The 57,671-nt window shown below is 45.0% G+C and carries 34 protein-coding genes and 2 pseudogenes (1 of these 36 running past the window's edge); 14 read left to right on the plus strand and 22 right to left on the minus strand.

From position 1 onward, the window contains the following. Positions 1-163 precede the first annotated feature (163 nt). The 7 genes from ACED46_RS06515 to ACED46_RS06545 form a co-directional block, all read right to left on the minus strand. Positions 164-1,267: a phosphoribosylaminoimidazolesuccinocarboxamide synthase gene (locus ACED46_RS06515; protein ID WP_017055177.1), complete on the minus strand. Its 1,104-nt coding sequence runs from the start codon at positions 1,265-1,267 to the stop codon at positions 164-166. A gap of 327 nt (positions 1,268-1,594) precedes the next feature. Further along, positions 1,595-2,002: a SulA-like leucine-rich domain-containing protein gene (locus tag ACED46_RS06520; RefSeq protein WP_371721115.1), complete on the minus strand. Its 408-nt coding sequence runs from the start codon at positions 2,000-2,002 to the stop codon at positions 1,595-1,597. 343 nt (positions 2,003-2,345) lie between these two features. Then, on the minus strand, positions 2,346-2,534 hold the full coding sequence (locus ACED46_RS06525) for a hypothetical protein (RefSeq protein ID WP_017059767.1): 189 nt from the start codon (positions 2,532-2,534) through the stop codon (positions 2,346-2,348). A gap of 165 nt (positions 2,535-2,699) precedes the next feature. Further along, entirely contained in the window at positions 2,700-3,791 is a 1,092-nt protein-coding gene (locus ACED46_RS06530; RefSeq protein ID WP_371721116.1) for a hypothetical protein, read from the minus strand. A gap of 157 nt (positions 3,792-3,948) precedes the next feature. Then, positions 3,949-4,629: an OmpA family protein gene (locus ACED46_RS06535; RefSeq protein ID WP_371721133.1), complete on the minus strand. Its 681-nt coding sequence runs from the start codon at positions 4,627-4,629 to the stop codon at positions 3,949-3,951. Positions 4,630-4,728: 99 nt separating this feature from the next. Next, positions 4,729-5,418, minus strand: a complete 690-nt coding sequence (locus ACED46_RS06540) for a DUF2786 domain-containing protein (RefSeq protein WP_017059769.1) — start codon at positions 5,416-5,418, stop codon at positions 4,729-4,731. A 209-nt stretch (positions 5,419-5,627) separates the two neighbouring features. Continuing rightward, on the minus strand, positions 5,628-6,311 hold the full coding sequence (locus ACED46_RS06545) for a DUF3334 family protein (protein WP_371721117.1): 684 nt from the start codon (positions 6,309-6,311) through the stop codon (positions 5,628-5,630). Between the two features lie 222 nt (positions 6,312-6,533). On the opposite strand from ACED46_RS06545, the gene ACED46_RS06550 reads away from it, so the two are divergent. Beyond that, positions 6,534-9,569, plus strand: coding sequence for an FAD-binding and (Fe-S)-binding domain-containing protein (locus ACED46_RS06550; protein ID WP_371721118.1), 3,036 nt, complete (start codon positions 6,534-6,536; stop codon positions 9,567-9,569). Between the two features lie 66 nt (positions 9,570-9,635). Continuing rightward, on the plus strand, positions 9,636-10,097 hold the full coding sequence (locus tag ACED46_RS06555) for an isoprenylcysteine carboxylmethyltransferase family protein (protein ID WP_371721119.1): 462 nt from the start codon (positions 9,636-9,638) through the stop codon (positions 10,095-10,097). A 91-nt stretch (positions 10,098-10,188) separates the two neighbouring features. Here the strand turns inward: ACED46_RS06555 and ACED46_RS06560 are convergent, their stop codons facing one another. From ACED46_RS06560 to hutC, 6 genes are all read right to left on the minus strand, one after another. Continuing rightward, complete coding sequence (locus ACED46_RS06560; protein WP_017067089.1) at positions 10,189-10,914, minus strand: DUF3581 domain-containing protein; 726 nt, start codon at positions 10,912-10,914, stop codon at positions 10,189-10,191. Between the two features lie 211 nt (positions 10,915-11,125). Beyond that, the gene (hutH, locus tag ACED46_RS06565) at positions 11,126-12,658 is read right to left on the minus strand and encodes a histidine ammonia-lyase (RefSeq protein ID WP_371721120.1); all 1,533 of its coding nucleotides are present in this window, start codon (positions 12,656-12,658) and stop codon (positions 11,126-11,128) included. 14 nt (positions 12,659-12,672) lie between these two features. Continuing rightward, positions 12,673-14,367 (minus strand): urocanate hydratase, encoded by a 1,695-nt coding sequence (gene hutU, locus ACED46_RS06570; RefSeq protein WP_371721121.1) that lies wholly within the window; start codon positions 14,365-14,367, stop codon positions 12,673-12,675. Between the two features lie 72 nt (positions 14,368-14,439). Then, entirely contained in the window at positions 14,440-15,468 is a 1,029-nt protein-coding gene (hutG, locus tag ACED46_RS06575; protein WP_102393420.1) for a formimidoylglutamase, read from the minus strand. After that, positions 15,455-16,705, minus strand: coding sequence for an imidazolonepropionase (gene hutI / locus ACED46_RS06580; RefSeq protein WP_371721122.1), 1,251 nt, complete (start codon positions 16,703-16,705; stop codon positions 15,455-15,457). Before hutI ends, hutG begins: the two co-directional genes overlap by 14 nt. Positions 16,706-16,818: 113 nt before the next feature. Continuing rightward, positions 16,819-17,532, minus strand: a complete 714-nt coding sequence (hutC, locus tag ACED46_RS06585; protein WP_102501283.1) for a histidine utilization repressor — start codon at positions 17,530-17,532, stop codon at positions 16,819-16,821. A 181-nt stretch (positions 17,533-17,713) separates the two neighbouring features. Between hutC and ACED46_RS06590 the strand changes: the two genes are divergently transcribed. Then, positions 17,714-18,457 (plus strand): sporulation protein, encoded by a 744-nt coding sequence (locus tag ACED46_RS06590; protein ID WP_017059779.1) that lies wholly within the window; start codon positions 17,714-17,716, stop codon positions 18,455-18,457. 118 nt (positions 18,458-18,575) lie between these two features. Here the strand turns inward: ACED46_RS06590 and ACED46_RS06595 are convergent. Then, positions 18,576-19,498 (minus strand): annotated as a pseudogene (locus ACED46_RS06595) (DUF3187 family protein). A gap of 462 nt (positions 19,499-19,960) precedes the next feature. Here ACED46_RS06595 and thrS point away from each other — a divergent pair. The 8 genes and pseudogenes from thrS (at position 19,961) to ACED46_RS06635 (ending at position 25,657) form a co-directional block, all read left to right on the plus strand. After that, positions 19,961-21,889 (plus strand): threonine--tRNA ligase, encoded by a 1,929-nt coding sequence (gene thrS / locus ACED46_RS06600; RefSeq protein WP_017059786.1) that lies wholly within the window; start codon positions 19,961-19,963, stop codon positions 21,887-21,889. Positions 21,890-21,891: 2 nt separating this feature from the next. Continuing rightward, complete coding sequence (infC, locus tag ACED46_RS06605; protein ID WP_076654893.1) at positions 21,892-22,443, plus strand: translation initiation factor IF-3; 552 nt, start codon at positions 21,892-21,894, stop codon at positions 22,441-22,443. Positions 22,444-22,547: 104 nt separating this feature from the next. Next, positions 22,548-22,742 (plus strand): 50S ribosomal protein L35, encoded by a 195-nt coding sequence (gene rpmI, locus ACED46_RS06610; RefSeq protein ID WP_004738430.1) that lies wholly within the window; start codon positions 22,548-22,550, stop codon positions 22,740-22,742. A gap of 42 nt (positions 22,743-22,784) precedes the next feature. Next, complete coding sequence (gene rplT / locus ACED46_RS06615; RefSeq protein ID WP_004733517.1) at positions 22,785-23,138, plus strand: 50S ribosomal protein L20; 354 nt, start codon at positions 22,785-22,787, stop codon at positions 23,136-23,138. Between the two features lie 224 nt (positions 23,139-23,362). Next, a complete protein-coding gene (gene yqfB / locus ACED46_RS06620) occupies positions 23,363-23,677 on the plus strand; it encodes a N(4)-acetylcytidine aminohydrolase (RefSeq protein ID WP_017063603.1) in 315 nt (104 codons plus the stop codon). A gap of 68 nt (positions 23,678-23,745) precedes the next feature. Then, a pseudogene (locus ACED46_RS06625) lies at positions 23,746-24,194 on the plus strand (hypothetical protein). 114 nt (positions 24,195-24,308) lie between these two features. Further along, positions 24,309-24,818 (plus strand): helix-turn-helix domain-containing protein, encoded by a 510-nt coding sequence (locus ACED46_RS06630; protein WP_029235845.1) that lies wholly within the window; start codon positions 24,309-24,311, stop codon positions 24,816-24,818. Beyond that, positions 24,815-25,657 carry an IS3 family transposase gene (locus ACED46_RS06635; protein WP_371721134.1) on the plus strand — a complete coding sequence of 281 codons (843 nt, stop codon included), beginning with the start codon at positions 24,815-24,817 and terminating at the stop codon, positions 25,655-25,657. The genes ACED46_RS06630 and ACED46_RS06635 overlap by 4 nt, the downstream gene beginning before the upstream one ends. A gap of 118 nt (positions 25,658-25,775) precedes the next feature. Here ACED46_RS06635 and ACED46_RS06640 read toward each other — a convergent pair whose 3' ends face one another. From ACED46_RS06640 to ACED46_RS06655, 4 genes are all read right to left on the minus strand, one after another. Then, a complete protein-coding gene (locus ACED46_RS06640) occupies positions 25,776-27,014 on the minus strand; it encodes a leucine-rich repeat-containing protein kinase family protein (RefSeq protein WP_371721123.1) in 1,239 nt (412 codons plus the stop codon). A gap of 115 nt (positions 27,015-27,129) precedes the next feature. Next, positions 27,130-28,704: an ABC-F family ATP-binding cassette domain-containing protein gene (locus ACED46_RS06645; RefSeq protein WP_371721124.1), complete on the minus strand. Its 1,575-nt coding sequence runs from the start codon at positions 28,702-28,704 to the stop codon at positions 27,130-27,132. Between the two features lie 537 nt (positions 28,705-29,241). Next, the gene (locus ACED46_RS06650; protein WP_017066051.1) at positions 29,242-29,820 is read right to left on the minus strand and encodes a TetR/AcrR family transcriptional regulator; all 579 of its coding nucleotides are present in this window, start codon (positions 29,818-29,820) and stop codon (positions 29,242-29,244) included. Next, complete coding sequence (locus ACED46_RS06655; RefSeq protein ID WP_017070227.1) at positions 29,817-31,253, minus strand: coniferyl aldehyde dehydrogenase; 1,437 nt, start codon at positions 31,251-31,253, stop codon at positions 29,817-29,819. Before ACED46_RS06655 ends, ACED46_RS06650 begins: the two co-directional genes overlap by 4 nt. Before the next feature lie 561 nt (positions 31,254-31,814). Between ACED46_RS06655 and speA the strand changes: the two genes are divergently transcribed. The 3 genes from speA (at position 31,815) to ACED46_RS06670 (ending at position 52,882) form a co-directional block, all read left to right on the plus strand. After that, positions 31,815-33,722 carry an arginine decarboxylase gene (gene speA / locus ACED46_RS06660; RefSeq protein ID WP_032500248.1) on the plus strand — a complete coding sequence of 636 codons (1,908 nt, stop codon included), beginning with the start codon at positions 31,815-31,817 and terminating at the stop codon, positions 33,720-33,722. After that, positions 33,722-34,651 (plus strand): agmatinase, encoded by a 930-nt coding sequence (speB, locus tag ACED46_RS06665; protein ID WP_371721125.1) that lies wholly within the window; start codon positions 33,722-33,724, stop codon positions 34,649-34,651. Before speA ends, speB begins: the two co-directional genes overlap by 1 nt. Positions 34,652-35,305: 654 nt before the next feature. After that, on the plus strand, positions 35,306-52,882 hold the full coding sequence (locus tag ACED46_RS06670; RefSeq protein ID WP_371721126.1) for a retention module-containing protein: 17,577 nt from the start codon (positions 35,306-35,308) through the stop codon (positions 52,880-52,882). Between the two features lie 75 nt (positions 52,883-52,957). Here the strand turns inward: ACED46_RS06670 and ACED46_RS06675 are convergent, their stop codons facing one another. From ACED46_RS06675 to ACED46_RS06690, 4 genes are all read right to left on the minus strand, one after another. Further along, positions 52,958-53,722 (minus strand): transporter substrate-binding domain-containing protein, encoded by a 765-nt coding sequence (locus ACED46_RS06675; RefSeq protein WP_017061488.1) that lies wholly within the window; start codon positions 53,720-53,722, stop codon positions 52,958-52,960. A 287-nt stretch (positions 53,723-54,009) separates the two neighbouring features. Continuing rightward, the gene (locus tag ACED46_RS06680; RefSeq protein WP_017061487.1) at positions 54,010-55,776 is read right to left on the minus strand and encodes a sodium:solute symporter family protein; all 1,767 of its coding nucleotides are present in this window, start codon (positions 55,774-55,776) and stop codon (positions 54,010-54,012) included. An 852-nt stretch (positions 55,777-56,628) separates the two neighbouring features. Continuing rightward, positions 56,629-57,255, minus strand: coding sequence for a bifunctional 4-hydroxy-2-oxoglutarate aldolase/2-dehydro-3-deoxy-phosphogluconate aldolase (locus ACED46_RS06685; protein ID WP_371721127.1), 627 nt, complete (start codon positions 57,253-57,255; stop codon positions 56,629-56,631). Between the two features lie 73 nt (positions 57,256-57,328). After that, positions 57,329-57,671 carry the 3' end of a sugar kinase gene (locus ACED46_RS06690; RefSeq protein WP_017061485.1) on the minus strand. It continues 590 nt past the right edge of the window, so the window shows 343 of its 933 coding nt (coding positions 591-933); its start codon lies off the right edge, out of view; the stop codon is at positions 57,329-57,331.

Consider the following 57,671-nt stretch of genomic DNA (forward strand, 5'->3'; position numbering starts at 1 on the left):
GGGGATTATCTGCTAACTGCAGGATCGTTCAAGTCTTCTTAAACGATCGGCATTACTCAAATATTGAGGCCCTTTTAGTATCTAAAACTTGAGTCTACGAGCTTATTAGCTTTCGAGCTTTTTATTTTGAGATTAAGCGATTAAGCAATTAGCAATTAAGCGACTAGTCGATTAGACCATAGTCAGCGCGCAGTACATCGATGATCTCTTGCTTAGGATTTTCGCTCAGTACGATCTCCGCACCTGTGATTTTCGCTGCGATATCAAGGTAAGTGCGAGACAGAGACATTAGAGAATCCAGTGGAAGTTCATTGTCACGAGCCAATGCTTCACGTTCTGGCATACGCTCTTTATTCAAAAGAATGTCGGCATCAGGGAAGTAGTTAAGCAAGAACTGACGGAAGCCTTCTTTTGAATTCTCAACGATGTTGCCGTTGTTATATTCCTGAGTATCCCAAATGCGAGATGAATCTGGAGTACCGACTTCGTCCATGTAGATAAGCTTTTCTTTGCCTTGAGCATCGTTGACGTAGCCAAACTCAAATTTGGTATCAACAAAGGTTTGGTCTACTTTTGCTAGCGCTTGGCTGATTACGTTGAAGCCTTCTTTAAGAAGTTTTTCGTAATGCGCGATGTCGCTTGCTTGAGTAAAGTTGAATGCTGCGAAGTTATCTTCGATGTTGTTGCGTGTGATGTTCACATCGTCAGCTTCTGGAACGCCAGGAATACCTTTCAGAATCCCTTTTGTTGAAGGCGTGATCAGTAGCTCAGGCAACTTCTTGTCTTTCTCAAGGCCTTCAGGCATCTCGATACCACAGAATTCACGTTCGCCGTTTGCGTATGCACGCCACATTGAACCAGTGATGTATTGACGACAAATCGCTTCGATCATGACTGGGCGAGCTTTTTGTACAATCCATACGAACGGGTGAGGGATATCAAGAATATGACTGTCAGCAAGTCCGTTGTCTTTAAACAATTTGAACCAGTGGTTAGAGATAGCATTCAGAGCCGCTCCCTTACCTGGAACACCTTTAAGATTCCCTTCACCACGCCAGATACAATCAAATGCAGATATACGGTCACTGATCACCATGATAGCTAGAGGCGCATCGGGTGCTACATCGTAGCCTTTCTCTTTAATTAGTCGTTGGCTATCTTCTTCAGTTAACCAGTAGACCGAACGAACCTTGCCACTGTGGACAGGTTTATCAGTACGGATTGGTAGGTCATCATTTACGGCAAGAACTTGATCAGCAAGGCTCATTTAGACATTCCTATCTTTTATCAAACGTCATACAGAGAAGTGCGGTGTGCACATGATTAGACGGGCATTATACCCAATCTACTATTTGCTTCCAGAGAAAAAGCAAACGTTTGCTAAATCTGTTGTTTAAATAAAAACCCCCGCCTAACAATCCGCTAAAAAATGGGCGAATTGTAGGGCAGGGGAAGGCAGTATGTTTGGACTGTGTTTTGGCGAATTGTTTCTTAAGTTAAATTAAGTTTGTTAGCTAAAAGATTAAGCTATGTTTGTGGACCATGTTTTTGAGCCAAAATGTTATTAAGCCAACATGTTATTAAGCAAGGTGGCTTAGTGAATACGCTCTGAATTTGCATCCATAAAGAAGACTTCACATTGAAAGCGTAACCCTAATGTTCTTAGGTACTGTTGGCTGAACTGATCAATCGATGCACTTGCAACAATCGCGCTCGCATTCTTAGAGCGGATTGCTTTCTCGACAGTCTCTACCTCAGTCATTTGATGAGAGGCTTTCATATGAATAACGCGGTCGCAGCAAACATTATGTTGCTTAAGCTGCTTAGCCGATGGTCTTGGTGTTTGAGCCGTAAACAGTAACCACTGATGTTGATTGGACAGCAACGCCATTCTTGAAAACAACGCTTCCTCGTTTGAATTTTTGCTTTTACGAGAAACTGATGTAAATGCGCAGTGAACTAGCGGGCTAGAGTGTTGTGCTTTAACGTGTGCTTGAATCATTTTGCTGTCCTTATATACATGCTGTATTTGTATACAGTAGTTTTAGTTGCTTATAAGATCAAGCGTTTTTTGCGGGATTATTGGACGATTTCGTCTGAGGTTATGGATGGTAAATGATTAAATCATTGAAAGTATTCGATAAATTAAATTTGAATGAATCTGCTGTTTTGTATCATAAGTTGAATAAATGTGAGCTTTATACAGGTGTATACACTGGTTTTTGCAGAAAAGTACTGTATATACCTGTATAGAAGAGAGAACAAAGAAGAAAGAAGAAAGAAGATCTAAAACCACAGGCACAAAAAAAGCGCCTTAGGCGCTTTCTTATATTTCACGGTGTTGCTTATCTCAATGTCGCTTGGGAGAGTTTTGCTCTCATTTCCATTTCACCAATATTGAACTGGCGAACATCAATGGTTGCAATATCATTGCACTCGTTACATGCATGATGACACTTACCATCTAGGTAGTCGTGCTTTTTAACTAGGCTTGGCTTTTTGCACCAATCACAAACGCCTTCTATTGTGAACATATTCTCTCCTCACCTGTTTAAGTCAGGTGTATTTTCGGCGCAAATTATGACACAAGTAAGACCCATTAGTTAATAGTTTGTTACCCATTTTTGAGAGGGGGATCGATTGCAACACCAATAAAATCGATATCTTTGAGATCTAGGAAAATGAAGATGTGTGTTTGTTTACGGTTTTGTAACATTTTGTAAAATGGTTTTTAGCGCATTGTTCAAACGTTTCATTTCTTCGTCACATCCGTGACCATCTGGATGGTAGATCTTTGATAGCTGTTTGTATCGGATCTTGATGCTTTTCTGGTCGGGGATTGAGCTAGGTGTGTAGCCAAATAGCGCGCAGGCCACCTGCAAATTACTCAGACCTTTGCTGTTTTTCTGCTTCTTCAATTCGTGGAACATAGTGTTCAGCTGGCGTTTTTGCTGCTTAATGGTGAAGTCTTTCGCGCTAAGCTGCGCTTCAAGTGTCTGTTGTTGCTGATTTAACTCACCAGACTTCAGAATCTGTCGCTTTCGCGATACAACCAGAGTTGCGCTGATACTCACTATTGCAATTAAAACGGCCAGTACTGCGCCGATCATATAGTCAGAGTTTGTTAGGTTAGAACGTGTTGCTTGGTCTCTAGAAGTTAGTGCTGAAGGGAAGGTACTTGGTTGATTCGTATTGGCTTCTGCACTGACGTTGTCATTGAGCTGCTCAATCGAAGAGATCTGCTTGGCGCGTTGTTGGTTGAATTGGGCTTCGAGAACGCGATTGTAACCATCTTCTGCATCAGGCTTGTCTTTTAAGGCTGCTTCATACCATAACTGCGCTGCATCTAATGGTTGGAGTAGATCTTTCTCAAGTGAGGACTCATAGATCTTTGCGACCTCAACTGAGGCGCGTTTGTTACCTTGCAATGCTGATTTGATAAACCATTCTAAAGCTAGCTTGTTGCTTTGATCGACACCTGTCCCTGCCAAGTACCATTCACCCAGTCTAAATTGCGCGTTTGGGTTGCCATTTTCTGCTGACTGCGTGTACCAATACAATGCATCACTAGTGCTAACAGGAACGTCGATACCCGATTCATAAGCTTGAGCTAATTGGTATTGAGAAACTGGATCTTGAGGTTGTGACTCTTGAGATTGTGGAGCTAACGAAAGTTCATCACTGCTTTCTGCGTGAACGAAATGTGGAGACAACTGTATCGTGGAAAAGATGAGGGCTAGAAATAGAGCTCTAAGAAGTGATGATGACAGAAAGTTGGATAGGATAAGCAAAAGATAAGTCTCGTAAAAAAGCCCAGTTCCGATGTATCAAGATGAATACGCTATGTGCCTGAGTGTTAAGTCGTAACGCTTAAAATAAGCGATACGAATGACAAGCAACTATATAGTGGTTAATTCAATAGATAAAGGTAACTGGGCTTTAACCGTGCTACTTAAGCGGCAAGATTTGAATTTCTACGCGACGGTTACAAGCACGACCTTGAGACGTGTTGTTGTCACATAGAGGGTAACGTTCACCGTTACCACGAGCAATGGCACGACCTGCTGCAACGTCTTGAGAGATCAAGAATGCACGAACAGATTCAGCACGACGCTCAGAAAGGATTTGGTTAGACGACTCGCTACCAGTGCTGTCAGTGTGACCGTCGATCACTAGGCTAGTGTCTGGGTATTCAACTAAGATACGAGCAACACCACGTAGTGTGTTGTGAATACTAGACTCCAAAGCGTAAGAGCCAGAACCAAAACCAATGCCGTTTTCTAGGCGAAGTAGAAGCTGGTTCTCACCAACGCGTTCAACTTGAACACCAGAGTTCATGAGTTCTTCACGAAGTGCAGCTTCTTGTTGGTCGAAGTAGTAACCGATACCACCACCAACGGCAGCGCCACCAGCAGCACCGATGAGTGCACGTTTACGGCGATCTTTAGAATCGTCACCAGTAGCAGCACCAGCAACGGCACCAGCGATTGCACCAATTAGAGCGCCTTGAGTTGCAGAGTTAGTCTCAGATTCGCCTGTTGTCGCGTTTTGGCGTTGAGTTGCCTGACAACCCGTTAGAGCGACAGTAAGCGCTAGGGCTAGTGTGATTTTTTTAACGTATTTCTCCATCATGTACTTCTGTCAAACGAATGAATCCGAGTGACAAACATAGTCCTGTAAATCTTATTGATGGTTTTTATCAATACGTCGAAGCAATGTAAAGTGGCTCTATGATTTAGTTATCTTTTTAGCTGCCTGGGTACCGCCAACTGGTCGATTAACAGACAATTTACGACCTTTCTTCAAACCAACTTCATAATCGGCGGTGAGGTTTTTCATCGCTTCTCTCAGTTGCTGCTTGAACGTTTCACGGTCGATATTTTTGAATTCTTTATCAATGTAGTTATTGATCTTGTTGTTTGATTCGTCGTCGGGAGTAATGGTTGGTAGCTTTTCAAGCGCACCTTCAACCCAGCCTGAAACAAACGAGTTCACGCGGCGTGTCACTTCTAAGGACCCTGTGCCAGAGCCAGCAAAGCTATTTCTGAATTGGCCGGTGTGTTCATTCAGTTCACGATAAATGATATCGAAAGCGAACGCTGCGAAGATCGCGCGGTCGGCTTCACCAATGAACTCAACACGCTTGAGGCCTTTATGATTCAGCAATACGGCTTCTACGCCAAATTTGGTGTTGATACCGCGAATAACACGCAGCAGTGTAGAACTGATATTTGCAGGTAACAGGTGACTGGACTGAGTTTTCCCCATCTTGATAAATTCAATATCGTCTTTTTCGAGACCATATTTCAGCATCAAGTTATGCGCCATTTTTATCGCATTGGCAGCTTCATTGACGTTCGCAGAATTTCCAAGCTCAAGACACTTGGCAATTTTCTTTAGGGCTTTTTTCTTATCCATCGACAATTTAATCAGTACCGCAAATTTTTAAAAGTCCAACATTTTACATGTTTTCGCGGGTAACAGAAAGGCAAAACTGGTTTGATGAACAAGGAAGGCGGTGAACATTGAACTGCATGAGCCCAGTTGGCGGTAAAAACAAAAACGCCATCAAGCGTATTGATGGCGTTAGTGACACGTTTTTTCAATATGTCTAGAGCATTCGTAAACTAGATACCCAGTTCATCGAGTAGATCTGCCGCAGAATCATTGCCAGAGCTTTGAGCTGGCTTGTTCGCTTCTTGCATTTTTTTCTGAGTCGCCTCAAGAATGCTATCTGGACATTCGTCTTCTGCGATTTCAAATTCTTCTAATTGAATGAACTCAGTCTTATCCATCGCAAGCTCAAGGTAGAAGATGTTGTTATTAGCGGTAGAGAAGGTCACACGACGAGCTTGTGGACGGTCGAGATTGGTATCAACAGAAAGGTTAACTTGCTTGTTCAGAGCCAGCATTTTCGGTTGGTTTTGTGTGATGTTGGTTTGCAGCTCTTTGCGGATTTTATTGGTGAAATCGCCAACTAATTGGTTCATCAACTCACCCAATACATCACCCACTTCGTCTGAAGTATGAAGCACAGCAAGCTCGTTTTCAGGCATGCCCATATTGCGCATGTAATTGGTGTAGATCTCTAGCGCTGCTTTGGACGTAAAATTAATAACAACGAGACCAGAAAAGCCGCCGTCAAACAGAACGAAGCAACCAAAATCTGGCTTTAGGCTTGTCTTGTTGATCTTTTGAACCATGGCTGAATAGGACACCTGAGAAGCCGTCGCTGAAGTCAGTACGCTTGAGACTGATTGGCATAGTTTAAGAAGGATATCTTCAGTTGTGACTCTTTTGTTTTTTTTCATTGTGATGTGCTCGTGGAGATGTCTTAAACAAAATGTTATTCAGTATATTGTTACTGAATTAAGACGAAAGTGACTATTTCTCCATTCTTGCACTGAGATTCTGATTTGATCACCTTTTTATATGATCTTAATAGTAGTAAAGTGACGAAATTCAAAGAAAATTATTAAAAATCTCAGATAACCCAATGCTGATAGGATCAGCGAAGTAGGGGCAGGAAGCAAATGTTACCAAGACTTCAACTCAATGCTGATGTCGATCCAGTTGTCGTACGCTTTTTAGATGAACTAAAAACAGCGGGCTTTACTGGCGACATTGAATCTCAATATTCTAGCCGTTTGGCTGTGGCGACTGATAATAGTGTCTATCAGCAATTGCCGCAGGCGGTCATCCTTCCTAAAACAACGCAAGACGTTGTGCTTATCGGTAAAGTGGTTTCTAAATCCGCTTACGAACGCGTGACTTTTTCCCCTCGTGGCGGCGGTACCGGAACCAACGGACAATCTTTAACAAAAGGTGTCGTGGTTGACCTGTCGCGATACATGAATAAGGTTCTTGAGATTAACGAGAAAGAGGGCTGGGTAAGAGTTCAGTCTGGTGTCGTTAAAGATCAATTGAACGACGCTGTTCGCCCTTATGGTTACTTTTTCTCTCCTGATCTATCAACCAGTAACCGAGCAACCTTGGGTGGCATGATCAATACCGATGCTTCGGGCCAAGGGTCATTGAAGTACGGCAAAACGTCTGACCATGTATTGTCGCTGCAAGCGGTGTTCGCAGATGGTTCATGTCTAGAATCTGATTTATCACACGGCTTACCTGTAGAGGGTGAATTCGCTCACCATGCACTTGCGGTGACAGAGGCGGTTTGTCGAGACAAACGCGCTCAAATCTTAGATAAATTCCCTCCGCTGAATCGCTTCTTAACAGGCTATGACCTAAAGAATGCAATCAACGAACAAGATGACAGCTTTGACCTAACTCGCGTTCTATGTGGCGCTGAAGGTTCTTTAGCATTCATCACGGAAGCAAAGTTAAACCTAACCAAGATTCCAAAAGCGCGCACACTGGTTAACGTGAAATACAACACGTTTGATTCTGCGCTGCGTAATGCGCCGTTCATGGTGGAAGCGAAAGCACTGTCTGTTGAAACGGTAGATTCAAGAGTATTGAACCTAGCGAAGCAAGACATCGTTTGGCACACCGTGAGCGATTTGCTGACTGATGTTCCGAACAAAGAGATGCTTGGCATCAACATGGTTGAGTTTGCAGGCCAAGATGAAGCGGAAGTTGAACAGCAAGTTCAAGCGCTGACTGCACGCCTTGAAACCATGGTTGAAAGCGAAGAAGCCGGCGTGATTGGTTTTCAAGTTTGTAGCGATTTGGCGAGCATTGGCCGAATCTACAACATGCGTAAGAAAGCAGTGGGTCTGTTAGGTGCGGCGAAAGGCCGAGCTAAGCCAGTCGCTTTTGCTGAAGATACTTGTGTACCACCAGAAAACCTCGCGGATTTCATCTCTGAATTTAGAGTGTTACTCGATTCAAAAGAGTTGAATTACGGCATGTTTGGTCACGTTGACGCGGGCGTATTACACGTTCGTCCAGCATTGGATCTGTGTGACCCGATGCAAGAAGCATTGATGCATGAAGTCTCTGATGAAGTGGTTAAGCTGGTGGCGAAATACGGCGGTTTAATGTGGGGCGAGCACGGTAAAGGTTTCCGTTCTGAGTATGGCCCAGACTTCTTTGGTGAAGAGCTGTTTACCGAATTAAGACGTATTAAAGCAGCATTCGACCCGCACAACAAGATGAACCCAGGCAAGATCTGTACGCCTTTAGAAAGTGACGCTGAATTGGTGAAAGTCACTGATACCAAGCGTGGTTTCTACGACCGTCAGATCGACGTACAAGTTCGTGACAGCTTCAAGCAAGCAATGGAATGTAACGGTAACGGCTTGTGTTTCAACTACGATACTAGCTCGCCAATGTGTCCTTCAATGAAAGTTACGGCTGACCGACGTCACTCACCCAAAGGCCGCGCAGGCTTGGTAAGAGAGTGGTTGCGTCAACTGACTGAACAAGGCGTTGATATTCTCGACCTTGAGCAAGAAGCGTTGAAAGACAACACACCCGTTAAGACTATGATTGAGCGTGTTCGCAATACGATGAACAAACGCCATGAGTACGATTTCTCGCATGAAGTTCATGAGGCGATGAACGGTTGTTTGGCGTGTAAAGCGTGTGCGAGTCAATGTCCGATCAAAGTCGATGTACCAAGTTTCCGTTCTCGATTCTTGAACATCTACTACTCGCGTTACCAGCGCCCTGCAAAAGATTATCTAGTTGCCAACATTGAAACCATGCTGCCGCTGATGGCGAAAGCGCCAAAAGTAGTCAACGCTGCATTGGGTCAAAAGTGGATCCAAACGGCAACAGCTAAAACGGTCGGTTATGTTGATGCACCATTGATGTCGGTGCCTACGCTCAAAAATCGTCTAGCGAGTAAAGAGCTGCAACTCTTCGATTTACAGTATTTAGAAGGCTTGTCTTCTGAACAGAAGAAACAGCATGTGCTGATCGTTCAAGACCCGTTTACCAGCTTCTATGATGCCGAGGTGATTGAAGACTTCGTCACTCTGGCTCAAAAACTTGGCAAAACTCCGGTACTGCTGCCGTTCAAACCGAATGGTAAAGTGTTGCACATCAAGGGCTTCTTAAATCGTTTTGCACGTGAGGCGAAATCGACTTCGGATTTCTTGTCGATGGTGGCGGATATCGGAATTCCTTTGGTCGGTGTTGATCCTGCTCTTGTGCTTTGTTACCGCGATGAATACGTCGAGATCTTAGGTGACAAGCGCGGCGACTTTGATGTACTTACTGTGCATGAATGGTTAATGCCATCGCTAGGTGAGTTCGAAGCACGCTCAGCAAGTGAAGAGATGTGGTACTTGTTCGCTCACTGTACAGAGAAGACCAAGATGCCAAATGCGGAAAAAGAGTGGGGCGCTATCTTTAAACACTTTGGTGCTGCGTTAACCAGCGTTCCTGTCGGCTGTTGTGGTATGGCGGGAACTTTCGGCCACGAAGTCGATAAGCTACAAATGTCGAAAGACATATATGGTTTAAGCTGGAAGCCTCAAATGCAGGACTTACCAAAAGATCGTTGCTTGGTGACGGGCTATTCTTGCCGCAGCCAAGTGAAGCGTTTTGAAGGTGAGAAGCTTGCTCACCCGTTACAGGCGCTAGCAAAAATTCTCTAATACATTTAGCCCAGCAATTGCTGGGCTTTTTTCTAAACTAACAAAGGAATGTTAATAAGGAAAAGTATGAAATTTCTAGAATTAAAAGTACCACCAGTTGCACTGTTCATTATTGTATTCGTAGCATCATACTTCTGCGCTCAACAGTTGAGCCAAGGGACACTGGCATTGCCTTATGGAATGATTGTGTTAGGAATCGGAGTCACATTGAGTGGTGTGATCGGAATATCCGGCATATTGGAATTTCGAAAACAGAAAACCACCGTTAACCCGATCAAAGTAGAAACCGCTTCAGCCGTCGTGGACAGTGGAATTTTTGGCTACACGCGAAACCCAATGTACTTAGGGTTGTTCATCCTGCTATTTTGCTTTGGCTACTTCTTCCAGAATATCTTCAGTGTACTACTTAGCTTTGGCTTCGTAATCTACATGAATTACTTCCAAATCAAACCCGAAGAGCGAGCACTAGAACAATTATTCGACGCAGAATATGTTGATTACAAACAAAAGGTTAGACGCTGGATTTAGTGATGATTTGAGTGCTGGCTTAGTAATCGAAATAAAAAAGCCCAGCTTGAGATTATCAAGCTGGGCTTTATTGATCTTGTTCTAGAGCTGATTAAGCAGCGGCTGTGAACTGAGCTAGAAACATCTCTTTGCGTTCGTTGAAGCGGTTTACTAGGTCGTCTACAGAAGCTTGGTCGTATGGCTTAAGGCCACTTGCTACCATACGCTTCACGCCTTTACCTACTACTTCGCCGTCTTCTTTGAAATCGAAGTTCAGCGTCACGATGCCACGTTTTCCTTCAACATCAAAAGTCGCGCCAGAGAATTCAACTTCTGGGTGAGACAGGTCTAGGCGAGTAAATTCAACTTCCATGCTCTCGTAAATCACTAGAGGACGTTGGCAGTTGATCATCATTTGTTGTTCTTCCATAAGAGGAACCATGATGTGTGGGAAGTTCATGCCAGAGAACTTAACGTAGTTTGTTACTACGTGCTCGATGAATGCTTGATCATGGCTCTTCTCACCTTCACAAGACATGTGTAGGTACTCTTTACCATTTGCATCGATAAGTGAGCTCTCTTTTTCACACTTGTTGTCAACGCTTAACGCAATACCGTTACCAACCATACCTGAAAAATCAAAACGCATTTTTTGGCTGATGCCTTCTTTTTGCAGAAGTACTGCAAATAAAAGATCGCCAGGTACACAGAAGCGCTTGTTGTCTTCATCGTGAATCGGGTTGAAATCGCCAGCTACTTTTTTAGCAAAGTGGCTTGCTTGTTCACGAGTGAATTGAAATTGATTGTCTTCAGTAGAAAAGTAAGGTGTCAGAAACATAGTATCGCTATTAGTCATCAAATCTGGGGTGGATTATAGCTAACTAACTTCGTTCTAATGGTCTATCCAGTTAACTTTGCTTATATATCAGTCGATTAGATAAATACGTTGGATGGTATGTGACGATTTTGAGGGGAATAGGGGCTTGGATTCAATGCAACAAGGGCTAATCAATAGCCCCTGTTTATATGACGTGCTATTTCGCCAAACCTTAGAAGCTACACAGTAGGCCTTCTGGCATTAGATGGTTATGCACTGATAATTTGAGCAGTAGATTTGCTTGCTCGATATCAGGTGAGAAGTAACGGTCTTTGTCGTAGAAGCTGACTTTCTCGCGCAGTATCTGTTTTGCTTCTTCTACTCGAGGAGAAGAGAGATTTGGTGCTCTAAAATCCAAGCCTTGTGCTGCTGCTAAGTATTCAACAGCCAAGATGCCACGGGTGTTTTCTGCCATGTCACGCAGTCGACGACCCGCAAAGGTTGCCATAGATACATGATCTTCTTGGTTTGCCGATGTTGGAAGGCTGTCTACTGAAGCTGGGTGTGCCAGTGTTTTATTCTCGCTTGCCAGAGCAGCAGACGTTACTTGAGCAATCATAAAGCCTGAGTTAACGCCGCCGTTATCGACTAAGAAAGGTGGAAGTTTGCTTAGTGCGCTATCAATCAGCAGTGCCATTCTTCGTTCAGAAAGGCTACCAATTTCTGCAATCGCAAGTGCTAGGTTATCCGCTGCCATTGCCACAGGTTCTGCGTGGAAGTTACCACCTGAAATAATGTCGCCGTCTTCAGCAAATACCAGTGGGTTATCCGATACCGAGTTCGCTTCAACGTTTAACGTTTCTGCTGAATTACGAATTTGCTGTAAACAGGCACCCATCACTTGAGGCTGACAGCGCAACGAGTAAGGGTCTTGAACCTTTTCACAGCAAGTGTGTGATTCACCAATCTCACTCTTTTGATCAAGCATATGGCGATAAGCAAGCGCGGCATCCATTTGACCACGATGACCACGAACGCGATGAATTCGAGGGTCAAACGGACGACGACTACCCAGCGCTGCTTCTACAGACATTGCACCACATACGGTTGCAGACGCAAACAAGTCTTCCGCTGCGAACAGACCTTCTAATGCAAAGGCAGTCGATGCTTGTGTGCCGTTTAACAGCGCTAAGCCTTCTTTCGGCGCAAGTGTGATTGGTTCAAGACCTGCGATCTGCATTGCTTCTAAGCCAGTGATGATCTTGCCGTTGTGGCGTGCTTGGCCTTCACCTAGAAGTACCGTACTCATGTGGGCGAGGGGAGCAAGATCTCCTGAAGCACCCACAGATCCTTTTTGTGGAACACACGGATAAACCTGTGCGTTCACAAGATCGATAAGAGCATTGATGACCTTGAGTCGGATACCCGAGTAACCACGAGACAAGCTGTTAATCTTTAACACCATCATCAAGCGCACGGTTTCATCAGACATGAATTTACCAATGCCGGCCGCGTGAGAAAGCACGATACTTTTCTGTAGTACTTCTAAATCTTCAGGCGCAATTTTGGTATTTGCCAATAAGCCAAAACCCGTATTGATGCCATACACAGTGCGATCTTCAGCAATCACTTGTTCTACAACGTGCATGCTCGCTTCAATATCAGGAATCGCTGCTGGATCGAGTGATAAGTTCACAGGGCTACGGCTGATTTTTCGAAGTTCAGATAGGCCAAGAAGTCCTGGCTTAAGTAATAAGTTCAACATGTTCTCTCCAGACATTAAAGGCGACGAAGTTCTTCGTTTAGCATAGGTAAATCAAGCTTCTGCTCTTTGGCACATTGCTTGGCAATATCGTAACCTGCATCAGCATGACGCATAACGCCGGTTGCTGGGTCATTGTGAAGTACGCGAGCAATACGCTGTGATGCATCTTCACTGCCGTCACAACAAATCACCATGCCTGAGTGTTGCGAGAAGCCCATACCAACGCCACCACCGTGGTGCAAAGAAACCCAAGTTGCGCCGCCCGCTGTGTTCAGAAGGGCATTCAATAGAGGCCAATCTGATACGGCATCTGATCCATCCATCATGCCTTCTGTTTCGCGGTTCGGGCTTGCTACTGAACCTGAATCTAGGTGGTCACGACCGATAACAACTGGTGCTTTCAGTTCGCCATTTTTCACCATTTCATTGAATGCTTGGCCTAAGCGTTCACGATCTTTCAAGCCAACCCAACAAATACGCGCTGGCAGGCCTTGGAACTGAATGCGTTCACGCGCCATATCTAGCCAGTTATGTAGATGTGGGTTGTCTGGAATCAGTTCTTTTACTTTTTGGTCTGTTTTGTAGATGTCTTCTGGGTCACCAGATAGTGCCGCCCAACGGAAAGGACCAATACCTTCGCAGAATAAAGGTCGAATATAAGCCGGAACGAAACCTGGGAAATCAAACGCGTTTTCTACGCCTTCTTCCAGTGCCATTTGGCGAATGTTATTACCGTAATCCACGGTCACTGCGCCGCGGTATTGCAGGTCTAACATCGCTTGTACTTGAATCGCCATAGATTGCTTAGCGGCTTTCACCACTTTTGCTTCATCAATGGAGCGCTCTTGTGCGGCTTTCTCCATCGTCCAACCTTGCGGCAAGTAGCCGTTAAGAGGATCGTGGGCAGAGGTTTGGTCAGTCACCACATCAGGTGTGATATTGCGTTCAACTAACTCTGGGAAGACGTCTGCGGCGTTACCTAATAAGCCAACAGAGATTGGCGTGTCTGACTCTTTAATCATTGCCATCGCTTCATCTAAGCTGGTGGCTTTTTTGTCTACATAGCCAGTACGCAAGCGGTAGTCGATTCGTGATTCATCACACTCCACTGCGATCATTGAGAAGCCAGCCATCGTTGCAGCAAGAGGTTGAGCGCCGCCCATTCCACCAAGACCGCCCGTTAGAACCCACTTGCCGTTTGCTTCACCTTGGAAGTGCTTCTTCGCGATAGCGACAAAGGTTTCGTAAGTACCTTGAACGATGCCTTGTGAACCAATGTAGATCCAGCTGCCCGCGGTCATTTGGCCGTACATCATCAAGCCTTCTTTATCGAGCTCGTTGAAGTGTTCCCAGTTCGCCCAGTGTGGAACAAGGTTCGAGTTAGCGATCAGTACGCGAGGTGCGTTTTTATGAGTCGGGAACACGCCCACAGGTTTACCGGATTGAACAAGTAACGTTTGGTCGTCCTCTAAACGCTCTAATACTTCAACAATTTTGTCATAACATTTCCAATCACGTGCCGCGCGACCAATACCGCCATACACAACCAGTGCATGTGGGTGTTCTGCCACATCAGGGTCTAGGTTGTTCATCAGCATACGCAGTGGTGCTTCTGTTAACCAAGATTTAGCGCGCAAAGTGGTGCCGTGAGGTGCGCGAATTTCGCGAGTCGTGTCGAGACGAGGGTCACTGTTGTGGTGTTCCGTCATTTTGGAATTCCTTCTGTTTCACGTTATATCGTTGTAGTTGTAGTTGTAGTTGTAGTTATCGGTATAGCTGGATTAGTCGCTGGCCATTGCACTGGCAATATCCCAACATAAACGAGCCGCTAATCGAGCCGTTTGGCCATCGACGTCGTAGTCTGGGTTGTATTCCGCTATGTCCGCGATAATGAGTTTTTCACTGTGTTGGAAAATCTGTTCTAGAAAAGGAGCAAGCGCTTCATAGCTCACGCCTCTTGCCGCTGGTGCACTTACGCCCGGCGCAGTAGCTGCGGGGAAAACATCGAGATCAATGGTGAGATAGAGATAATCACACTCAACGATGAATTTTTGTAACTTGATCAGTTGAGCGACTTGATTCACTTGGGTCATGTTGCGGTCGTGTTCATACCACACGCCCAGTTGGTCAGCTTTGTTAAACAGCGCTTTGGTATTGCTGGCGGCACTCACACCAAGACAAGCGTAATGAAACGGCCATTGATGTGCGTGGCAGTAATCACTGATCTGGTTAAAAGGCGTGCCGGAGCTCGGTTTAACATCGGTGATGTCGCTTTCAAATTCACGAAGATCAAAGTGAGCATCAAAATTAACGATGCCGATCTTAGGATTGTGTTCTGATTGAATTTTATTTAGGTGCTCAGCGAGACCTTGGAACGTTGCCCAAGCCACCTCGTGACCACCGCCAAGGGTAATCACTTTGTTGGTTGCTAAGGCATTGGCAATCACAGAAGCACACTGTTTTTGGCTGACTTCTAATTGACCATCATTGCACTCGATATCACCAAGATCGGCGATGTGTGCGTCACTGTGCCAAGCCATATTCGCCAACGCTTGGCGTATCAAGTTAGGTGCTTGTTTCGCGCCCACGCGTCCTTTATTTCTTGCAACACCGGCATCGCTGGCAAAGCCTACCAAGGCGATATCACCGTCAGTCAGCTTGTCACTTAACTCACTACTTTGCACTTGCTTGGTAATGTGATGAACGCGAGTACCGAGTGCGCCATCTTCAAGATCATTACGTCCGGTCCACACAAAGTTATGCACGGTTGTTGCGTTCTCTTGGATACCGTTGGATTTAGATTGAGTCATGACACACCTCGCCATTAACAATGCGTTTATGCAGGTGAGGAACACCGACTTGATAGCTTAGATCTGCAGGGTGGTCGATGTTCCAGATAGCCAAATCTGCGGCATAACCGATTTCGACTTTGCCTTTGGTTTGTGACTTACCAATGGCAGCCGCTGCGTTACAAGTTACACCGCGTAGCGCTTCTTCAGGCGTCGTACCAAACAGGGTGCAGCTCATGTTCATCATCAGCGTTAAGTCTGCAAAGGGAGATGTGCCGGGGTTTAGGTCGGTCGCGATCGCCATTGGGATTTTGTGTTCACGAAGTAAAGCAATAGGTGGCTGTTGAGTCTCTTTCAGGAAGTAGAAAGCACCGGGTAGCAAGGTGGCAACTGTGCCTGATTCTGCCAGTGCTTTTACTCCGGTTTCATCAAGGTATTCAACATGGTCAACAGAGAGTGCGCCGTATTTAGCTGCAAGCGCGCTGCCACCCATATTCGAAAGTTGTTCAGTGTGGCCTTTAATCGCGAGGCCATGTGCTTTGGCTGCTGCAAATACACGTTCGGTTTGTTCTAGGTTGAAGCCGATAGATTCGCAGAACACGTCAACTGCATCGGCGAGCCCTTGCTCTGCAGCTTTAGGAATGATCTCTTGGCAAACCAGATCGATATAGCTGTCCGGTTGCTCTTTGTATTCGGGTGGCACAGCATGCGCTGCAAGGAGAGTAGTGGTGATCTTAATTCGGCGATGATTCTCTAAAGCTTTGGCTGCGCGTAACATTTTGAGTTCATCATCAAGTGTTAAACCATAGCCAGATTTTACTTCGATGCTGGTTACGCCACTTCTTAGTAGGCCATCAAGTCTCGGTAATGCCATTTCAACCAGCTCAGACTCTTGCGCTGCGCGTGTTGCAGTGACTGTCGCTAGAATGCCGCCGCCTTGCTTGGCGATGTCGGTGTAAGACACACCATTCAAACGCTGCTCAAATTCATTGGCACGATTACCCGCAAATACGAGGTGAGTGTGGCAATCAATTAATCCGGGTGTCACTAGCTTGTTCTTGCAGTCATAGGTGACGTAATCCAAAGAACCATCAACACGTACTTGTTCTAACTCAGAAGCAAGTGCGCCTTGGTTTGAACAAGAGATGGACACGATTTTACCGCTTTCGATAACGATATCTTGAGGGGAAGAGGGCTGATAACCGTCGACTCCCGAGCTCATGGAGACCATTCGTGCATTTTTGAGGATCAAATTCATAATCACCTAGATCTTTGCTAAACATTAAATGTATATACAAATAAATAGGCTAAACGCTGACCCGAATCAAGTCGATGTTGCAAAAATGTGATCGGCGATCAGGATGATGTTCTTTAATTTAGAAGTATCTTGGAGCTTAATTTGTACTTAGAACCAGGATGGTAGAGCAATGCAAAGCTGATGAGGCGCTCTTTACTCCATGTTCTTCTATTCAAAAGTAGGCAAGGTTCTGATTCAGATAGCTTTAGTGACGTTCTGATTTGAGAGTCAGGAATAATGGCTTCAACCGTGTGCTCGATTGCACTCAACGGGCAGCTTTTTGAAAGGTATTCATTGGGTGTAGAGGTTGAAAAGTCTTGCTCTAGGTATTTTGGTGCGGCTTGCGAGTTCACCCAGCGCGCTTCCAATTGAATCGGTGCGTTGTCCGCAAAGTGTATGATTTCACTATAGAACACTTCTGCGTTAATCATCACACCTAACCGTGTAGCCGTGCTTTCATCAGCCTTGATACTATCGTGCTTGATAACTTGGCTAGTATACGTTTGGCCTCGGTCTTTGATCTCTTGCGCTATGTTGTTGATATCAAGCAACGGAGATTGCGCTTTTTCGTCGGGTTCACAAACAAAAGTCCCCAGTCTTGGTTTCCTGATGAGCTTGCCTTCAGACACAAGATCTCGAATGGCTTTATTGACCGTCATTCGACTCACATTGAACTGCTCGGTAAGTTCGAGTTCTGTGGTGATTTGGTAACCCACCGGCCAATGACCACTGCTGATCTTGTCATCTATGAACTGTTTTATCTGAAGGTAGAGCGGTGCTTTCGACATAATGAAACCTTATTTGACTATACAAATAGAGTAACGGAATTTTTCACGATTTCAACATTTCCTCGGGCAATGTGACCTTATTCAACATAGATGGGGCAAATTGCTTGATTCTGTGAGGCAAGTGTCGCAAATTGTCACGCAATAACTATTCGTAAATCAGATAATTAGAAAGGGAAATAATATGTTTAAGAAATTGAAGGCCTCGTTGGGCATCGGTGCAGCAAAGGTTGATACTGTCTTAGATAATATTGAAGTTTTCCAAGGTGGAGAGTTGTCTGGCAATGTTCACATTGTTGGTGGTGACGTTGAGCAACAAATCGACCTGATCAACTTGGTTCTCAACACAGAAGTAAAAGTAGAAACGGAAGATAGCACCAGCTACGAAACCTTTTCACTGGGTCGTATTCAAGCCGTAGAGCCTTTCGTTATCCAACCGGACGAAACCAAACTGGTTCCATTCCGTCTTAAGTTAAATGATGAAACGCCAGTCACCGCGTTGAACGCACAAATGAACCAATGCCATGTGTGGGTTGAAACCAACCTAGATATAGGCTTCGCGATTGACCCTAAAGACCGTGACTTTATCTCCGTACACCCATTGCCAACAGTGGCTAAAATCATCCGAGGCGTGGAAGCATCAGGTATGGCAATGGTGAAAGCAGACGTAGAGAAGGGCTTCTTAAAAGGCAACAGCTTTGCTTCTCGTTCGGGCTGTTACCAAGAGATTGAGTTTCGCAGCGGCGGCTTCATGAATAATAAAGAGATCGAGCTGTCATTCATCGTTGAAGGTTCAATGGTTCACTGCCTAGCAGAAATCGACCGCTCAATGAGCTTCCGCGGCGACCAATACATCTCATTCAGCTTACCTGCTAATGCGGCCGACTCAGACATTCGCAACGCTGTATCAAGAATCATGAGTGCGTAGTTCCCTCTCTGTTAGCAGTCGCTCTGTCTATTAATTAATAGAGACAATACAACTTTTCAAGCCGAACTTAACCATTCGGCTTTTTTGATTCTACTATCTGCCCCGTCCTGAAATGGGTTTACCACTGGTGCCGATAGGCCAATTGAAAAGCAACATCGGTGGAGTTGTCCATATTGAAAATGTTCTCGATTATGGATATCTCAATTGCCGAGCGTTGCATGAGATAGCGATAGCCAAACATCATTTCATTCGCGGCTTCTGAAAACTCAGTTTCACCGTCTTCTGCGCCTTCATACCAACGATACTCTAGGTGTAACTCATGATTTTCAAATAGCGTGAGTTGATATCCTCCCATCCATGACCATGTCGTTTTTTATGTGAAAAGCTATTCTCCACTTCTCTACTGGACTGATTCGCTAATCCTAAGCTTGTATAGAAGGTATTGATGTCGAGTTGGTATGCATAATTGAGTTGAGCGCTTTGTTCGGTGCTGTTTCCCTTAAATGCACCGTGGCTGACTTTGTTATGATAAAGGGAGACGCCAAAAGATAAGCCATGGTTTTCTATATCTATGATCTGATATTGGGTGTAGAGCGTGAAAGCGCTAGTCAATGTGTCGCCGGAGAAGTCTCGATTATTGACGCCATGGTCTGGTGCATAGATGTCGAATTGGTGTCTCTCTTTCTGATCTCGACCTGCTTGGTCGATGCTAAATAGGTCGTGAAAGTTAATGGTGATTTTGTCGAGATGATTATTGGCGGCGTATAACCAGCGGTAATTGAGCTCTACTTGCCACGCTGTAGTCAATTGCCATCGCAGGCCTGTTTGAAGTTGGTTTTGATAATAGTCTAAGTGATAGTCGTGGGAGTTAGCCCAGATACTCGCAGCAGTTAAGGCTGTAAATACTTCAACCTTATTCTCTTCAAGAGGGAAGCCTGAACGGAGCGACGGGGTGAGGCGAACCGACTGCAGTGGTGCTTGGGTATAACTGATTAAGGGGCCGTAATCTTTGTTGGCCCATGCGTTTGGCGCAGAAAACATGGCGGCTATTACTAGCGGTAAAGGTCGTATGAGCGATATACAAGTAGCCCGTTTCTCCATATGTACCTCATCTGCATTCCGTTGCTTCTATATAGCTTAGTTCTAAATAACTAGTTTGTAAGAGATAAGTTGAATGAGCGAACTCGGAACAGGTAGGGTGCAGTTGTTAAGTTGATACAGCTGGGTAATTAAGAGGATTAGAAGAGCAGGTAAATCATCACAAGTATGGTTTACCTTACCAAACGAAGCCGTTGGATAGCTTGCAAATCCGCTCTGTCATTGTCATTTCATATAATTTCGTTACAATGTTCGGCTACTCACAGATGTGGCATCTGTATTTGCTTCTATGTGGGTATATTTATTATGCATATATCCCCAATCAGCGTACTCGTTGATTGAAAGACATATATTAAACATTTTCATGTGTTGCTTGGTGTGCAACACCACTGTAAAGGACAAATAATGCCAATTATTACTCTTCCTGACGGTAGTCAGCGTCAATTTGACAACCCTGTATCAACTCTAGATGTTGCCCTATCAATCGGTCCTGGTCTTGCGAAAGCTACCATTGCTGGTCGTGTAGACGGCGAGCGTGTTGATGCTTGTGATCTTATCGAAAACGATGCAAGCCTAGAAATCATCACAGCTAAAGATGAAGTTGATGGCCTTGAGATCGTTCGTCACTCTTGTGCTCACCTTTTAGGCCACGCGGTTAAGCAGCTTTTTCCAGAAGCGAAAATGGCGATCGGTCCTACTATCGATAACGGTTTCTACTACGATATCGATCTTGAGCACTCTCTAACGCAAGACGATCTAGAAAAGATCGAAAAGCGCATGAAAGAGCTAGCGAAGACCAAATACCAGGTTGTTAAGAAGAAAGTTAGCTGGCAGGAAGCGCGCGACGCATTCGAAGCTCGCGGCGAGACTTACAAGATTGAAATCTTGGACGAGAACGTTTCTAAAGACGATCGTCCAGGCCTGTACCATCACGAAGAATACATCGATATGTGTCGTGGTCCACACGTGCCTAACATGAGCTTCTGCCAGCACTTCACTCTACTTAACGTAGCGGGTGCATACTGGCGTGGTAACAGTGACAACAAGATGCTTCAACGTATCTACGGCACTGCATTCCACGACAAGAAGGCACTTAAAGCTCACCTTGTGCGCCTAGAAGAAGCGGCTAAACGTGACCACCGTAAAATCGGTAAAGCGCTTGACCTATTCCACATGCAGCAAGAAGCACCAGGCATGGTGTTCTGGCACCACAACGGTTGGACTATCTTCCGTGAGCTAGAAGTATTTATTCGTCAAAAACTGACTGAGTACGATTACCAAGAAGTTAAAGGCCCATTAATGATGGACCGTGTTCTTTGGGAACGCTCTGGTCACTGGGATAAGTACGCTGAAGCGATGTTCACTACTTCTTCAGAGAACCGTGAATACGCTATCAAGCCAATGAACTGTCCTGGTCACGTTCAAATCTTCAACCAAGGTTTGAAATCTTACCGTGATCTACCGCTACGTATGGCTGAGTTCGGCTCATGTCACCGTAACGAGCCGTCTGGCGCACTTCACGGCATTATGCGTGTTCGTGGCTTCACTCAAGATGATGCTCACGTATTCTGTACTGAAGACCAAGTTCAACAAGAAGTTAAAGCTTGTATTGAAATGGTTTACGATACTTACACAACTTTCGGCTTCGAAAGCATCGTTGTTAAGCTATCTACTCGTCCAGAACAGCGTGTAGGTTCAGACGAAATGTGGGACCGTGCAGAGGCTGACCTTAAGCAAGCGCTAGAGGCAATGGACATTGCATACGAGATTCAAGAAGGCGAGGGTGCGTTCTACGGACCTAAGATTGAATTTACTTTGCATGATTGTTTGGACCGCGCTTGGCAATGTGGTACAGTGCAGCTCGATTTTGCATTACCAGAACGTTTAGGTGCTACTTACGTAGGTGAAGATAACGAGCGTCACACGCCAGTTATGATCCACCGCGCGATTTTAGGTTCACTAGAACGCTTCATTGGTATTCTTATTGAAGAATACGCTGGCTTCTTCCCAACGTGGTTGGCGCCAGAACAAGCAGTTGTAATGGGCATTACAGACAAACAGTCTGAATATGTACAAGAAATTACGAAAAAACTGCAAAAAAGTGGATTTAGAGTCAAAGCAGACTTGAGAAATGAGAAGATTGGCTTTAAAATCCGCGAACATACTTTGAAACGTGTACCGTTCATGCTTGTGTGTGGTGACCAAGAAATGGAAGCCGGCGAAATTGCAGTACGTACACGTAAAGGTAAGGACCTTGGCAAATTTAAAGTGGATGACTTTATTTCATACATCCAAGCCGAGGTTTCAAGCCGTAAGCTCAATCTGGAGGAATAGCTATTAAAGGCGGAAGACGTGGCCAACAACCGGCCAAACAAAACCAGCACCGTTTAAACGGTGACATTCGTGGCGTTCGTGAAGTGCGTCTAACTGGCGCAGACGGCGAAGCTGTTGGTGTAGTATCAATCGCTGAAGCGATGGAAGCTGCAAATGAAGCTGGTATGGATCTTGTAGAGATCAGCCCTAACGCCGAGCCGCCAGTTTGTCGTGTGATGGACTACGGTAAGTTCCTCTTCGAGAAGAGCAAAGCTGCGAAAGAGCAGAAGAAGAAGCAAAAGCAGGTTCAGATCAAGGAAATTAAATTCCGACCTGGAACTGATATTGGAGACTATCAGGTAAAACTACGCAACCTGACTGGTTTCCTAGAAGACGGCAACAAAGTGAAGGTAACAATTCGCTTCCGTGGCCGCGAAATGGCTCACCAAGAAATCGGTGTTGACGTTCTTAATCGTTTGAAAGCGGATACTGAAGAATTTGCAGTAGTCGAATCTTTCCCAACGAGAATTGAAGGTCGCCAGATGATCATGGTGTTGGCCCCTAAAAAGAAGTAATTAACGGCTTTGCAAGTAATTGAACCCTGCAGCCTCAGGTTGCGGGGTTTTATTCGCCCTAATTACTATGTTATTAACAACTCAACAATGCGGAGTTATTCATCATGCCTAAGATGAAAACCAACAAAGGTGCTGCTAAGCGTTTCCAGAAAACTGCTGGTGGTATTAAGTTTAAGCACGCTGGTAAACGTCACATCCTGACTAAGCGTACTACTAAGAACAAGCGTCAGCTACGTCCGAACTCGATCCTTCCTAAATGTGAAGTTGCTCAAGTTCTACGTATGATGCCATACGCTTAATTCTTTTTAGTTTATAAATTCGTTTAGTTTAGGAGAAGCATAATGCCTCGCGTAAAACGTGGTGTACAAGCTCGTGCACGTCATAAGAAAGTTCTAAAACAAGCTAAAGGTTACTACGGAGCACGTTCACGTGTTTACCGCGTAGCTTTCCAAGCAGTTACCAAAGCTGGTCAATACGCTTACCGTGACCGTCGCAACAAGAAACGTCAATTCCGTCAACTTTGGATTGCACGTATCAACGCGGCATCTCGTCAAAATGGTCTATCTTACAGCCGTTTCATCAATGGCCTAAAGAAAGCATCTATCGAGATCGACCGTAAGATTCTTGCTGACATCGCAGTATTCGACAAAGCAGCATTTGCTGTTCTAGTTGAAAAAGCGAAAGCATCTCTATAATTTAGAGTTAGCTTAAAGGTTTAAGAAAAGGAGAACTTCGGTTCTCCTTTTTTATTGCCTGTAATTTGGCTTTGCCATACTCTCTCGCATCTCGCATCTCGCATCTCGCATCTCGCATCTCGCATCTCGCATCTCGCATCCCGCACCTAATTTTTATTCGCTTGAACACGCATTCTGGTATATAAACATTTACCTAACCTTTAAATGTAAAGCGACCGAAATAAATGACCGCACCGACCACTATGACGTTCTTCGAACGTTTTGAAACTGACATCCTATCTGGCAAGAAGACGATTACTATTCGTGATGAATCTGAGCGAGACTACCAGCCAGGCAGTGTTGTGGAAGTATCGACGCTAGAGCAAGACCGTGTGTTCTGTAATCTTAAGATCATCAGCGTTGAGCCAATTTTGTTTGATGACTTAGGTGAGTTCCATGCTCAGCAAGAGAACATGACGCTGCAAGTACTGAAAGACGTGATTCAAGATATCTATCCAGGTATCTCTCAGCTGTATGTGGTTTCTTACGAGCTTGTGTAGCCCGCTTTAAATAGAATTGGTTGATCAATACCGCGTCTAACGCAGAGCAATGAGAAAGAGAAGTCACAATGAATGAATTACAGAATGAAACAGTTCAGAAAATTTTGCTCCAACTTTATGTCGTGAGCAAACTGAGCAGCCGTTAATTTCTAGAACTGATCTCAACATTGCTCTTTATGATAGCGAAGGCTTTCTAGCGTGGCGTGATACCAAGCGTGACTTCATTGTCAGTGATATCGAGAATCGAGTTTGGGTGAAGAGCTGTCCCGGCGGTTACATCACTGAAGTGCACTTCAATGCTGACGGTTCTTTGATTGAATATCGTTTGTTCGACCGATTTGAAACAACAGGGCAGTGGCAACTAAAAGATGGTTTGTTACACGTCGAGATTCTGAAGGGTGAGAACCGCTACCAGTTTGCTGTTGTGGCTCGTGCTGATCTTAATATTCACTCTGCAGTGGAATATAAAAATGGTGAGCTGCACTCGTATCTGAAATTGGTGCAGGCTGAGCGTTAATCCCTTTTAGCCAACCTTGCTTGTCCATTAAAATTAGTGATATTCCAAGAACAACAAAGCCAACAGTGTGAACTGACCCCCAATAGTTGGACACCAATTATTAGGGGTCTTTTTATGTCCAAATATAGCCGAGAGCTAAAATGTATCATTGCTAAGCAATACTTAGATGGCACGTCATCTCTCTACTTAGCAAAACAATATTCAATTTCTTCAAGGCAGATACGGTATTGGACTCAAGTCTTTGCCATCCATGGTACTGATTCATTTTTACCAACTAAGCATGCCGCGACTGCTCAAACAAAACGAAAAGCATTGAATTTAATGTGGACGAATGAATGGTCTCTCACGCACACTAGCGCTGTATTAAACCTCTCATCCCCTGGAATACTCTCTGTCTGGCTCAAACGATTTAATGAGCTCGGTATCAAGGGGCTCGAAATGCGCCAGAAAGGAAGACCCTCAATGAAACAGCAACCTCAACGTACCACTAAGCCTGATAATGAAATGACGCTTGAGGAGCTAAAAGAGGAGTTGGTCTACTTACGAACCGAGAATGCCGTTCTAAAAAAGTTGGAAGAGTTGGAGCAGGAAAAAAACCGTCGAACAAAGAAAAAGCGGTCATAGCTCTAACTCTTAAAGGCAAGTACCCGTTAAAGCACTTACTGCACACTCTACAGCTGGCAAAAAGTGTCTTTTATTATCAGGCTCAAACGAGCAAGCGCCCAAATAGCTACGAACGTGAGCAGCGGTTGATAAAGTCAATTTATCATGAACATAAGGGGCGATACGGCTACCGCCGTATTCACTTGGAACTAAAAAATCAGGGGTTCGTGCTTAATCATAAAACGGTTCAAAGACTTATGGCTCAGCTCAACCTTAAATCGACGGTCAGGATTAAAAAGTATCGTTCATACCGAGGAGAGTCAGGAAAAGCAGCTCCCAACGTTCTTGAAAGAGATTTTAGTACGACTCAACCCGATGAAAAGTGGGTAACTGATGTCACGGAGTTCAAAGTCAAAGAACAGAAAGTATACTTATCTCCCGTTGTCGACTTGTTTACTCAGGAGGTGGTTGCTTATAGAGTGGCCAAGAATGCCTGCTTGCCGCTTGTCACGGATATGCTGACGGAGGCTATATCAAAGCTGAAACCCAACTCAAAGCCAATTATACACAGCGATCAAGGTTGGCAATATCGCCATCGACAGTATCAGAAAAAGGTAGCGGAGAGTGGGTTAACGCAAAGCATGTCGAGAAAAGGTAACTGCTTGGATAATGCGGTTGCTGAAAACTTTTTTGCTTTACTCAAAACAGAGATGTATCACAACCAAAGCTTTGAAGATGCAGATGCTCTGATAGAGCAAATTAAAGAATACATCGAGTACTACAATACCAAACGTATAAAAGTGAAACTAAAAGGCCTGACTCCGATAGAATATCGAACTCAGGCCTTGAAAGCCGCTTAACAGAAATGTCCAACTTTACGGGGTCACTTCAGTGATGTTGGCTTTGTTGTTTTCAATTCGACCGAGTACTTCTAATCAACGCGCTATTAAGCTATTAAGCCATTAAGCCATTAAGCCATTAAGCTTTGAAGTTCGCTAGTTGACTATAAAGCTCGCTGTCTTGATCTTGCTTTGCACAAATCGTCAGTAGGTCTTCAATAAAGTACTTTAATGCGCGAGCTTCGATACGACGAATGCCTTGTTGCTGTGCTTCAGTTAGGTAGCCGTAGATAGTTGCCGCTCCAAAGTCGCCAAAGATCATCTGACCTTGTTCATTAACCAAAGTGTTGTGAGCGTATAGATCACCATGACAGACCTTGTTGGCATGAAGGTGTTCAAACACATCAATCATCTGCTCTGTAATGCTATTGATTTGAGCAATTGAAAGCTCGAAGCTTTCGTTGAAGGTATCACGAGTGCAGCTTTCAAGAGTAGGGGGCAAACCTAGGTTGTAATAGTTGCTTGGGATAAGCTCCATCACCAATGCAAGGTAATCTTGCTCGTCCACTTGGGCGATAGACTTTACTAGGTTGCTATGATGACCAGCCTGCAGACACGCTTCGAGTTCATCGTGTGGGTAACCGTCGCTTGTCACTTCTCCTTTAAATACTTTTACAGCGACTTCCTGTGGGAAATCAAAATCGCCGTTCAACCAGTTAGCATGTGAAATTACGCCAGATGCCCCCTGACCAAGTACTTGATTCAGTGAGTAGCATTGCGAGCTTACAGCAGGCACGCTATCTAAGCTGCTAGGGTGTTTGCAAAACGGGTTACCCGCAAACGCTAGCCAAGCCAGTTTTGGTAGCTTGATAAGGAACTCAGGGAATTCAGTCAACTGGTTTGCAGACAGGCGAACTAGCTCAAGGCTTGATAGGTTTTCCATGCTTTCTGGTAACACGCGAATCTTGTTACCCGCCAATGCCAGTTTCTGTAGTCGTGGTCTTTCACCTAGTGAGCTTGGCAGAATCTCAATTTCATTGTCGGTCAGGATCAACCAACGCAGTTGAGTAGGCAGAGATTGCTCGCTAACGGTTTTGATTTGATTGGTTTTGAAGCCAACCATTTCAAGCTTAGGAAGTGACCCCAGAACATCAGGCAGGTGCGTAAACAGGTTATTCGACGCGAAGATAATACGCAGGTTAGTTAGCTTTGATAACTCGGCTGGTAGGTCTGACAGCTGATTACCTGAAAGGTCTAGGATCTCAAGAGAATCTGCAAGCTCTATGATTTCTAGAGGAAACTCGGTGAGACTTTCCGACAGTTTTAAGCGCTTAATACCTTTAAGTTGCCCTGATTTTAATTGTTCTAGAGTATGCAAACCTTAGCCTTATGAATAGATGTTCGAGGCGCGTAGTTTACTTGTCTCAATCAAGAAAGGCGAGTATCCGGAAGAATACTCGCTTAACTAAACTAAGTGAACGAATTTACGAAGGTTAAAGCTGGATATGGTTTTGGCTAACGCCGACCTCCTCAACCAAATCGCTATCATGACTGACCAAGATGAATGCGCCTTGGTATTCACGCAGAGCCGAAGCCAATATTTGCTTCGAGTCGATGTCTAGGTGATTGTCTGGTTCATCTAGCAGCAGTAATGGCGAATCCTGTTTATGGCTGACGATCAACATCGCCAGTTTCATTTTCTCTCCACCGCTTAGGTGAGCTATTTTGCGGTAGACGGAGTCTCGTCTGAATCCAATACCAGCTAACAAGGTTCGTGCGTCACTTTCTGTCATGCTGCCGCTATGTGTCACCAGGCTATCGAACATTGTGTCGTTGGTGTCTAATAGTCCAAAGTGTTGATCCAAGTATACTGTGGACCCTAAGCGTTTAATGGAACCTGTATAGTTCGAGTGTTGCCCATGAATGGCCTTTAACAGCGTCGACTTTCCGCAGCTGTTTGCACCAGTGAGATAACACCGTTCACCTTGCGACATAGAAAAGTTGATACGAGCGTCAGAACCAAAACTCAGATGGCAATCTTCAACGGTTAATAGCGAGTTCTTTTTCTTGCTATTACTCTGCTGTAGATACAAGGCCTGTGGTTTTAGTTGTTCCTTTTGTTCTTTAAGAGATTGAAGCTTATGTTGGTTTTGGTCCTTTAAGTTCTTTTGACTAGTGGCTGATGCTCCTTGCGTTCGCCCTGCTTTATCTTTCATCGCATCCAATAATATCTTGGGTTGGCTACCGGACTTTCTGAGTCGATTACCTTGAGACTCACGTTGCTGTGCTTTTTCCTTATTAGCTTGAGCTTGGCGCTCCAGTCGTTTCTTTTCGGATTGGTGATGTGCAATCTGTTTATCTAGTGCATCGGCCTGATTCGACATTTGTTTGAAGTAGTCATCGTAGTTTCCTTTATAGAAACGTAACCCCAAACTGTTGAGATGGTAGATACCTTCCATTTGTCTCAATAAGCTTCGATCATGGCTGACGACAAGTACCTTACCTTCAAACAACTGGCATTGTTCTAGTAGCCAATTGCGTCCGTCGTTATCCAAATGGTTCGAAGGCTCATCGAGGATCAGTATGTCGTTATTTGATACGAATAGCTGATGAAGCTGTAACAGGGCGAGTTGCCCACCACTCAAAGAGCAACAAAGTGTGTTCAAATCACGAGTGATCTTTAATGTACCTAGCAACTGCTGGGTACGCGCCTCTAAATCCCAATCATCGCCAACGATATTGAAGTGCTGCAGTTCACAGCTACCTTGTTCTATGGCGCTTAACGCTTCTAACTTTTCGGTGAGTCCTAAGAAGTCAGCGATGGTGATGTTGGTATCCAGTAGCGTTGATGGTAACTGAGAGTAAAAGCCGATTGAACCTTGGCGCGAAACACTGCCCGTTGTGGGCTGTTTTTGTCCAACGAGCAACGAAAGTAACAATGACTTTCCAGCCCCATTTCTTCCGACTAGGCCTGTGAGGCGAGTGCTCAAATTAAAGGTGATGTTTTTGAATAACCACTCACCAGTATCGAGTTGGAATGAGAGATTATTGGCTAATATAGTCGGCATAGAAATACCTCCCTTTACGTGTAAACGAGTAAAAGGGGTGAGGCGCTTTTCTGTGCAAGCTCCTGCTGGATGCTAACAACAGATCGCCAAAGGCGTTACTTAGATAGATGACCAATGAAAGAGAGAAAGCGGTATTGAGATGGTTCCTGTCTTTGAGGTACTGATCTTAAAGATGTTTGTTTGGCAAAAAACGGATCTTTAAGAGCTTGATTTGTCGCGAAAATAGATGATGAAGTAACGCCCACTAACCCCGAGTGTCCAAATGATTTTTATAAAAATAAATCGGATGTCAGGATGTTAGTACTTCATTATGGCGTTATTCTCTTTTGAAATGATGGTGGGATGGTACTGAAAGAAAGTACTCTGAGTCAATATGTTGAGGTGATTAAATTGTGTTCAAATAATTAAAGCGCCTTTGTGGCGCTTTAGTGATCATTATTGGAAATCAGTTGAGTCTAGAACTTATATCTTTGGGTTTAGAGCTTAGAGCTTAGAGCTTAGAGCTTAGAGCTTAGAGCCTTGGGCTTAAAGCTAAAGCTACTTGGTTTGCCCACCAACGGCGCGCCAACACATATCAAAGCTATCGTTGATGTACTTCGATGTTTGCTCTGGTGGAGACTCGCTTTGTTCAATCAGCCAGTTTGCACAAATCAGAAAGTGGCTATGAATGAAGTGTCTAACAAGGTTAATGTCCAACACCATCAATTCACCATCTTGTTGCCCTTTCAAAATGATCTCGTCTAGCGATGCGAACATCTGTGAAACAATCACTTCTCGAGTTTGAGTCGTTGGGTCGAAATGAACATTGGTGAAGAACTTCATCGCAACCGGATTCTCTAATGCCCACTCAATTCCTGTGATCCACATGAACTTAAAGGTTTGGTAGCGATCTTCTACAGCCACATCAGTGTGCGGTTGAAGGGTCGAGAATAGCTCTAGCTTCAGCTCGCGAAACAGTTCATCAATCAATAGAGATTTATTCTCGAAGTGGTGGAACAACGTCGCTTTTGCCACGCCGGCTGTTTTCGCTATTTGTCCGGTAGATGTGCCCTCTAGCCCTTGTTGAGAGAAGAGCAGGAGTGCAGCATCTAGGATTTTTTGTCTTTTGGTGATCATCTATTGAGTACTTTGAACATCAGTTTCTTGATTGGGTTGTTGTAAGGAGGATGCATTAACTTGGTGAAGTTGATTTTTCCTCTACTTAGAACGGTTTTGGCATGGCTAAGGGTCTTGAAGCCCTCAATGCCGTGATAGTGTCCCATGCCTGAAGGGCCGATGCCACCGAATGGTGCGTCTTCTGCAGCCACATGCACCAAAGAATCATTAATACACACGCCGCCAGAGTGCGTGTCTGATAAAAGCTTGTCTTGGGTTTCTTTATTATGGCTCATTAGGTACAGAGCCAGTGGGCGTTCTCTCTCTGTGATGTAATTGATTGCTTCTTCGATGGAATCATAAGGCACGATAGGCAAAACAGGACCAAACAGCTCTTCTTGCATCGCGAGCATCTCATCGTTCACTTCGGTGAGAAGGTGCGGCGTCATTCTGTGGTTTACATCGTCTTGTGCTTGTTCGGTTACCGTGTGAATAACCGCGCCTTTGGCTTGTGCGTCTTCAATGACACCTTTCAAGCGATTGTATTGGCGCATGTTGATCACTGAGGTTAAGTCTTTGCTCTCAATACCGGCTTTATAAAGCTTCTTGAAATAACGCTTATAGGCTGTGATGAACTCGTCTGATTTTTCTCGCGGCAATAAGATGTAATCAGGCGCTACACATATCTGGCCAGCGTTTAGACTCTTGGCAAACAAGATACGTTCAACAGCGTCAGCCACATCAAAGTCAGGGGCAATGATGGTTGGAGATTTGCCGCCTAATTCCAAGGTAACTGGTGTTAAGTTGTTAGCCGCTGCTCTCATAACGTGTTTACCCACAGCGGTTGAGCCTGTGAAAAGGATATGGTCAAACGGCAGTTGGCTAAATTTAGCGGAAACGTCAGCTTCGCCTTCGATAATCGCAACCTGATCTTCACTAAAGCCTTCGGCCAACATCGCTTTTAAAACTCGGTTGGTCGCTGGAGTAAACTCCGACATCTTGAGCATCGCCGTGTTGCCCGCTGCTAACGCTGTGATCAGAGGGCCTAAAGAGAGCATGACTGGGAAGTTCCAAGGCACGATGATACCAACCACACCTACTGGCTGATAATGCACAGTAATCTTGGCTGGTGTTAGCATCAAGCCGGCTTTTCGACGTGAAGGCTTCAACCACTTCTTCAGGTTTTTATCACTGTAATTGATCTGGTGTAGGGAAGGGGTGATGTCAGCAATTAAGCTGTCGTGCTCTGCTCGATGGCCATAATCTTCTGATACCGCTTCAATTAACTGCTCTTGGTAGCGCATTAATAGCTTTTTCAAGACTGAGAGATCATTTCGTCTCTGATCAAGTGTTGGATTAACGTTGTTACGGTAGTGATCTTGTTGTCGGTTGAATATTTGATCCATGTCGTTGGTGCTCGACGTGTTTGGTTCAAGGTCTAGATTATGGCTCATAGTATCCCCTAAATTCGAAGGCTGACCGATTGGTTGGTCAGTTAAAATTACAAGAAGATTGAACCGAATACAAGATATGCGCGAGAAAAGTTCAAAAATTGAGCGGTTACAACATTGAAGTGAGCGAGTTCTAGTAGGAAGAATGAAGTGTTTATCGGCATCGAATCGCGGGACACAAGCTGTGTTGGTGATAGCGAGAGTTCAGATTGTGAAGTGCTTATATTTGTCACAACTCTGACTTAACCTCACTCAATTTACTAAAAATCTTTTGGTTTCTGCACATTTTTTCTCCCTAATTTAATGTGAGAAATTGCTTTATATTTAATGCGCTTCAGCCTGTTTTTTACCCTAAAACCTTGTAATTCCTTACCTGTCATTTTAAGTCGATCTGTCGATAAAAAAACGTAATCGTCACCACAAATATCAATGGTTGGACTCGCTCTTAATAATATCGGTTAATGCAGCCAACAAATCGTTTTTGAACGCTTTTTGTTGGGTTATACCTCGCTATTCCAAAGAGGTATCTTCTGTCGATGGCCCTATAGTGTGAGGTCTCTAGAATTGGAAAATTCGGTTAATTTGGAACGCATCCGTGCTGAGTATAATGTAAAGCACTGGAGCCAAGGTTTTTATGGAATTGATGATAACGGTGAGGTGTATGTTTCACCGAGCGAGACGGATCATCAAGTCCCACTAAGTAAGATCGTAAAACAGTTAGAGCAAAGAAATATTGGTTTACCTGCTCTTGTGCGTTTTCCTCAAATAGTGCATCAACGTGTGCACAATATCTGTAACGCATTTAACCAAGCGATCGACGAATATCAGTACGACAATCGTTACCTACTTGTTTATCCGATTAAAGTTAACCAACAAAAAGAAGTGGTTGATGAGATCTTAGCGAGCCAAGCTCAATTAGAGCAAAAGCAGCTAGGACTAGAGGCGGGCAGCAAACCTGAACTATTAGCGGTACTGGCGTTGGCTCAAAAAGCGAGCTCTGTGATCGTGTGTAACGGTTACAAAGACAGAGAATACATCCGCCTTGCACTGATTGGCGAGAAACTAGGGCACAAGGTTTTTATCGTTCTAGAGAAGCTGTCTGAGCTTGATCTTGTTCTTTCTGAAGCGAAAGCACTTGGCGTAAAACCTCGTTTGGGTTTACGTATTCGTCTTGCTTCTCAAGGTGCAGGTAAATGGCAAGCAAGTGGTGGTGAGAAGTCGAAATTCGGTTTGTCTGCATCACAAGTGCTTACTGTTATCGAACGCTTGAAAGCCGAAGACCAGCTGGATGTACTTGAACTCGTGCACTTCCACCTAGGTTCACAAATGGCAAACATTCGTGACGTGCGAAATGGCGTGAGTGAAGCGGCTCGTTTCTACTGTGAACTGCGTGATATTGGCGCTCAACTGAAGTTCTTAGATGTTGGTGGTGGCTTGGCAGTCGATTACGACGGCACGCGTAGCCAATCTTCAAACTCAATGAATTACGGCTTGCTTGAGTACGCTCGTAACATCGTGATGACAGTAGGGGATATTTGTAAACTCTACAATCAGCCACAACCTGTGATTATTTCGGAGTCTGGTCGCTCACTGACTGCGCACCATGCTGTGTTGATCACCAACGTGATTGGTACTGAAAGCTACTCACCGGAAGATATGGCTGCGCCAGAAGCAGACGCACCACTGTTGCTAAACAACATGTGGAAGAACTTCTTGGAGTTAGATGCAGGTAATGATGACCGCGCGCTGATTGAGATCTACAACGACACGCAAAGTGATATCGCAGAAGCACACAACCAATTTGCGACAGGCATGCTGAACCTTCAGCACCGTGCTTGGGCAGAACAGATGTCTTTGCGTATTAACTATGAACTTAGCTCTCGTATGAGTACTAAGAACCGCTACCACCGTCCAATCTTGGATGAGTTGAGTGAGCGTTTGGCTGATAAGTTTTTCGTGAACTTCTCTTTGTTCCAATCGTTGCCAGATGCTTGGGGTATCGATCAGGTGTTCCCTGTATTGCCTCTAAGTGGTTTGGACAATGCGGACGAGCGACGCGCGGTAGTACTGGATATCACATGTGATTCTGACGGTACGATCGATCAGTATGTTGACGGCCAGGGCATTGAAACAACGTTGCCAGTTCCAGCATGGAATCCAGACGAACCTTACCTGATGGGCTTCTTCTTAGTAGGCGCATACCAAGAGATCTTGGGTGATATGCATAACCTATTTGGTGATACGCACAGTGTGGTGGTGAACGTTGATGAGAGCGGAGAAGCGAACATTGACTACATCAACGAAGGCGACACGGTTGAAGACATGATGCGTTATGTTCATATCGATATGGACCTAATTCGTCAGAACTACAAAGAATTGGTAACGGCGAAAGTACCAGCGCAAGAGCAGCAAAGCGTACTTGAAGAGTTAGAGCAAGGCTTGATGGGTTACACCTATCTTGAGGATTTTTAATGAACGATCTATTTACGAAACCAGATTACTCGTTGTACTCCAATGCGATGACGTTTATGCGTCGTCCATTGGTGCAGAACCCAATCGATAACGACGCTGACGTGGTTGTTTTGGGCGCGCCGTTAGATATGGCGACGTCGGGTCGTCCGGGTGCACGTATGGGACCTGATGCGATTCGTCGTGCGTCAGTTAACTTAGCGTGGGAAGGTAAAAAATTCCCTTGGGACTTCAATGTATTTGAACACACCTCGGTCATTGATGCTGGCGACCTTGTGTTTGATTGCGGTGATGCAGAAGACCTAACTCAACGTTTAGAAGCAGCTGCTGATGCGATTCTAAACAGTGGTAAAACTCTGTTAGGTTTAGGTGGCGATCACTTCATTACACTGCCTTTGTTAAGAGCATATGGCAAGAAGTACGGTGAAATGGCTCTGATTCACTTCGACGCGCACACTGACACTTACAGTCAGGGTAGTCGTTACGATCACGGTACTATGTTCTACCATGCGCCAAATGAAGGTTTAATTTCGCCTGAACATTCAGTGCAAATTGGAATTCGCACTGAGTATAAACAGGAAGGTCACGGCTTCAATGTCATTAATGCGATGCAAGCGAACGACATGAGCGTGGACGAGATCATTGCTCAAGTGAAAGGTATTGTTGGTAATAGGCCTGTGTACTTAACGTTTGATATCGATTGTCTGGATCCTGCTTTTGCTCCGGGTACAGGTACTCCGGTATGCGGCGGTTTGAATTCAGATAAAGTTCTGAAAATTATCCGTGGTTTGCAGGGCATCAACATGGTTGGTATGGACGTTGTAGAAGTTTCTCCAGCGTATGACCAAAGCGAGATTACAGCATTGGCTGGTGCGACGATTGCTCTCGAGCTACTTTACGTTTGGACGGCGAACCGCCTAGCTAAATCATAAAATGTCGTTGTTATAAGCGTAGCGTTGCTATCTGATTTAAAGCCCACTAGGTTTTACTTGGTGGGCTTTTTTGTTTTCCCTGCGGCATGACTGACGGAGCTATCGCAAAGGTGACAAGCTTTTCGGTAGAGGTTGGCTAATCTTGTGCCAAATATCCATTATGCAACTTATTTTATTGTATTTTGGCGGTCTACTTGGGGCGATAACCTGCGTGTTGTCTCAAAGGTGGGAATAGCTGTTGTTTAGTTGTTGATACATAGCTCACTTCAATTAATGCCTTATTTTCGCTAATGATTTGTTAACTTTATTGCGGTATAAATTTATTAAATTGAGAGGTGTATATATATGTGAGTTTATTTGCATATAAATCAGTACCCTACTCACTTTTAACTAGTGTTCTGGAAACCCTTGGAAAATAGACAAATTTGTAAGAGAGGTCTACTCATGCAGATATGGCATTTTTTATGGGGAAGACTAGACTTAAAGGTAAGTAAAATATAAAAAACAGGCGAAATTTATTCTCTTTTTGTATCTCTGTGATGAACCGTTTGAATATATTCCGAAGAACGAGATGTAAGTTAATAAAAGCCTGCGATCGCTATTACAAACTATGTTCACCGCTCTTAAGAAGTGATTTGTGACATCGGAGGATGTATGGATAACAAATCTTCGCGTCAGTCTGCTATGGTTGAAGCCGCTAGTGGAGATGTGGTTGTAGTGAAGCCTGACGGCAGTGCCAGAAAAGTTTCGGTTGGTGATATCATCCGTAAAAATGAGATTGTTATTACCGCGCATGATGCTGAACTATTAGTAGGTGTACCTAGCGGAGTTGTTGAGATTGAAGGCAATTGTGTTGGCTGTGTCGATCAAGATTTGGCTTGGGCAGATGTGCCGGTCGCCGGAGAGGTGAATATCGATTTGGCGCAAGCTGCTGATGATTCATTTACTGAAGACGATTTTGCGGCGATTCAAGAGGCCATTTTAGGGGGGGGCGATCCAACTCAAATACTTGAGGCTCCTGGCTCTGGTAGCGCTGGTGGTTCGGTTAATTGGGGTTTCGTAAAGATAGTGGCATTGCGAACGGAGACTCGGCCTGAAACAGTTTTTGAGACGTTTGGTCTTGAAAAGGACTTTAGGGTAGAAGAGAGAGAAACCCCCAACTCTCTAACGCGCTCACTCGGTGGTCAATCAATCAGTGAAACACTGACTGAAGGCTCCATATCTGGCAATACCTATCCCCAATCTATAACAACGACAGAAACGATTATTGCTGGTAGTTTATCTCTCGCCCCTGACTCTTTCATTCCAGAAACTTTATCCCTCGCTTCACTACTTAGTGAATTAAATAGCGACATTACTTCAAGTGGTCAGTCCGTTATCTTCACGTATGACGCGACGACCAATTCTATCGTTGGTGTTCAAGGTACCGACGAAGTATTACGTATCGACATTGATGCTGTTAGTGTTGGAAATAACGCTGAGCTTTCATTGACCACAACGATTTCTCAACCAATTGATCACGTAACGTCTGTTGGTGGCGGTCAGGTTTCCTATACAGGCGATCAAATTAACATCACTTTTGATATTCAAGGTGAAGACACCGCCGGAAACCCATTAGCAACACCAATTAATGCGCAAGTTGCCGTGGTTGATGGGGGCGATCCGTCTGCTGAAAGTGTCAATATCAGTAACGTAGAAACTAGCAGTGCAGCAATTGAAGGAACGTTCTCCAATATTGGTAGTGATAATCTTCAATCAGCTGTATTTGATGCTGGTGCACTGGACCAGTTTGATGGGTTGCTCAGTGATAATCAAAATACGCTTGCCAGACTTTCTGATGATGGAACAACGATTACTCTGTCCATCCAAGGTCGAGGTGAGGTTGTTCTCACTATCTCACTAGATACCGATGGTACTTATAAATTCGAGCAGTTTAATCCAATAGAACAAGTGGGCACCGATTCACTGACGTTCGATTTACCGATCACGATTACCGATTTCGACCAAGATGTTGTAACCAATAACATCAACATTGTTATCACTGATGGCGATAGCCCTGTTATTACTAATGTTGACAGTATTGATGTTGATGAAGCGGGCATTGTTGGCGGCTCACAAGAGGGCACGGCGCCAGTGTCTGGCACTGGCAGTATCACCGCGGACATTTTTGAAAGTGACATCATTGACCATTATGAGCTAGAACCCACTGAATTTAATACTAATGGCACCTTGGTTTCAAATGGCGAGGCTGTGCTACTTGAGTTGATTGATGAAACCAACGGTGTAAGAACTTATGAAGGTTACGTTGAGGTCAATGGAACGAGAATTACGGTCTTTGATGTTAAAATTGATAGCCCTTCATTGGGCAACTATGAGTTTAATCTTTATGAAGAACTTTCTCATCAAGGCGCTGAAGATGCGCTGTTAACTTTTGCATTGCCAATTTATGCTGTTGATGCAGATGGCGACCGTTCTGCACTGTCTGGAGGTTCGAACACACCAGAAGCTGCTGAGATCCTCGTTAATGTTAAAGACGATGTCGTTGAGTTAGTTGATAATGTTGTTTCTGTCGATGAACCGAATTTGGCTGGTGATACGGTTGTTTCGTACAACCTATTTAATTTTGAAGGCGCTGATGGCTCAGCCATTCAGTCATTTAATTATGACGGTGTTGATTATCCATTAGATCAAAATTTTCTCCCTGATGCGAACCAAACCTTCAGTTTTACTGAGGGTGTTGTAACCATTTCGCTGAACGGTGATTTTAGCTTTGAAGTGGCTCGTGATATTGACCATACAAGCAGTGAAACTATCGTCAAACAGTTTTCATTTTTAGCCGAAGATGGTGATGGCGATACTGATACTTCGACGCTTAAGTTAAGTATTACCGATGGCCAAGATCCGATCATTGATTTGATCCCACCAGTGACTCTCTCTGAAACCAACCTTAATGACGGCTCTGCGCCCAGCGGAAGTACAGTTAGCGCAACCGAGACGATTGCCTTTACCGCAGGCAGCGACGATGTAGCGAGTTTCCGTATTGAGCCAACAGAGTTCAATGTGGGCGGTGCACTGAAATCGAATGGATTTGCGGTCGAGATAAAAGAAGACTCTGCTAATCCAGGTACTTACATTGGCTTTATTACCAATGGTTCGGGTGCTGAAATCTCAGTGTTCACGATTGCCTTCTCTACGAGCACATTGGGTGAATACACCTTTACTCTGCTTGAAGCGTTAGACCATGTAGATGGTTTAGATAAGAACGATCTGAGCTTTGAGCTTCCTGTTTATGCGGTAGACAGCGATGGCGATGACTCATTGGTGTCTCAGCTTAATGTGACTATTGGTGATGACGTTCAAATCATGCAAGACGGTACGTTAGATATCATCGAGCCAAATCTTGCTGACGGCACTGTAACAACCAACACCATTGACGTGATGCCCGATCAAAGTGCAGATGGCGCGACCATCACTCAGTTCAATTATGACGGTGTCGTAAATACACTGGATCAAAGTATTTCAGGCGAGCAGCAGTTTAACTTCGCAGAAGGTCGCTTGTTCATCACCCTTGAAGGTGAAATGCGTTTCGAGCCAAACCGTAACCTAGACCACTCTGCGAGTGAAGACATTGTTAAGTCGATAGTCGTGACGTCGAATGACTTTGATAACGACCCGGTGACATCAACCGTTACTTTGACCATTACTGATGGTGATAACCCTACTATCGATGCTGTTCCGAGTGTTGCTCTTGAAGAATCGGATCTCGCTGATGGCTCATCACCAAGCGGCAGTGCGGTTAGCCAAACAGAAACCATCACTTTCACCAACCAAAGTGACGATGTTGAGAAATTCCGTTTAGAGCCTAGTGAATTTAACGTTGGCGATTCTCTCACGTCCGATGGTCTGGTGATCGAGATTAGAGAAGAACCTGCAGGTTCGGGTAATTATATCGGTTTCACGACTGATATTTCGAATACTGAAACTACCGTTTTCACTCTTGATTTCAGCAGTACTAATTTGGGTGAATACACCTTTACGCTTATCGAAGCGATTGACCACACGCCGATTCAAGGCAATAACGACCTCACATTCAACTTGCCTGTTTACGCCGTCGATAGCGACGGTGACGACTCTCTGATGTCTCCGTTGGCGGTGACGATCACCGATGACGTTCAAGTGATGGTCAATAGCTCACTCGATATTGAAGAGCCAACGGTCTCGGATTTAGCGGCAGGTACGCCGACCACGACAACGGTTAATGTTCTTGATGAAGAAGGCGCTGATGGAACGACCATTACTCAGTTGACCTACGATGGTGGAGCGGTACTAACACTTGACCAAAGCGATACGGGTGAACAGAAATTTGATGTTCCTGAGGGTTCGCTGTATATCACCCTACAGGGCGACGTGCGTTTCGAGCCTAATCGCAATCTCGACCACACAGGTGGAGACATTGTTAAATCGATAGTGGTGACCTCAAGTGATTCTGATAACGATCTTGTTTCCTCAACGGTTACGCTGACCATTACCGATGGCGATATTCCAACGATTGATAATGTACCAAGTGTTACGCTATCTGAATCCAACCTGAGTGATGGCTCTACTCCAAGCGGCAGTGCGGTCAGTCAAACTGAGACGATTACCTTCACCAACCAAAGTGATGATGTGACGAGTTTCCGTATTGAACCTACTGAGTTCAATATTGGCGGCCTTCTAAAATCGAATGGACTGACGGTTGAGTTGAAAGTCGACCCAAGTACGCCGGGTGGCTACATCGGCTTTGTGACGACGGCGCCTAATGTTGAAACGAACGTGTTCACGATTAGTTTTTCGGATACCAATATCGGTCAATACACCTTCACACTGTTGGAAGCGTTAGATCACGTTGATGGGCTAGGAAATAACAACCTAAGCTTTGACCTGCCGGTTTACGCTGTTGATAAAGATGGTGATGATTCACTGGTGTCTCAACTCAATGTGACTCTCGGTGATGATGTCCAAATCATGCAAAACGGCACATTAGATATCGTTGAACCGAATGTTGCTGATTTGGCTGGTGGTACTGTAACGACCAATACCATCGATGTGATGCCAACGCAAAGTGCTGACGGCGCGACAATCATTCAGTTCACCTACGATGGTCAACTTCGAACACTTGATCAAACTGACAATGGCGAGCAAAAGTTCAGCTTCACGGAAGGAGAGTTATTCATTACTCTTCAAGGTGAAGTGCGTTTTGAGCCAAATCGTAATTTAGACCACACAACGAGCGAAGACATCGTGAAGTCGATTGTGGTGACTTCAAGTGACTTCGATAACGATCCCGTGACAGCAACGGTTACGCTGACGATTACCGATGGTGATATCCCAACCATCGATGCCGTGCCAAGCGTTACTCTATCTGAAACTAACCTTAGCGATGGCTCTAGCCCGAGCGGTAGCGCAGTAAGTCAAACCGAGACGATTACTTTCACTAACCAAAGTGATGATGTGACGAGTTTCCGCATTGAACCAACTGAGTTTAATGTCGGTGGTGTACTGAAATCGAATGGGTTTGCGGTCGAGATAAAAGAAGATTCTGCTAATCCGGGCACTTACATAGGCTTTATTACCAACGGTTCGAGCGCTGAAGTCCCCGTGTTTACCATTAGCTTCTCTTCAGCCACGTTAGGTGAATACACTTTCACTCTACTTGAAGCGCTAGACCATGTTGCTGGCCTAGCGAACAATGATCTGAGCTTTGATCTGCCTGTTTATGCGGTAGACAGTGATGGTGATGATTCACTGGTATCGCAGCTTAATGTAACGATTGATGATGATGTTCAAATCATGCAAGGTGGTGCGCTCAATATTACCGAGCCGACCGTCGCTGATTTAGCGGCTGGTACACCGACCACGGCTACTTTTGATGTCATGCCAAACCAAAGTGCTGACGGCGCGACCATCACTCAGTTCACTTATGATGGCGTCGTAAACACCCTCGATCAAAATATTGCAGGCGAACAGCAGTTTATCTTCGCAGAAGGCAAACTGTACATTACCCTCGAAGGTGAAGTTCGCTTTGAGCCTAATCGAGATCTTGACCATACGGCCGGCGATATTGTTAAGTCGATAGTGGTGACCTCAAGCGATTTCGACAAAGACTCAGTCACGTCAACCGTTACGTTAACGATCACCGATGGTGATATTCCAACCATTGATGTTATTCCAACGGTTAGCTTATCTGAAACGAACCTGACGGATGGTTCAGCCCCAAGTGGCAGTGCGGTAAGTCAAACCGAAACCATCACCTTCACCAATCAAAGTGATGATGTGGTTCGTTTCCGCCTTGAACCAGCAGAATTCAATACCAATGATGCACTCACATCGAATGGTTTAGCTGTTGAATTACGTGAAGATCCGCAAGGGTCGGACAACTACATCGGATTTACAACCAGCTCGTCGAATGCGGTAACCACAGTATTTACGTTGAGTTTTTCTGGGACAACCTTAGGTGAATACACCTTTACCTTAATCGAAGCCTTGGATCATCAAGATGCACGTGGCAACAACGACCTGAGTTTTGATCTGCCTGTGTATGCGGTGGATAGTGACGGCGACGATTCGTTAGTCTCTCAGCTTGGTGTGACTATTGGTGATGATGTGCAGTTGATGCAAGGCGGCACAATAACCAGTCGTGAGCCTGCTGGAGTCGTCGAAACATCGAATACTCTGGACGTGATGCCAAATCAGAGCGCAGATGGAGCAAAAATCACTTCATTTGTGTTTGATGGAAACAGTGCAGAAAGCCTTGATCTCAATGTGAATGGCGAGCAAGAGTTTGTGTTCACTGAAGGTTCTGTATTTATTACCACAGAAGGTGAGATACGATTCGAGCCTGTGCGAAATCAAGATCACACGAGTGGTGATATTACTAAGACGATTGTTGTTACATCTACTGACCTTGATGGTGATATCGTCTCATCTACCGTGACATTGAAGATTACCGATGGTGATCTTCCAACGATCGATTTGGTCCCTGGAATTACGCTCTCAGAAGTGGATCTCGCTGATGGTTCTTCGCCAACCGGCAATCCAGTGGCGATGACTCAAGTTATTACCTACTCAGAGGGTAGTGACGATGTTAGTTATTTCAGAATTGACCCTGCTCAGTTCAATACATCGGGGGCTTTGAAGTCGAATGGATTAGAGGTTGAGATTAAAGAGCAGCCAGCGAATTCTGGTAATTACATTGGCTTCGTCAAGGACGGTTCTAACGTCGAAACCAACGTCTTCACGATCAGTTTCTCGACAACCAATCTAGGGCAATATACGTTCACACTGCTTGAAGCGTTAGACCATACAGATGGATTACAAAACAATACTCTAAGTTTCGATGTCCCTGTTTTAGCGGTTGATACCGATGGTGATGGTTCTGCAATGTCGCCAATGACCGTGGTGATCACCGATGATGTACAAGGCGTTCAAGATGGGGCGTTAAGTATCACTGAGCCTTCACTTGCTGATATATCAGCAGGTACGCCAACCACGCCAACAATCGACGTTATGCCGACACAGAGTGCTGATGGCGCGAAAGTGACTCAGTTTATCTACGATGGTGGCACGGCTGTTACGTTAGACCCAACTGTGCCTACAGAACAAGTTTTTACCGTAACCGATGGCTTACTGTACATCACGATTGAAGGTGAGGTGCGCTTTGAACCAAGTAGAAATCTAGACCATTCATCTGGCGATATCGTGAGAACGATAGTCGTGACGACCAGTGATTTTGATAACGATACCGATACCGCGGATGTCACGTTGACGATCAAAGACGGAATTGATCCGGTTATTGATGTAGTGCCAGATATTAACCTATCGGAAGTTGGTCTTGCTGATGGCTCTATGCCGAGTGGTTCAGCGGTTAGCTCGACACAAACGATCACTTATACCGTGGGTAGTGATGATTTAAGCCACTTTAGAATTGCAACCAACGAGTTCAATCCTGGCGACCTACTCAAATCAAATGGTCTTGTTGTTCAGTTAAAAGAAGATCCTGCTTCACCTGGCGACTTCATCGGGTTTACTGATGACGGGGCCGGTAACGTAACTAATGTATTCACCATTGATTTTGATAGCGTTAATAAAGGGCAATTCACCTTCACTTTGATTGAGGCGTTAGATCACCTTGATGGTGATCTTAATAACAGCCTCAACTTCAACCTGCCTGTTTACGCCGTTGATACCGATGGTGATGATTCGGTTAAACGCGATGTCATGGTAACGATACAAGATGACATTCAACAGATGCAAGATGGTACGTTAAGCATCACAGAGCCAAATACTGGCACACCAACCACTGCTACTGTTGATGTAATGCCTACACCAAGTGCTGATGGGGCGACCATTACTCAGTTTACTTTTGGTGGCGGTTCAGCGATCACCTTGGATCAAACTAACAATGGCGAGCAAGAGTTTACCTTCACTGAAGGCTCACTGTTTGTCACGCTAAGCGGTGATGTAAGGTTCGAACCAAACCGAAATCTAGATCATTCTGCGGGCGACATTGTTAAGTCGATTGTGTTTACGTCTTCTGACTTTGATAAAGATACCTTTTCATCAACAGTCACGCTTACGATTGTTGATGGCGATGGACCAACAATCAACGTTGTGCCAAGTGTCAGCTTGTCGGAAAGCTTACTTGCGGATGGTTCGACACCTAGCGGAACGCCTGTCAGTGTGACTCAGACTATCACCTCGCTAGCGAGCAGTGATGACATTGGAAAAATAGTCGTTGAAGCTGGGCTGTTCAATACCAACGGCGTGTTGAAGTCTGATGGCCTTGAATTGAGTTTACGTGAGGAGCCTGCGGGTTCTGGCGACTACATTGCGTTTACGACGGATGGTTCGGGTGGTGAGAAAATCATATTCACCCTAGATTTTGATGATACTAATCCTAGCCAGTATACCTTTACGCTGCTTGAGCGTTTGGATCACGTTGATGGCTTAGGAAGCAACGATCTGAGTTTTGATCTTTCTGTTTACGCGCAAGACACCGATGGCGATATTTCAGCGTCTAAACCGCTTTCAGTAACCATCACCGATGATGTCCAGTTAATGAAGTCTGGTGCGCTTAGCATCACTGAACCAAGCACGGGCACACCTACCACAACGACATTTGATGTGATGCCTGCGCAAAGTGCTGATGGCGCCACCATAACCAAATTTACTTATGGTAGTCAGCCTGAAGAGTCTCTGGTGCAAACCAACACTGGTGAGCAAGAGTTTGTATTTACGGAAGGTTCGTTGTTTATCACGCTTGAAGGTGATGTGCGCTTTGAGCCTAATCGAAACCTGAATCATTCTGGTGGTGATATCGTTAAGACGATTACCGTGACATCAGAAGATAAAGACGGTGATATTGTTACTTCGACCGTGACATTGACGATTTCAGATGGTGCTCCACCGGTAATTGATACTGTACCAACGGTTGCATTGGAAGAAGCGAATCTCGTGGATGGTTCATCTCCGAGCTTACCTGTGAGCCAAACTGAAACCATTGCTTTCACAGCGGGAAGTGATGATGTGAGCTATTTCCGTATTGATACCACTCAGTTCAACACGTCTGGTGATTTGAAATCGGATGGCCTAGTGGTTCAGCTTAAAGAAGATCCAGCCAACAGCGGAACCTATATTGGTTTCGTTGAGAGTGGGGGTGTTCAAACGGATATCTTTACCATCACTTTTAATAGTGTAGTGCTAGGCGAATACACCTTCACTTTGTTGGAAGAGCTCGATCATCTGCCTGTGCAAGGCAACAACGATCAAGTATTCACTCTGCCAGTGATCGCGGTCGACCAAGACAATACCGACTCTGTGATGAAACCTTTGACCGTTACTATCACCGATGATGTGCCTGTCATTACCGATACGACAGCGACCAGCACATTTGTGGTTGATGAAGATGATCTCGGCTCTGCGATTTCTCAAGCAACAGGTGCATTTGTTACCACAGAAGGTGCAGACCAAGTAGAGGTTTACGAACTGCGTAATATCTCTGCGCTTGAAGCGACATTGACCTCTGGAACTGAAGCGATTTCTATTACAGAAGTCACAGGTGCCGCCAACACAACGACCTATCAAGGTACGACGACAAGTGGAACTCCTATCTTCACGCTCGCGCTAGCGAATGACGGCTCTTATACGTTTACGTTGCTAGGTCCTCTAAACCATCCAACAAGCCCGAATTCCAATACCTTAACGATTCCATTTGATGTCGTTGCGGTTGATGGTGACGGCGATGATTCTAACCAATATGTATTGCCAATCGAGGTGCTAGACGATGCGCCAGTAATGAGTGCGCCGACGGGTGAAACGGTTGTCGATGAAGACGATCTTACTGGTATTGGTTCCGATCAATCTGAAGACACCATTATTAATGGCCTGTTCACTGTCGATGAAGGCGCGGATGGTGTTGTGAAGTATGAACTGGTTGATGAAGATTTGGTTCTGACTGGCTTAACCTCCAACGGAGAAAGTTTAGAGTGGCTTGCTGTTTCACAAAGCGGCACAACATTTACTTACGTTGCTCAAACTGCAACGAGTAATGAAGCTGTGTTTGAGATTATTTTCGATACCTCGGATAACAGCTATCAGTTTGAATTGTTTAAACCACTTAAGCACCCTGATGGCGCGAATGAAAACGCAATTGACCTTAACTTTTCTGTTGTTGCAGAAGATTTTGATCAAGACCAATCAAACGCGATCGATTTGAAAATCACGGTGACTGATGATGTTCCATTGGTGACAACTCAATCGATCACACGAATTGAAGGCCAGGGCTATGGTAATTCCAAAGTTGACATGTTTGCTAATGCGACGGATGTCGGCGCGGATGGCGCGGTACTGAGTCGAATTGAGGGCATTACCAGTAATGGTGCAGATATTGTTTTCCGTACAGGAAACAGCGGGCCGTACAGCAGCAGTTTCGATTTAAATAGCGGTAGTCAACAAGTACGAGTGTACGAACAAACCGACGATGGTAGTGGTGGCGTGGACACCCGTGAGCTAGGGCGTTTGCGTATCAACTCAAATGGCGAGGTTGAATTTAGAGCTAACGGCTATCTCGATCATGACGGCCTAGACACCATCGATTTTTCGATTAATGTGATTGCGACGGATGGCGATTTAGATACCTCTGAAACACCGTTAGATATAACGATTACTGATAGGGACTCTACAAGAATCGCTCTGAAAGTGACGACCTTCGAGGATGCGGGTAGAGACTCAACCATACCTTATGCAACAGGCGATGAGCCGGCTCTTGAGAATATTCAAGATAACCAAAATGGTTTGCCTAATGCGCCAGCTCAAGTTGCGCTGCAAGTTAGTCTGTATGACCAAGATAACGCTGAATCTATTGGCCAGTTGACGATTAAAAGCCCGAACGGAGGTGATAGTCATCAAGGTACTTTTTATTACTTTGATGGTGCTGACTACATTGAATTAGTGCCTGAGTCAAATGGGAGCATTATATTTGGTCCTCCTCAACTCGAACAAAGCTTTGCTCCAAATCCGAATGAGCCAAGACAAACTATTGCGACGATAGACAACTTGTTCTTTGTTCCGGACCAACACGCTAGTTCGGATGAAACTGGTGGGCGCGTTCGTTATGAGCTAGAAATTGAGAAAAATGGCAATACGGATCACACCGTTAACTCAAACTTCAGAATCGAGATTGAAGCGGTAGCGGATATTGCAACGTGGGATGACGCCAACAGTACTTATCAGTATCAAGTGAATGAAGATGAAGACAATGTTACGTTGCAGCTGAATGCTGAATCGCAAGATAACAGCAATACTGAGACGATTACCTATGAACTTGAAGCGATTCAGGGTGATGGGAAGTTTGAGTTACTTGATCAAAATGGCAATGTGTTAACGCCTGTTAATGGTGTTTATATCATCGCATCTGCTGATATTAATAGCACAGTCGTTAACCCAATCGACAACTTCTCTGGACAAATTGAGTTCAAAGCGACGGCAATTACGGAAGAGACGCTTAACCCATACGATGATTCAGCGAACGGCGGGTTAGACAAAACGACCGCTCGCTCTGTTGAGCAAAACATTATCATTGATGTGACTGCCGATGCGGACCCTGGGTCGTTCAGTGTTAACCGGATTCGTATTAACGAAGACAATATTGATGACCCAGACTACCTAGGTCCTCTGGACAACAAAGATGCCTTCACGCTAGACGAAGTCATCACAATGAACGGTTCAGTGGACACTGATGGTTCAGAAGAGCTATTTGTTCGTATCAGTAATATTACCGAAGGGGCGGTGCTTTATTTCCTTGGAACTACGACCCCAGTTCCTACAATCACTATTAACGGTATTGATTATCAGGAAGTGGCGTATTCCGATCTCGCCAACGTAGAGATTGTTCCGACTAAACACAGCAATGTCGATTTTACTTTTGATGTAACCGGTGTGGTTAAAGACACTGCGAACCTCTCTACTGGTGCACAAGTTGATGAAGAAATCCTAGGAACTAAAACGGTTAACGTTGAGGTTAAAGGGGTTGCAGATATTCCTTATGGCGGTACAAACGGTACGGCTTGGACAGCAATCACCGATGGCACAACACCTGGTGTTCAAACCACGATCCAAGAGAGCCAGAATGGAGACAGCTACGCCGAGCTTGATTTCACCATGTTGTCGGGAGAGAGAAGACCTGATCCTGCAGCAGTAGATCAAACCCCATTACCTGACGATGGTTCAGAATCCATAACCGTTATCCTCTCGGGTATTCCTGATGGCGTTATTCTGGAAGACGGTGACGGTACCATTATTGACCTTAACTTTGTCGGTTACGAAACCGGTCCGGGTGGTAGCCCCGATCTTTCTAAACCTATCTACGAAGCGAACATCACTGACGCAGGTAAAACCTCAGGAATTCGCATCAGACCTGTCGATTCTTCAACAGAGAACATTCACATTCAGGGTAAAGTGATCGTGACTGAGAATGACGGTCATACGCTTACGTTTGACCAAGAAGTGCGAGTGTTAGTCGAACCTAGAATCGATACCTCAGCGACGTACAGCACAGTCACTAATGGCGATGAAGATACGGCGATCAGTATTGATTGGCACCCAGAGGGTACTGATTATATTGATGATGATGAGCATTTCACTTCTATTGTGATCAGTGCCATTCCGACAGATGTTGAAAGTGTTGTGGTTAATGGCGATGTAACTTGGGTTTACGATGCTTCAGCAGGCACTTTAACCATTACGCCGAAGAGTGGACAGACGGCAGAAGAGTTTACTCAAATTGCACTGAACAATAATTTTATTCAGATCACACCTGAACAAGACTCGAGCACCGACTTTACGCTTAATACGGTTGTCATGATCGAAGAGCGAGATCATGAGTATGTTGATGCGACTGATCCTGGTCAGGGCATCGCTACCGCGACAATCACGGGCTCGATTGATGTTATCGTACGTCCAGTCGTTGAGCCGAAAGACGCTAGCAACAAGCTTATCGTCGATGATGTGCTGGGTACTGGAGCACTAGCAACCGTAGTTGCTGATGCAAACACTGGCGTGCTTAAGTTCACAACCAACAGCGATAATACATCGGTTACGGATGAGTTCGTCATTCGATATCAAGAAACAGATGCTTCGTCCGCTATCGAAGAAGTTGACCAGTTAGTTATTGAATTAACAAACGTGGACGGTTCGGAGCTATCAGATGCTGTACTCAATCAACTGCTCGTTATTGGCGCTGCTTATGAAGGCAATGGGCGCTGGGTTGTAACGAATGAAGACATATTTAGCATCAGTGCATCGAACGGCCTTGTTCTTCCTTCAGGAAACAGCGGGGCAGGAGGGTTCAATGACATCAAGATGGATATCTTTAGCACGGTAATAGACCGAGGTGATGGTGCTGAGGTTGAGTCATCTACGGCCGCTCGTAGGGACGGAGAAGTCACTCTGTCATTCCCTCAAGTGGTGGCTGGGGGTACTAAGGTTGCAGCCGATATTGATATAACACCAGACAGTGTTGTTGATGCGATTGAGGACACCCAGTTAGATCTAGGTACGGCATTGAATGGTTTAATTACTTTCTCGGGCGAAGATGACTCAACTGATCAAGTGACCATCATTATTGATGACAGTGTGACCATTAATCCAGGAGCGGTGAACGAAGTCACCTTCCCAATTAGTTTATCGGGAAGCAGCGACCTAGACTTTGTTAATGGCAAATATGTATTCCAGACTACCGTCGATCAAGGGGTCTCGACCGACCTCTCTGGACTACTGCTTAACTTACCAGCCGACTACTCCGGCGACTTTAGGTTGCCGTTGACGATAGTAACTAAAGACGTATTGTCGGGGGATGAGAAAACTCTAGTGACAGAAGTAGTCATTAAAGTTGCTCCTGATGTTGAAGGTAACCCAGATATTGACGTTACTGTCGTTGGTTCGCTTGACGATTCGTTTAACCCTGTCGATACCGACGGTCAAGCAGGGCAAGATCCAGTCGGCTACGAAGATACCTATATCCAACTTGATTTCAGCTCGACCATTGATGACCAAGTAAGCGGAGTTGAAGGTGGTGACGAAAAATTCACCTCTATCACACTGACGTTAAATGACACGAGTGTTGGGGCTTTCTATACCAGCGCAGGGGTATCGCTTGGCACATCGGTGACCTTTAATGAAGCTGAGATTAATGCAGGCGCGTTGGATAATGTACTATTCCGACCGGCGTTAAATTACCCAACAGATAATGACGTAAATCAGGTGCAAGTGAATGTCAGCGGGACGATTACCGATACTGCTACATACAATGATGCAGCTTCGCCAACTGGCAGCGCGACTGATACCGATACTTTCTCTACCAATGTCAGTTTTGAAGTCGTTCCTGTGGTGGATGACGTGTCTGTCACTGGCCCGGGTAGCGATCCTGATGTTATCGAGATTACGGGTACTGAGGACCAGCTGATTTCTTTGTCGGGCACAGGGCCTGTATCGATTGCACTGACTGACCTTGATGGCTCAGAACAGTTTGTGTCGATTAAGTTTACAGATGTACCTGATGGCTTCCAGATGCGTGCAGACGCTGGTTCGGCATACACGGTGAAGAATAATGGTGGTGGTGAGTGGAGTGTTCAACTACCTCAAGCATCAGGGTTATCGTTCGACTTGAGTGAGATTTCGATTTTACCGCCTAAGGACTTCAGTGGTACGGCTGAATTTGGTGTTGCCGTATTTACTCAAGAATCTTTGTTGGGTGTGCCTACTGCAGCATCAAATCTGCCAAGCTTTAAGCTGCATGTGGTACCTGTGGGTGATGATGTTGATACTAATCCAACAGATTCTGTGACAGGTAACGAAGGTCAAAACATTGATATCGAAATCAATGCGACGATTTTGGATAAAGAGCTATCTGCAACGGGCAACGGCACTTATACCGAGAATGCACCAGAGACACTTCGAGTAGAAGTTGCGGGCGTTCCTCAAGATGCCTCTATCTATTATCCAGACGGCACAACCTTGGCTAGTTATGATCCAGTTACGCAGCTTTGGACACTTGATGTTCCTGCACAGTCGCTCGATAAGATCGTATTCAATTCAGGTGAACACAATAGCGATACGGGTAATGTATTAGGCATTAATGGCCCGCTGCAGATTACCGTTCGCTCTGTGGATACTGACGCTGATAACACCGAATATTTGGGGACGCCAACCAGCTTCGATGTTGATCTGGTGATTGATCCTATTAACGATCAACCGATCTTTGTGAACGTAACGAATATTGAAACATCGGAAGACATTAGTGTTGCTATCGACAACTTTAGTATCTACGACGTTGATGCTAACTTTGATAATCCAGACGCTCCGTATGTTCTTACGTTGCAAGTCGATCAAACACTTCCGGGAGCGCAAGGTGTGTTTGAGTTTACGAGCTCACCTGACGTGACGTTTGTATTGCAACCTGGTGGCTCATTGGTGATTACCGGTAAAGAAGCCGATATCAATACCGCATTGACCAATGGAGCAGTGACGTTCAAACCCGATCCAGACCAGAATTACCTCAACCAGAGTGGTTTAGTCACGATCAATGCAACGCTCGATGATGGTGGTAATAACGGCTTGATTGACGCGGGTGATCCGAATACGGCTCAAACTAATCAAACTACGTTCACCATTAAGGTGACGGAAGTGAACGATGCGCCTGTCGCGACAGATGTTGATTTAGGTTCGATTGCCGAGGAAGGCCAGCTTGTTATCGTTGAAGGTGACTTAATTGCAGCAAGCTCTGATCTTGAAAACCACAACCTCACCGTCATGGGTGTGACCCTGACTCAAGGCCAAGGTCAACTGCAGCGCTTTGAGAACGCTGGTGGTGCTGACAACGCAGCGATTACAGGCCCATACTGGGTATTTACGGCTGCAGATGGCTATAACGGAGACGTTAAGTTCACTTATACCGTAGAAGACGATGGTACAACTAACGGCGTAAATGATTTCTTAACGGATACCGCTGAAATAAGCGTTGCGGTAACGGAAGTGAATGATCAGCCAGTGGCAACGGACATCGACTTGGGCACCATCCTAGAAGAAGGTCAGTTGATCATCAAAGCTGAAGACCTGATTGCAGCGACGACCGATCCTGAGGGCGATGCTATTACCGTGACTGGAGTCGTTATCGACCAAGGTCTGGGACAGCTTCAGAAGTTCGAAAATGTCGGTGGTGCGGATGACAACTCGATCACTGGCCCATACTGGGTATTTACGGCAGCTGATGAATACAACGGCAACGTTAAGTTTACCTATACCGTAGAGGATGATGGTACAACCAACGGCGCTAATGACTTCCTAACGGATACAGCGGAGATCACCGCGATTGTCGATGGAGTGAACGATACACCGGTCGTTAATGGTGACAGTGTCACTACGGTTATTGACGAGGATGCTGGTCAACTGTTGAGTGGTATCAATGTCAGTGACCCTGATTATGTAGATACATTTTCTGATGATCTGATGACCGTCACGCTGACGGTGGATTACGGTACATTGAATGTATCACTTCCAGCAGTGACGACGGTTGTTGTTAACGGCAACAACACGGGTTCAGTCATCTTAGTGGGGACATTGAGTGACCTGAATGCGTTGATTGATACGCCAATCAGTCCAAATGGTGTTTTCCTTGATGCGAGCTTGTCTCCAACCAATAGTATTGGATTAGAAGTCATCGCTAAAGACAGCGGCAACCCTTCAGGTATTGCGATAGAGACAGCACCTGTGGTTTACAACATCGCGGTGACGCCAGTGGCGAATGCACCAACCCTGTCTATCGATAGTGCGACTAACTACGTGAGAAACATTACTGCGAGTCAGTCTGTGAGTGCGAGTGGCATTCCTTTAGTTGGGATTATCGCAGCCTTAACGGACATTACAGAAGAGCTAACGCTGCATATCAGTGATGTACCTGCTGGCGCTCAAATCACCAGTGCTGCGGGTTCTGTGACGGATCTTGGCGGTGGTGTTTGGGTAGCAACGGCAGATGCAATTGAAAGCTTGCAAGCGGTTGGGCTTTCTCAAACTCCAGGTAACTACACACTGAAAGTCGAGGCGGTTTCTGAAGAGACTGACAACAACGATACAGCAACCTCTGCATCGATTGACCTTAACTTGAACATTGTGTCTAACGCAGTTGATATTAACTTGGCTTCGGAAACCGATGATGTTCAGTTACTGGCTGGTGCTAATGCGACTGACTTAACGGGTGGTTCAGGGAATGATCGACTTGAAGGTGGCGCAGGTGACGATACGCTTGTTGGCGGTGACGGTAACGACACCCTGATTGGCGGCGGAGGCTCAGACATTCTGACTGGTGGTGATGGTATGGACTCGTTCGTATGGCTTAACATCGAAGATGGTGTTGAAGATACGATTACCGACTTTGATTTGTCGGAAGGGGACAGCATTGACTTGAGAGAAGTGTTGCCGGAGCTTAAAAATACATCTCCAGACATGACCGCGTTGCTACAACAAATAGACGCGAAAGTGGACGGGGATGATATTGAGCTTACGATCAACCCGGATGGCTTAGGTACTACGGAACAGGTGATTGTGGTTGAAGACCTTGCGCCACAGCTAACCTTAAGTAGCACCATGCCTTCGGACATTCTGGATGCATTGGTACAGCAGAATGTGATAACTCACGGTTAAAGCGAACCATTGAACCATAACGAAAGAGGCCAGCATTGCTGGCCTCTTTTTTGTTACGGTATAAATTGAAAAGAGTTACTTAAGGGAGTTGTGGATCAGGAACTCTTCTTCAACACCTTTCAATTTCATCTCATCCATAATGAAGTTCACCGTGTTCAACAAACGTTGTTCACCTTTAGGAATCAGGTAGCCGAACTGACTGTTGGTGAACGGGGTTTCGCAGCGGGCCGCTTCAAGACGTTCGTCAGTTACCTGATAGAACAGACCTTCAGGGGTTTCTGTCACCATCACATCAACTTTGCCTTCCGCTACTGCTTTTGGTACGTCGAGGTTGTTCTCGTAGCGTGTGAAGCTTGCGTTCTGCAAGTTCGCGTCGGCAAAGATCTCGTTAGTGCCGCCAATGTTCACGCCCACACGAACAGAAGAGTGGTTCACTTTCTCAATGCTGTCGTACTGTTCTGCGGTGCCTTTCGCAACCAAGAAACACTTACCAAAGGTCATGTAGCCTTGAGTTTGTTCCGCGTTTAACTGACGCTGCATTTTACGCGTAATGCCGCCCATCGCGATGTCGTACTTATCGTCGTCTAGGTCGGTCAGTAGATCTTTCCATGTGGTACGAACAATCTTCAATTCAACGCCTAATTGTTCCGCGATGTGCTGTGCAACATCGATATCGTAGCCAGAGTAGCTTTTACCATCGAAGTAAGAGAAAGGCTTGTAGTCGCCAGTAGTGCCCACACGCAAAGTGCCTGATTTTTGAATGTCTTCTAGCTGGTCAGCTTGTGCGACACCAGAAAGTGCCAGAGCAATGGAGGCAAGTAATAGTGATGTTTTTTTCATTGTAATTGTCTGTTGTGTTTGTGTTGTCATTCAAAGTAACAGAAACAATCAGAGAAAGAGATCAAACCATTGGAAAGGTTGGAAAAGAAGATAAAACGAGGGCAGGAGATCGGTATTTCTACGCTTTATGCGCATTAATCGAGATGCGTTTCATATTCTATTTTGATAAACCGAAGACAAACAAAAAGCCCATCTTATCGAATAACATGGGCTTCATTTTGGTTTAACTTGTTAGCTGCTTATTTAGCTGTTTAGCTGTTTAGCTGTTTAGCTGTTTAGCTGTTTAGCTATTTGGCAACTGACTCGTTGTTCATCTTAGCCGGAGCTTTAGATGCGTTAACCAGTAGGATACCAACGGTTAGTACCATCGAACCACATAGTAGGAACAATAAGCGTCCTGTTGGTTCGTTTGGAATCAGAGCCATTGCTAGGATACCGAAACCGGCTGTGCTGATAAGCTTACCAAGCATTGAACGCTGTTTAGTATCTAGGTTTTGTTGCTCTTCGCCTTCCGCTACAAGCGGCGTGTTCCAGTTAGTGAATAGTTGGTCAACTTCTTTCTCACGCTCTGGCGATAGGCCTTTGTAGAAGCGAGAAGTCATGATGAAGTAACCACCTGTGAACACTACGTGAGCAGCTAAGCTAAGACCTACTTTCAAGTCGCTCCATTCACGGCCTGTAAGCGCTGTTTCTAGACCAAATAGGTTCTCGATGTCTTCTGCTTGCAGAGAGATACCGAAGATGTAAGAAACGAAACCACCAACCACTAGAGTAGACCAACCAGCCCAGTCAGGTGTCTTACGAATCCACATACCTAGTAGGACAGGGATAAGCATTGGGAAGCCAATCAACGCACCTACGTTCATTACGATATCGAACAAGCTTAAGTGACGCAGAGAGTTAATGAATAGACCAATCGCAATGATGAAAATACCCATCATGATAGTCGTTATCTTACTTACAATAACCAGCTCTTTCTGAGTCGCATTTTTACGAAGAATCGGGCTGTAGAAGTTCATTACAAAGATACCAGCGTTACGGTTCAAACCTGAATCCATAGAAGACATCGTTGCAGCGAACATTGCTGACATAAGAAGACCAACCATACCTGCTGGCATTACGTTTTGTACGAATGCTAGGTAAGCAGCATCACCGGCTTTGTCGCCCATTGATGTGTATTGCTCAGCGAACTCAGGCATGAATGCACTAACGTACCAAGGTGGTAGGAACCAAATTAGTGGACCAACAACCATAAGGATACATGCTAGGCCTGCCGCTTTACGTGCGTTTTCACTGTCTTTTGCACATAGGTAACGGTATGCGTTGATGCTGTTGTTCATTACACCGAACTGCTTCACGAAGATGAATACAACCCAAAGGATGAAGATGCTCATGTAGTTTAGGTTGTTACCTAACATGAAGTCGCCGTCGAAGTTAGCAACAATGTTAGTTAAGCCGCCACCGTGGAAGTAAGCTGCTACCGCACAAGTGATTGTCACGGCCATGATTACAAGCATTTGCATGAAGTCAGAAGCGACAACCGCCCAAGAGCCGCCGGTTACTGCCATCAATACTAGAACCATACCCGTTACCACAATGGTAGCTTCCATTGGGATGTTGAATACCGCTGCTACAAAGATAGCTAGACCGTTTAGCCAGATACCTGCAGAGATAAGGCTGTCCGGCATACCTGCCCATGTGAAGAACTGTTCAGACGTTTTACCAAAGCGCTGACGAATAGCTTCGATCGCCGTTACCACACGAAGTTGGCGGAACTTTGGAGCGAAGTACATATAGTTCATGAAGTAGCCAAAAGCATTGGCTAAGAATAGGATTACAATAACGAAACCGTCATTGAATGCGCGTCCTGCGGCACCTGTAAACGTCCATGCTGAAAATTGTGTCATGAAGGCAGTTGCACCAACCATCCACCACAACATTTTGCCGCCCCCTCTGAAGTAATCACTTGTAGAGGTGGTGAACTTACGGAACATCCAACCAATCGCGATTAAAAAGAAGAAGTAGGCGAGAACAACAAAAGTATCAATAGTCATCTTTTCAGCCTTTTAAATATCATAATTAACTGGGCTTAGATTAACGCGTCCCAAGGTTTATTTGTACTACAATATGTCTTTAGTATGATCTAGGTCGCATTGATTTTTCGGCCTCTAACACGTGGTTATATAAGTATTTGTTTTAATTGAATTTAAATGTGAGTGCATTTTGTTTGAGATCTAAAATAAATTGAGGGTTAAATGTTTATATGTATTACAATATAAACAAAAGCGCTTACTTTGCCGTATCTATAAGATTTTAATTATAACCGTAACAAATGTGCTACAAATTGGTGTGTTGTGCGACGACATTCACGTTAATTTGGAACCCTATACTGAAAATTTTTGTATTGAGATTTCAAGTGTAGCTCATTGTTTTCACTTCGCTATTTTCTGTTTATCTGCGGCCATGAAGCCTTTCTATGCTATTTATTCATCATAGAGGTGCGTATTTGGAATTTTTGTCACTGAGTGGGCGTTAAACTGGACGACGGGACACATTTTGCGGCTCACTTTGTCTATTGTGGTCTTCAGTGCATGCCATGAGAGATGCTTGACGACGTATCGAAAAGGAACATTGCTGGATAAAGGGCTGGGTAAAAGGGGGGTAGATAGGCAGTAGGGACACCAGTAACGCTTCGTTAGATGCATACTGACGTAGATTGAAAGCCTTACATTACTCGTTCTTGCCCGTCTTAGTCGTGGAGCTGTACGAGCCCATAGGGAGAAAGGCGATAGGGTATAGGGGAAACAGAACGTTGATTGAGCGTGTTTACGGTTAGTCAGCGCAATAAACGCCAGATAACAAAAAGCCCCACCGAGGTGAGGCTTCATCACTCAATCTAAAACAGATTAAGCGTTAACGTGATCAACTGCGTCACGAACAAGCTTGCCTAGTTCTTCCCACTTACCTTTGTCGATAAGGTTAGTTGGAACCATCCAAGTACCGCCACACGCAAGTACAGAAGGGATCGATAGGTATTCATCTACATTCTTCAAGCTTACACCACCAGTAGGCATAAATTTAACAGGGTAAACCGCTGTTAGTGCTTTAAGCATGCCAGTACCGCCAGAAGGCTCAGCAGGGAAGAACTTCAACGTGCGAAGGCCCATTTCCATTGCTTGTTCCACTAGGCTTGGGTTGTTAACACCCGGTACGATTGCAACGCCTTTATCGATACAGTATTGAACAGTGCGCGGGTTGAAACCTGGGCTTACGATGAAATCAACGCCAGCTTCGATAGATGCGTCAACTTGCTCGTTAGTCAGTACAGTACCTGAACCAATTAACATGTCTGGGAATTCTTTACGCATGATGCGAATCGCTTCGATTGCACATTCTGTACGTAGCGTGATTTCTGCACATGGCATGCCGTTTTCAACAAGTGCTTTACCTAGAGGGATAGCGTCTTCAGCACGGTTGATAGCGATTACAGGAATTACTTTTAGGTTTGCTAGTTGTTCATTTAATGTCGTCATGAATTCTTTCTCACGTTAAATGTGGGCTTGCTTTCAACTAAGCAAACCCTTGATTAATAGTTAAAGTGCGTAATTATAGAGACAGATCAGGCGTCGCTTCTAGAGGAATGATAGCACCTGGATGCTGAATCACAGTCCCTGCCACAATGTGACCTGCTAACGCTGCATCACGTGCATTGCCACCGCTTAAGCGCTTAGCTAGGAAGCCCGCGCTGAACGAATCGCCAGCCGCTGTTGTATCAACAATGTTGTCTACTGGATTTGGAGCAACGTACTGTGCGCTTTGGCTCTCAACTACTAGGCAGTCTTTAGCACCACGTTTAATGATGATCTCTTTCACACCAGATTCAGACGTACGTGCAATACACTGTTCAATGCTTTCGTCGCCGTACAACTCTTGCTCGTCATCGAACGTC

The organism is Vibrio sp. 1S139, from assembly GCF_041439475.1.
Taxonomy (GTDB): domain Bacteria; phylum Pseudomonadota; class Gammaproteobacteria; order Enterobacterales; family Vibrionaceae; genus Vibrio; species Vibrio crassostreae_C.

Coding starts and splice junctions, on each gene's coding strand:
- ACED46_RS06515 (WP_017055177.1), bottom strand. CDS start 1,267: ATGAGCCTTGCTGATCAAGTTCTTGCCGTAAATGATGACCTACCAATC.
- ACED46_RS06520 (WP_371721115.1), bottom strand. CDS start 2,002: ATGATTCAAGCACACGTTAAAGCACAACACTCTAGCCCGCTAGTTCAC.
- ACED46_RS06525 (WP_017059767.1), bottom strand. CDS start 2,534: ATGTTCACAATAGAAGGCGTTTGTGATTGGTGCAAAAAGCCAAGCCTA.
- ACED46_RS06535 (WP_371721133.1), bottom strand. CDS start 4,629: ATGGAGAAATACGTTAAAAAAATCACACTAGCCCTAGCGCTTACTGTC.
- ACED46_RS06540 (WP_017059769.1), bottom strand. CDS start 5,418: ATGGATAAGAAAAAAGCCCTAAAGAAAATTGCCAAGTGTCTTGAGCTT.
- ACED46_RS06545 (WP_371721117.1), bottom strand. CDS start 6,311: ATGAAAAAAAACAAAAGAGTCACAACTGAAGATATCCTTCTTAAACTA.
- ACED46_RS06550 (WP_371721118.1), top strand. CDS start 6,534: ATGTTACCAAGACTTCAACTCAATGCTGATGTCGATCCAGTTGTCGTA.
- ACED46_RS06555 (WP_371721119.1), top strand. CDS start 9,636: ATGAAATTTCTAGAATTAAAAGTACCACCAGTTGCACTGTTCATTATT.
- ACED46_RS06560 (WP_017067089.1), bottom strand. CDS start 10,914: ATGTTTCTGACACCTTACTTTTCTACTGAAGACAATCAATTTCAATTC.
- hutH (WP_371721120.1), bottom strand. CDS start 12,658: ATGTTGAACTTATTACTTAAGCCAGGACTTCTTGGCCTATCTGAACTT.
- hutU (WP_371721121.1), bottom strand. CDS start 14,367: ATGACGGAACACCACAACAGTGACCCTCGTCTCGACACGACTCGCGAA.
- hutG (WP_102393420.1), bottom strand. CDS start 15,468: ATGACTCAATCTAAATCCAACGGTATCCAAGAGAACGCAACAACCGTG.
- hutI (WP_371721122.1), bottom strand. CDS start 16,705: ATGAATTTGATCCTCAAAAATGCACGAATGGTCTCCATGAGCTCGGGA.
- hutC (WP_102501283.1), bottom strand. CDS start 17,532: ATGTCGAAAGCACCGCTCTACCTTCAGATAAAACAGTTCATAGATGAC.
- ACED46_RS06590 (WP_017059779.1), top strand. CDS start 17,714: ATGTTTAAGAAATTGAAGGCCTCGTTGGGCATCGGTGCAGCAAAGGTT.
- thrS (WP_017059786.1), top strand. CDS start 19,961: ATGCCAATTATTACTCTTCCTGACGGTAGTCAGCGTCAATTTGACAAC.
- rpmI (WP_004738430.1), top strand. CDS start 22,548: ATGCCTAAGATGAAAACCAACAAAGGTGCTGCTAAGCGTTTCCAGAAA.
- rplT (WP_004733517.1), top strand. CDS start 22,785: ATGCCTCGCGTAAAACGTGGTGTACAAGCTCGTGCACGTCATAAGAAA.
- yqfB (WP_017063603.1), top strand. CDS start 23,363: ATGACCGCACCGACCACTATGACGTTCTTCGAACGTTTTGAAACTGAC.
- ACED46_RS06630 (WP_029235845.1), top strand. CDS start 24,309: ATGTCCAAATATAGCCGAGAGCTAAAATGTATCATTGCTAAGCAATAC.
- ACED46_RS06645 (WP_371721124.1), bottom strand. CDS start 28,704: ATGCCGACTATATTAGCCAATAATCTCTCATTCCAACTCGATACTGGT.
- ACED46_RS06650 (WP_017066051.1), bottom strand. CDS start 29,820: ATGATCACCAAAAGACAAAAAATCCTAGATGCTGCACTCCTGCTCTTC.
- ACED46_RS06655 (WP_017070227.1), bottom strand. CDS start 31,253: ATGAGCCATAATCTAGACCTTGAACCAAACACGTCGAGCACCAACGAC.
- speB (WP_371721125.1), top strand. CDS start 33,722: ATGAACGATCTATTTACGAAACCAGATTACTCGTTGTACTCCAATGCG.
- ACED46_RS06670 (WP_371721126.1), top strand. CDS start 35,306: ATGGATAACAAATCTTCGCGTCAGTCTGCTATGGTTGAAGCCGCTAGT.
- ACED46_RS06675 (WP_017061488.1), bottom strand. CDS start 53,722: ATGAAAAAAACATCACTATTACTTGCCTCCATTGCTCTGGCACTTTCT.
- ACED46_RS06680 (WP_017061487.1), bottom strand. CDS start 55,776: ATGACTATTGATACTTTTGTTGTTCTCGCCTACTTCTTCTTTTTAATC.
- ACED46_RS06685 (WP_371721127.1), bottom strand. CDS start 57,255: ATGACGACATTAAATGAACAACTAGCAAACCTAAAAGTAATTCCTGTA.